Raw genomic sequence first — 57671 nt, 5'->3', positions numbered from 1 at the left:
ACGACGCGCCCCCGCAACGAGAGGGTCCCGGTGTCGATCACATCCGGGACTCCGCGTACCTCTCCTGTTGCTGCCGAAGTCGGGACCGCAGCCGGAACGGGTGTGGCCCGGGTCGGCTCCGCCCGCTCGGCCGAGGGACGCGGCTTGCCCTTGGCCAGCTTCTCGGCCGCCCGCTGGACGAAGTCGTGGAAGATGCCCGCGGGCATCTCGCCGCCGAACATCCGGTTCATCGGGCTGTCGTCGTCGTTCCCGATCCAAACTCCGACCACGAGGTCCGGCGTCATGCCGACGAACCACGCATCGCGAAAGTCCTGGCTCGTGCCGGTCTTGCCGCCGATGATCTGTCCCGGAACCCGCGCAGCCTTTCCGGTCCCGGATTCGACCACCGCCTGGAGCGAGTCGAGCATCATGGTGCGCGGCTCCTGGGCGAGGCCGGACGTGGGGGTGGGGTCGGTCTGGACGTAGAGCGGCTGCGGCGCCGAACCGCGGATCGCCTGGATGCCGTAGGCCTGGAGCGGGGTGCGGCCTGACAGGACCGAGCCGTAGGCCCGGGTCATCTCCAGCAGGCTCACGGCGCCGGAGCCGAGCACGAGGCTCGGCACGTTGGGCAGGTCGGACTGGATGCCGAGCTTGCGCGCCGTGGCAATGACCGCCGGGATGCCGACCTCCTGGCCGAGCTGGGCCGCAACCGTGTTGATCGACAGCGCGAAGGCGGTCCGCAGCGGCACCGACCCGCGGTAGCGGCCGTCGTCGTTCTCGGGCTCCCAGTCGCCGATCTTCACCGGCCGGTCGACCACGACGGAATCCGGGGTGTAGCCCTGCTCGTAGGCGGTCAGATAGACCAGCAGCTTGAACAGGGAGCCCGGCTGGCGCTTGGCCTGGACGGCGCGGTTGAACTGGCTGTCCTCGTAGTCTCGCCCGCCCACCATGGCGAGGATCGCGCCTTCCTTCGACAACACCACCATGGCGGCCTGCCCGACCTTGCGGCGACGCCCGTCCTTGTCGAGGCGCCGGGCCACGACGCCCTCGGCGAGGCTCTGGAGGTCGAGGTTCAGGGTCGAGCGGACGGTGAGGTCGCCATCCTTTCCGGCCAGCCGCTTCACGTCCCCCGCGATCATGTCGAGGAAGTAGTTGGTGCCCGGTGGGGCCTCCGGGGGCGTCTTCAGTTTCACGCTCTGCCGGCGGGCCGCGTCGGCCGCGGCTTGCGTGATCGCGCCGGTCTCAACCATGGCCTGGAGCACCACGTCGGCCCGCTCCTTGGCACCGCCGAGGTTCCGCGTCGGCGCGAGCTGCGAGGGCGCGCGCACCAGCCCGGCCAGCATGGCGGATTCGGGCAGGTTCAGGGCCTTGGCGGGCTTGCCGAAATAGCGCCGCGCCGCCGCGTCCGCCCCGTAGGCCCCGGCGCCGAAATAGGCCGTGTCGAGGTAGCCGAGCAGGATCTCGTCCTTGCTCATGGTCGATTCGACCCGCAGCGCCAGGATCGCCTCTTGGACCTTGCGCCAGAGCGACTTCTCCTGGTTCAGTGAGGTCAGGCGCGCATATTGCTGCGTGATCGTCGATCCGCCCTCGCGCACGCCGCCGCCCAGGGCATTGCGGTACGCGGCCCGGGCGAGCCCGCGCAGATCGATGCCCCAGTGGCTGTAGAATCGCCGATCCTCGATCGCGATGATTGCCTGGGCGAGGTGTGGCGGCAGGTCGGCGGCGGTGAGCTTCTGCCCGCGGAAGCTGCCCCGGGTGGCGAAGACCCGCCCGTCATCGGCCTCGACCGTGATCGCCCTTTGGCCGCTCTCGACCACGGCTCCGCCCAGCGGCGGGAGGGTGAGGAATGCGGCGAGCAGGTAAAGAAAGAGCGCCACAGCCGGCAGCAGGATTGCGGCCCCGGCGGCGAGTACGATCGGCCGCCGGCGCAGGCGCGCGGCGAGCGGCGATGCGGCGCGGGTATTCGGTGCGGCCGCAATCGGCTCCCGCGATACAGGCTCGGGTCCGGTGCGCTTCCGTCGTTCCAGCAGCTTGCGCAACCGAGCCGCTGCGGCCCGACCCGCGCCAGCGGCACCCAGCCCGCCTGCCACGATCAGGGACCACAGGCTGCGAGTCAGGTCGCCGGCGGCACGGCGGGCTTCCCGGGCTGCCGAGCGGGGATCCGGCGGTCCGGATCCCTGGTCGTGCCCGGCGTTCTGCATTGACGGCCTGTCGACCGGGGCGCTCTCCGGCGCGTCAGGTGTCATCGCGTGCGGATTCCAGGGCCGATCATGCCGGACGAGGATCTATACTAAGCCTCATCGGGCGCCTTGTCCTTTCGTCGCCGCGACGCAGACCATTGGTCGGCTAGATTAACGCCCGGATGGCGGCAGGGGCTGACCCGCAGTGCCGTGCCGACTGCGCAGCTTGAACGCGAGGATCAGGAGCAGCACGCCGAAGGCGAAGCTGTAGCTGCCGATCCACCACGTCAGCACCAGGGCCGAGATGCCCGGCTCGATCAACAGCGCAATTCCGAACAGGATCGAAACGACGCCTCCGAGGATCAGCCACCAGCGCCCGTAATGGAGATGCAGGCGGAACGCCGCCGCGATCATCAGGCCACCGGTCACAAGCGCCCAGCCCGCGAGCAGGAGGACGAAGGCCCAGACAGCCGCCGCGGGTATCAGTACGGCAGCGACGGCCACGACGATGTCGACGATCCCCTCCAGGAGCAGGAAGCCCCAGCGCTCGTGATGCTGCGCGGCCCGGATCGCGCCCAGGATGGCGAAGATGCCGTCGGTCAGCATGTAGGCCGCAAAGAACAAGACGAGGGACAGCACGAACGCGCCCGGTGCAATGAAGGCGAGGGCGCCGAACAGCATCGCGACGACGCCGCGAAGGGCGACGAGCCACCAGTTGCGGGCGAGCGCCGCGCTCATCGCGTCGAGGCGCGCCACGCCGACCAGCGGGATGCCGCTGGGGGAGTTTCCTGTCGGTCCGCGCTGCGGTGCAGTACTGTTGGTCATCGCAAAACTCCGAAACTCCGATGCCGTGAACGGCACAGGTTCCCGGCGCAGAACGCCGCACTGCGGCAAGCGTTCCTGGGTCTCGGCGAACCGTCACGGAACCTTGAGCCGGCCCCGGGCTTGTGCAGGTCGAGGCGGGCGATGTGCAGTGCCCGGTCGCCGCGAGGCGATCGGCCCATCGGGCGACGACTTCCCATGCTTGACGATCAGCGGCAGGCCTCCGACGCCGAGGTGCGCCCGCGGCCGGCCGACGGCCGGACTGGAACCGGCGCCCGCGACGCCGCGGATCGCGATGTCCTGGATCTCGGTGGATCCGAAACGGCGCGCAAGCCCGGCTCCGAAGACGAGGATCCGTCTGTCCAGGCCGATGGCAAGGACGACGGTGGCGCTACGCACGACGACGGGGAAGACGAGGCCGAGGGCGGCCAACGCCCCAACATCCTGCGGCGCCACCCCTTGGCCTTCCTGCTCGGCGGTCTCGCGGTCATTGCCCTGGGCGTGGGAATCTTCTTCTATTGGCTGCTGTACATGCACCCGTACGAGAACACCGACGACGCCTTCGTCGACGCCCGCAGCATCTCGCTCCAGCCCAAGGTCGGCGGCTACCTCGTGGATGTGCCGGTCACCGACAACCAGCACGTCGAGGCTGGCCAGATCCTGTTCCAGATCGACCAGCGCGACTACGAGATCGCCCTCGATCAGGCCAAGGCGCAAATCGAGGCCGATCAGGCCGCGATCAAGAACATCGATGCCCAGATCCAGGCCCAGAACGCCAATATCGACGTCTCGAAGGCGCAGGTCGCCACCGCCGAAGCGGCCCTGAAATTCGCCCAGGAGGATGCAGCCCGCTACAAGGACCTGGCCGAGCGCGGCTCGGGCTCGATCCAGCAATCGCAATCGGCAACCTCGACGCTTCAGCAGCGTCAGGCCTCGGTCCAAAGCGCCAATGCCAGCGTGGTCGCCGCGCAGAAGCAGATTGGCTCGCTGGAGGCTCAGAAGGCCTCGACCCAGGCGCAGCTTGCCCGCGACAAGGCGCAGGTCGAGCAGGCCGAACTCAACCTTGGTTACACCACGGTCCGGTCCGTCCAGTCCGGCCGCGTCGTGCGGCTCACCGGCGGCATCGGGCAGCTCGCCCAGGCCGGCCAGACTCTCGCGACCTTCGTACCCGATGACATCTGGGTCACCGCGAATTTCAAGGAGACTCAGATCAATGACATGCGCCCGGGGCAGCCGGTCGCTCTCGCGATCGATGCGTATCCGGGCCGCACGATCCACGGCACCGTGGCCTCGGTCCAGCCGGGATCCGGCACCGCCTTCAGTTTGCTGCCGGCCCAGAACGCCACCGGCAATTACGTGAAGGTGACGCAGCGCATCCCGGTGAAGATCGTGGTCACAGACTGGCCGAAGGACATCGCGATCGGCCCGGGCATGTCGGTCGTCCCGACCGTCACGGTGCGGTGAGCCCCGTGGCTGGCAAGTCCGCCTCGGGCAAGTCCGCCTCGGGCAAATCGTCCTCCGGCAAGGCGCCGGGCGGCCACAATCCTTGGCTGATCGCGGGCGTCGTGGCGCTCGCGACCTTCATGGAGGTGCTGGACACCACCATCGCCAACGTCGCGCTCCGGTACATCTCGGGCGGCCTTGCGGTCGGGCCCGACGAGGCAGCCTGGGTGGTGACGAGCTACCTCGTAGCCAACGCGATCACGTTGACGGCGTCGAGCTTCCTGGCCAAGCGCTACGGCCGCAAGGCCTTCTTCATGTGGTCGGTGGGGCTGTTCACGATCTCGTCGATCCTGTGCGGCTTCGCCTGGAGCCTGGAATCGCTCCTGTTCTTTCGCGTGCTGCAGGGGCTCGGCGGCGGCGGTATGGCGCCGCTCGCACAGTCGATCCTGGCGGATTCCTTCCCGCCTGAGAAGCGCGGCCAAGCCTTCGCGCTCTACGGCGTCGCCATCGTGGTCGCTCCGGTGATCGGCCCGACGCTCGGAGGCTGGCTGTCCGACAACGCCTCCTGGCATTGGTGCTTCCTGATCAACGGACCCGTCGGCGTGCTCGCCCTCGGGCTGATGTACTGGCTGATCGAGGATAGCGACGCGGCCAAGAAGGAACGCCGCGCCCTGGTGCGCAAGGGCATCCGCTTCGACATCGTGGGCTTCGTGCTGGTTGCCCTGTTCCTCGCGTCCCTGGAGGTGATCCTTGATGAGGGACAGCGGAAGGACTGGTTCGGCACCTCGATGCTGATGAACGTCTCTGGCGTGCTGATGGTGGTCTCGTTCGTCGCCATGATCCCGTGGCTGCTCAACGCGAAGAATCCAGCGGTCGATCTGCGCCTCATCGGCAACCGGCAGTTCGGATCCTGCTTTGTGGTGATGATGTTCACCGGCGCGATCTTGATTTCGACCACCCAGTTCATTCCGCAGATCACGCAGGAATATTACGGTTACACCGCGACTCTCTCTGGCCTCGTCCTCGGCCCCGGCGGCATCGTCACGGTGGTGATGATGTTCCTGACGGGACGCGCCTCGGCTTACGTACAGCCGAAATGGCTCATCGCCGCCGGAATGACCATCGTGGCGCTCGGGATGTACGACCTGACGCGGCTCAACGGCACCACGACCTTCGCCTTCTTCGCGTGGTCACGGGTCTATATCGGTCTCGGCCTGCCGATGGTGTTCCTGTCGATCACCTCGGCTTCCTACGAGGGAATCCGCAAGGATCAGACCGATCAGGCCTCTGCGCTGATCAACGTCGCCCGTAACGTCGGCGGCTCGATGGGCGTCTCGCTCGCCCAAAACATCCTGGCCTATCGGAGCCAGTTCCATCAGAGCCGGCTGGTCGAGAGCGTCAACCCGGCCGCGCCCGCCTATCAGGACACGATGCGGCAGGCGACGCAGTATTTCTCCGAGCACGGCTATGTTGGCGTCGAGGCGCAGAACCAGGCGACTGCCTGGATTGGCAGCGTGCTGAGCACGGAGGTCGCCTACTGGGCGTATATCGACGTGTTCTGGGTGCTCGGGCTGGTAGCCGCCTGCGCGGTGCCGATCGCGCTGAGCTTGAAGAGCGTCAAGCTCGGAGGCGGGGCGCCAGCCGGAGGACATTGAGGCGAGATGACCGTCACACCCCGTCCCGCGGCAGCGCCTCCGTCACCTCGACGCGCCGGGTGGTGTCTGCTTCGCCAGAGGCTTCGGTGGTGGCAACGTCGGTCTGCGCCTCCGCCTTGTCGAGGGCCTCCGCCACCGCCGCGACCCCCTGGTAGCGGTTGAGCCGCCGGTCGATCATGCCGTCGAGCCGGTCGTGCAACTCGGAGACGGTCAGGCTGCGACGCTTGCCGCCGTCCGCCTCGGTGAACAGGCTGCGATTGGCCCGGGCGGCGCTGCGGAAGGCGCGGCCGGCCACCTCGTCGGGCTTCTCGGAGGAGAGCGAGAGGAAGCGCCCGGCGCTGGCCGTGCCGAGGAAATGCGCGAGGTAGAGTTCGGTCGTGGTCAGGGCCCGGCCGACCCGGGCCTCGATCCGCTCGCGATCGCGCTTGATCAGCTCGGCCGCCATCAGGGCCGCGACGCGCGGATCGTTGCGCAGGCCGAGCACCCGCGCCCGCATGGCGCCGGCGACCGTGATCGCGGAGCCCCGGCCCTTCACGGCGGCGGCCTCCTCGGCGAGCCCGTATCGGGCGCCGTAATCGCGGATCATCTCCAGCCACGTCCGGGCGACGAACTGGAACAGACCCTGCGCCGAGGAGGTCGCGGCCTTGGCGTCCGTGTCGAAGCTCGATTCCTTGTCGGCCAGCGCCATCATGTAGACGGGATCGACGCCCGCTTGGTCGGAGGCCTTCACGATCGTGTCGACCACCTTGCGCGGTACGGTGCGCTCGCCGAACCGCACGGTGTCGGAGCCTTGATCCTGCGTCACCCGCGGAAGAGCCGCGAGGTCGTCCTGGATCAGCGCGGTCGTCGCAGGCTCCTGTTCCGGAACCGGCAGACCATTCCACCGGAGCGCGGCATCGGGCGAGGCGTCCTGCTGTTGCGCGTCCAGCGGCAGATCCTGATCGAGCGTCGAGCGCAGGGCCATATCCTGAGCCGAGAGTTCCGGCGCCACGACTTCCGGCGCCGGTACTTGGGCCGCAAGGGCCTGGGCCGCGCGCGGGCTTGTGTCGACCCGGTCGTGGGCCTGGGCGGCAGGCGCGAAATAAGAGGGCGCGAAGGCGGCCTGTGGCAATCCGAACCCGGCCATGAGACCCAGGGCCAGCGTCCCCGAGACCTGACGAAGCCGGTCCCGGCCGGAGCGGCGGCCCGACCGGCACCGTATCCCACGGCCGGCCTGCGGCAGCCACGCCACGGCTTCGGTCTCGAAGCAGCTCGCGTTCGGCACGAGTCGGCTCACGTCGTCGGCGCGCTGCGCCGGCTCCGGGAAAACCCCCATCATTGGTCCTTCTCAGATCGGCCCTTGCGTCGGCCCGGATTCTCGCGGCCGGGCTTCTTTGATCGGCGGCCGTATCGGCGCCGGCCGTGACCAGAATGGGACGACGTCGTGATCCAAGCGTGGCACGGTCAACGAAGGGTTAACCGTGCGCTTTAGGGGCGCCTTAAGGACGCGGACCGCCGCAACCCGCGTTGAAACCGCTCCCGATCCGTCGCGGTTATCGCCAGCGCCAAGGTCTTGTTTTGGCGTGTTGTCTCGCGATGAGAGCGCCGACCGCTCTCGCGAAATGCGTGTCATGAAGGGGCAATGTTGTCGCATTTGGCTTGGAACGCCGCAGCGATGAGCCAGTTAGGTACGACCCCGGGGGGGTGAACTTTCCGTCCCGTGACGGACCCTTCAAGACGCCACCCGCGTCCCCACAAGGACAACTTTTTCCAATGAGCATGCAGTCCGGTCGCCGTGTCGGTGTCGCGTTCGTTGGCATGGGTGGCGCCGTCGCCACCACCGCCATCGCCGGTATCGAAATGATCAAATCCGGTTCGAACCGGCTTGACGGGCTCCCGCTCGCCGGCCTCTCCGTAGCGGGCTTGGCCGATTACAAGGATCTCGTCTTCGGCGGATGGGACCTGAACGGCGACGATCTCGCCACCGCCGCGAGCGGCCACGGCGTCCTCTCGAAGGACGACATCGAGGACGGCGCCGGTGCTCTGAAGGGCATCACGCCTTGGCCGGCGGTCGGCAGTGCCAAGTTCTGCAAGAACATTGACGGCCAGAATCGCATCGTCGCCAAGGACCACCGCGAGGCGGTCTCTGTCATCGCCAACGACCTGCGGCGCTTCCAGAAGGAAAGCAACCTCGACGACGTCGTCGTTGTGAACCTCGCCTCGACAGAGCGCTGGCCCGACCTGAACGACCCGACCCTGAACTCGACTGACGCCTTCGAGAAGGGCCTGGATTCGAGTGACGAGGCGATCTCGCCCGCAATGCTCTACGCCTACGCGGCGATCAAGAGCGGTATCCCGTACGCCAACTTCACCCCGAGCGTGGCCGCCGATGTTCCGGCGCTCCTCGAACTCGCCAAGGAGCTGAACGTGCCGGTCGCCGGCAAGGACGGCAAGACCGGCCAGACCATGATGAAGACCGTGCTGGCCCCCGCTTTCAAGGCCCGCGCGCTGCACGTCGACGGCTGGTTCTCGACCAACATCCTCGGCAATCGCGACGGCCTCGCGCTGAACGATCCGAACTCGCTCCAGTCGAAGCTGAACACCAAAGGCACCGTGCTCGACTCGATCCTCGGCTACCCGGTCGAGGACCACCTCGTGCATATCCACTACTACCGCCCGCGCGGCGACGACAAGGAAGCCTGGGACAACATCGACGTCACCGGCTTCATGGGTCAGCGGATGCAGGTGAAGGTCAACTTCCTCTGCAAGGACTCGATTCTGGCGGCGCCTTTGGTGATCGAGATCGCTCGCGTGCTCGACCTTGCCCACACGCGCGGCGATGGTGGTGTGCAGGAACAGCTCTCCACCTTCTTTAAGGCCCCGATGGTCAAGAACGGCCGTGGGCCGGAGCACGCCTTCGGCAAGCAGGAGAAGATGCTGCACGATTGGCTCGGCGTTCACTGAACGAGGCTGCCGCACCGCCCTGTACGCTCCTCCTCCATGTGGGGGAGGAGCTGAAGGTGGGGGTGGTTCAGGACTGAATGCGGCGGTTCCGTCTGCACCACTCTTGACCCTTTTCCAGACGGGGAGGGGACCTGTGCCTCGGCCTTGAAAGGTTGGCGAACAGGGAAGGGCTTCATGGAGTCCGATGAAGGCTTCGCCCGAACTGCTGCCCGCTGTCTGAAAGAGCTTATGACCAGCGAGAACCCAGGATCCCAATCCGGCACCGCCGCACCGGAGGCACTCCGCGACCTTCTGGTCGAGATGAACGACCTCAAGCGCGTGCGTTCCGCGGGCCGTACCGGTTCGATCGCGGAGCGGCTCTTCGCGCAGGGGTGGGGGCGTCTCACCGGTGGAGCCTCGCCCGACGACGTCGCCCTCGACATCACCGCTACGACGCTTGCGGCCACGCGTCTCTGCGATCTCGACGCGGCCTTCCTGACCGCGGCCGGCCTGTCGGAAGAGGCGGCGTCCGCGGTGCTGATCGCAGGCTTCGACGCCGTGACCGGCGAACTCGATCCGGATCTGAGGGCACGCCTGCGGGCGCGGCTCGCTCCGCGTCCGGCAGCCGCGTTCGGTTCCCTCCCAGGCTTCGTCGCCGCCCTGGCGCAGCAGCCACGGGCCGGCGTCACCTGCCCGGGTCGTGCCCGCATCCTGCTGGAGCCGCCGGAGAACCACGCCGAGCATTGTCTGATCGTGGCGGCCTACGGCGTGTGCCTCAGCCCGTTCTACCGGGCCGATCCCGGCACCGTGTTCCTGGCCGCCATGGCCCACCATTTTCACAACGCCGCCATGCCGGATGCGGGCTTCACCGGCGAGATGCTGCTCGGCGACCATCTCGGGCCGATCATGGCCACCACCACGGTCTGGGCGCTCGCCGAACTCGACGAGCCCCTTCGGACCCAGGTCGAGCGCGCCCGCGCGGTGCTGCCGGACGATGCCACCGGGGAGGGGCGTGCCTTCCATGCAGCGGACTGCATCGACCGGGTGCTCCAGATCGCCCAGCACCTGCGCGGTGCCTCGACCACCATGGGGATGGTGCTCGACGAGTGGGAGCTGGTCCATGCCGGACCCGTGAAGGGCTTCCACGATCGCGTCCTCGCCGACATGCGCATTCCTTGATCGCACCTGCCTTGATCGCACCTGTTGCCTTGATCGCCGGACCCGGTGGCCCATCTGCCCGGTCGGTCCCGAGAGCCATGATCCCGTTCGAACTTACCTCGCCGCAGACCGGCAACCCACTGAAGGCCGACGGCCCGCACGCCCTGCGGGACGCCGGGACGGGTGCGCGTTGGCCCGTGATCGACGGGATCCCGTATCTGCGGGTGAACCGCGAGGCGCTGGTCGAGCGGGTCTTGGTCCATGTCGACGCGGGCGAGGCCGACGAAGCGCTGGCCGCCCTGCTGGTCGATCAGGACGATTGGTGGAACGGCCCGCCTGCCGACCCCGCGGGGATCATCCAGCTCATCAAGGATCGGCGCACGGCCACCCTGCGCGATGCCGTTCACCGTCTCGGCTGGGGCCGCGTCGGCGATTATTTCCTGCACCGCTGGAGCGATCCGACCTTCCTGGCCGGTCTGTCGCTGCTGGAGGCGCACTGGAACGAACCCGTCTGCGTCTTCGAATTCGCCTGCGGAATCGGCCACTACCTGCGCGAGCTGCAGCGGCGCGGTTGCAAGGTCTCGGGGGCCGACGTGGTCTTCGCCAAGCTGTGGGTCGCGCGCCACTGGGTCGTGGGCGAGAAGGCGCAGCTCGTCTGCTTCGACGCGGGCTCGGCCCATTGGCCGATCCCGGGTGCGCCGGTCGATCTCGTGGCCTGCAACGATGCCTTCTACTTCCTCGACGACAAGGCGGCCCTGCTCGAATGTCTGCGCCAGAACGCCGGAGACGACGGCTGGTTGGCGCTGAGCCACATCCACAACCGCGACTGCCCCGGCTTCTCGGCCGGACGGGCGGTGACGGCCGAGGAGATCGCGGAGCTCTTCCCCGACGCCCTCGTGTATGACGATGCGGAGCTGACCCGGGCGCTCGTCGAGGTCCGGGCACCGGCGCCGCGAGAGCCCACCGCCCTGCGAACCTGTGAGGCCTTCTCGGTGGTGTGCGGACCCGGGATGCGTCCGGCGCCCCGCGCTTTGGTCGACGGCCTCACCCTGCCGAAGCCCGGCACCGTGCTGCGTCTGAATCCGCTCTACGCGCTCGAGGGTGATGACTACGTCATCCGCTGGCCGTCGGAGCGCTACGAGGCGGAATACGCCCCCCGCGCCACCTATCCGCTGCACTCGGCCGGCCCAGAGCACCTGACGTTCGAGGGCTCCCTCGATACGCCGGAAACGCAGCGCGTCCGCGTCCGCGAGTTCGTCGACTTGCCGGAGCGCTGGTGATGGACGGGGTGGGTTGGGGCATCGTCGGCTACGGCTGGGTCGCCCGCGACTATATGGAGCCCGGCATCCGGGCCGCCGGCCATCGTCTCGTCGCGGTCTGTGATCCGGATCCGACCAGTCGCGCGGCGGCTGAACAGGCGGGCGCCCGAGGGCATGCCGACCTCGCCAGCCTGATCGCCGAGCCCGAGGTCGAGGCGGTCTACGTGGCGACGCCGAACCATCTGCACCGCGGCGCCGTCGAGGCGCTGGCCGCCGCCGGCAAAGCGGTGTTGTGCGAGAAGCCCATGGCCGCCACCCTCGCTGACGCGGAGGCCATCGCGCAGGCGGTCGAATCCCAAAAAATCTTCTACGGAACCGCCTTCGACCAGCGGCACCACCCGGCACACCGGATGATCCGTGCCCAGGTCGAGGCCGGGCGGCTCGGCACGGTGACGGCCGTGCGGATCGTCTACGCCTGCTGGCTCGGACGCGATTGGTCGGAGGCCGGTCAGCCGAACTGGCGGATCGACGCCGCCCAGGCCGGGGGCGGCGCGCTGATGGACCTCGCGCCGCACGGGATCGATCTCGTGGATTTCCTTACGGGTGAGCCGATCACCACCATCACGGCCCTGACCCAGATCAAGGCCCAGGATTACGCGGTCGATGACGGTGCCCTGCTGATCGGGCAGACCGCGGGCGGTGCGCTGGCGAGCCTGCACGTCGCCTACAATTGCCCCAACGCGCTGCCCCGCCGCCGCCTGGAGGTGGTCGGCACGAAGGGGATGCTCGTGGCCGAGAACACGATGGGCCAGACCGCCGGCGGCTCGCTGACCTTTATCGACGGCACCAGCGGCCGCGCGGAGCCAATGGTGTTCGACACCGACAGCTCGCCCTTCACCGAGCAGGTGCGCGCGTTCGGCTCGGCCCTGCGCCGGCCCGAGGAACGGGCCGCGTACGCGGCGTCCCGCGACCTTCACACGATGCGGCTCGTCGCCCGCGCCTACGGGCAGGGGTAGCGACGGACGAGACACTCACGGAACCAACACCGGCATCTCCCACCCACACCCTCATCCTGAGGTGCCGGAGCACAGCGGAGGCCTCGAAGGAGGGCTCCAGCCGGCCACGCGATCCCTGGAGCCCTCCTTCGAGGCCCGCCTCGCGGGCACCTCAGGATGAGGATGTGTGTTTGGATTAGGCATCGGCATCGGCGGGTCGAGGAAGACGGAAACACGACGTGAGCAACCCAGACGCCTTCCACGATCAGGACGACCGCGCCCGCCACGAGCGGATCAGGGCACCGCGCCCTTACCGCTTCGGCGCCAAGCGCCAGATCGAGGGCCTGCCCGCGTCGCTGCCCGATCCGGTCAAGGCTTATCTCGACGTCCTGCCGGAGGGCCGCATCGTCGGCTTCCCGCTGGCGCCGCTCGATCGCACCGGCATCCCGGTCTGGTTCGTAGCTCTGTTCCTCGACGACCCGTACTTCGTCGGCGCCATGCCGTCCGGGATCGGCTACGGCGCCACTGACGACGAGGCTCTGATCGGCGCCGTCGCCGAGATCGCCGAGAACCTGATGCCGTCGCTGGCCGTGCTGCCGCGGGCCAAGGAGCGGTCGAGCTACACCGACCTCGCCCGTGTCTACGGCGAAAAATCCGTCGCCGACCCGCTGACGCTCTGCCTGCCCGCCGGCTCGCCGGTGGACCGCGACACGGTGCTCGAATGGACGCCCAGCGTCCGGCACGCCACGGGCGAGATCGTGCTGATGCCGCTCGACATCGCGGCCACCGATTATTTCGAGCTGTCGGAGGGCTACAAGCCCTTCACCAACCTGATCACCAACGGCCTCGGTGCCGGGCCGGACGTGCCCTTCGCCCTCGGCCACGGCGTGCTGGAGTTGCTCCAGCGGGACGGCAACGGCCTACTGTTCCGGGCGCTGGACCAGGGCGTGATGCTCGATCTGGACGGCATCGGGCCGGAGAACGCCGCGATGCTGGCGCGGCTGAAGGACCTCGGCATCCGGGCGCTGCCGAAATTCGCCACCGATCAGTTCGGCCTGACCAACCTCTACGTCGTCGGCTACGACGAGGACCCCGCGCGCACGCCGGCGCCGATCGCCCTCTCGGCCTGCGGCGAGGCCTGCGATCCGGACCGGGACAGGGCTTTGCGCAAGGCGCTGCTGGAATTCCAGGCCGCGCGGGTGCGCAAGACCTTCGGGCACGGCCCCCTCGACATGGCCGCCACCGTGACCCCGCCGGGCTACATCGATGCGTTCATCCAGAAGGCGCTGCCGAGCCTGGACCTTGAGGAGAGCCGTGCCCTCCAGGCGATGCTCGAATGGATCGAGCTGCCGGCTGCCGACCTGCGCACCGTGCTCGCCGACACCGTCTATTCCGAGCGGAGCACCAAGCGCTTCTCGGAGCTGCCCTCCACCCCGGCGGCCGACGGCCATGCGCGCGGCAAGATCGCCTGCGACCGGCTGCTGGAGGCCGGGTTCGACGTGCTCTACGTCGAGTGCTCGCCCCCCGGCGGCGGGGTCGGTGTGGTCAAGGCGATCGTGCCGGGGCTCGAGGTCGAAACCATGAGCTACTACCGGATCGGCGCGCGCAATACCCAGAAGCTGATCGACCGCGACCATCCGCTGATCCGGTTCGGAACCGAGAGCGAGACCCTTCGGCCGGTGCGCCTCTCCCCGGAAGCCCTGGAACGCTTCGGCGGCCAGCCGCTGTTCGACACCGCCCTGGCCGAGCGGATCGTCGGGCGGCATTATCCGCTCTATCGCGAGCCGGAATCGCACCACGCGCCGTTCCGTCTCACTCAGCGGAAGGGGAGGGCGGCGTGACGCTCCGGTTCGCCTACAACACCAACGGCGCGGCCAACCACCGCCTCGACGACGCGCTCCACCTGATCAAGGCCGCGGGCTACGACGGCGTGGCACTGACCCTCGATATCCACCACCTCGACCCGTTCTCCGATACCTGGGCAGCGGAGGCGGGCCGCGTGGCCAGCCTGCTGGAGAAGCTGGAGCTGACCTGCGTCATCGAGACCGGCGCCCGCTTCCTCCTCGACCCGAACGCCAAGCATGAGCCGACTTTGGTCACCGCCGACGCCGCGGGCCGCGCCCGCCGGGTTGGGTTCCTCAAGCGGGCGATCGAGATCGGCGCGATGCTGTCCGCCGAGGCGGTGTCGTTCTGGGCCGGCGTGCCGAAGCCCGGGGTCGATCACGACGAGGCGCTGCGCTGGCTGGTCGAGGGGCTGCACGACGTTGCGGGCTTCGCCGCCGAGGCCGGGGTCGTGCCCTGCCTGGAGCCCGAGCCCGGCATGCTGATCGAGACGCTCGACGACTACGCCGCCCTCGACGTGCCGGGGCTGAAGCTCGCCCTCGATACCGGGCACTGCCTCGTGACGGGCGAGCGGGAGCCGGCAGCGGCCGTGCGGGAATTTGCCGACCGGATCGGTACGGTGGCGATCGAAGATATGAAGCGCGGCAGCCACATCCACCTGCCCTTCGGCGAGGGCGACATGGACGTACCCGGGGTGCTGGAGGCGCTGGAAGAAATCGGCTTCGGCAAGCTGATCTGCGTCGAGCTGTCCCGCGAGAGCCACCGGGCCGACGTGATGATCCCGCAGGCGCTGGACTATCTCCGCGGCTGCCGCCGCCCGGGGCCGGTCCTCGCCAGCGGGCAGGAGACGCGGCGGCAATGGCAGTGAGGGTTGCGGTTCCCGTCGGTGGCACGCAAGCCATGGTCCTAGCATGGCGCGGGTCCCGGCTCCCGGCGAGCATGGCAATTCCAACATCCGCTCTGACCGCGCGCGTTCAAGATCGGGCGCAGGTCCCCTTTCCCGTGTGGGGGAAGGACAGGGTGAGGGACGAGAAGTGGCCGGAAGAGGCTCGTCCCGACCGCACGTCGATGGCGTGTTCAGTTCTGAAGCTTCTCAGCCCTCTCCCCAACCCCCTCCCGCACGGGAGAAGGGGCAGGTTGCGCTCCGTCTCCAACGGAAAGCGCCACACGGTGCAAGCATGAGAATCCTCTTCCTCAGCCGCCGCTACTTCCCGGCCATTTCCGGCATGAGCGTCTACGCGCAGAACCTCCTGCGCGAGCTGGTCGACGCCGGGCATGACGTCACGATGATCTCGCAGTACCGCGGCGACGCCTTCGGCACCCGGGTCTACGGCGGCGGGCCGCCGCCGCCCGTGCCGGGCGTGCGGGTGATCGGCCTGGAGCAGCTGGGGGAGCAGACCTCCGGCGATTTCGAGCGCGACATCGCCACGATGGTGGACGCGATCGCCGAAGAGCACGCGCGGAAACCCTTCGACATCCTGCACGCGCAGTACGGCTACCCGACCGGCTGGGCGGTGCTGCTCGCCGCCCGCAAGCTCGGCGTGCCGAGCGTCGTCTCGATCCAGGGCGGCGACGGCCATTGGGTCGGCTCCTGCTGCGAGACCCATCGCGTCGCCATGTGCGAGGTGCTGGCCCACGCCAATGCGCTGCTGATCGGCGGCGCTTCCTTCGTGGACGAGGTCTGCGGGCGCCTCGGGTCGGACCCGGACCGGTTCACAATCGTGCCCGGGGCGGTCGATACCGACCGGTTCGCGCAGGGCACGCCCGACGGGCTGCCGGCGCCCCATGCCGGGCCGGTGCGGCTGTTCTATCACGGCCGGGTCGACCGCCGAAAAGGCGTGCTCGACTTCATCAACGCCCTGGCGATCCTGCGGGAGCAGGGCACGCCGTTCGCCGCGACCATCTCGGGGATCGGGCCGGACGTGGAACCGGCCAAGGCGCTCGCCGCGGAGCACGCCTTCTCGGAGCGCGAGATCGCCTTCACGGGCTACGCGGAATACGGCTCCGTGCCCGATCTCTACCGCCGGGCCGACGTGTTCGTCTCGCCGACTTACGCGGAGGGGTTCTCCAACACGATCCTGGAAGCGCTGGCGGCCGGGCTTGCCACGGTCTCCTGCCACGCGGTCGGCGTGTCGGACTGCCTGCGCGACGGGGAGAACGGGCTGCTCACCAATCCGGGCGACGTGCCCGCGCAGGCCGCCGCCCTGACTCGGGTCATCACGGATGCGGATCTGCGCCGCCGCCTCGCGACCGCAGGGCTGGAGGAGTGCCGGCGGGTCTATTCCTGGCATGCGGTCGGGCGGCAGATCATGGATGTCTACGCGCAGGTGCGGGGTGAAAGCCCGGCCACAGATTTCGCGACGGACCTGCCCGGCGATCCGACCTGCCGCTTCCGGGCCGAGCCGCACCTGCTCTGAGAACCGACCCATTCGCGGATATTTCACCCGCCCCTCGTCCTGAGGTGCCCGCGCCAGCGGGCCTCGAAGGAGGCCTCCAGCGAATGCGGCGATCCCTGAAGACCGTCTTCAAGGCCGCCGCTGCGCTCCGACACCTCAGGATGAGGTCAGGGGTTGGATTTCCCCTCAGCCGACAGGCCGTGAACCATGCCCACTGCGCTCGCGCTCTCGCCCCATCTCGACGACGCAGCCTTCTCGTGTGGCGGCCTGCTGGCGCGTCTCGCGCAGGGCGGCTGGCGGGTGGTGATGGCGACGCTGTTCACCGGGAGCGTCGCCGACCCGAAGGGGTTCGCGCTCGCCTGCCAACTCGACAAAGGGCTGTCATCGGAAATCGACTACATGGCTCTGCGCCGGGACGAGGATGTTCTGGCCGCCGCCGTACTCGGCATTACCCCGCCGGTGCACCTGCCGTTCCGCGAGGCGCCGCACCGCGGCTACGGCTCCGCGCCGGAGTTGTTTTCCGAGACCCGCGCGGATGACGGCATCGCGGCCGACCTCGCCGCCGCCTTCGCGGAGCTGATCGCCGCGGAGAAACCCGATCTCCTCCTCGCCCCGCAGGCGATCGGCGGCCATGTCGATCACGTCCAGACGGTCCGGGCGTTGCGCAGCCTCGATCCGCGTCTGCCCATCCTGTGGTGGCGCGACTTTCCCTACACGGTGCGCGAGGCTGCGCCCCGGGAGCCGCTCGCGGCCCTGTTCGCGGAGCACCCCGAAGCCGCAGTGACACTCGATTCGGATGCCCAGGCCCGGAAGCGCGCCGCCTGCGCCGCTTATGCCAGTCAGATCGGCTTCCAGTTCGGCGGCACGGCGGGCCTCGATGCGCGGCTCGCCCGGGAGGAGGGCGTCGAGCGCTTTCGCTTGTCGGGCCGCCTCGGCCCCAGCGTTCCAGGGTTCGATGCCGCCTGAGCCGCAGGCACCCAAATCGCTGGCCGATCCGGGCGCCCTCGCGGCCCGCCGCGCGCTGCTCGCGGCGCCGCACATCGCGCCGATCCGCGCGCTCGCCGCGCGGATCTCCGCCGAGCGCGGCGCCCCGGTCCCCGTGCCCGACCCCCTGGACGGCGGCGTTGGGGCTCGGATGCTGCTCCTGCTGGAGACACCCGGCCCGGCCGTGCTGCGCACCGGCTTCGTCACCCGCGACAGCGCGAACGGCACCGCCGCCAACCTGTTCCGCTTCCTCGCCGAGGCCGGGCTCAGCCGGGCCGACACGCTGATCTGGAACGCGGTCCCCTGGCTGATCCACGCCGAGGGCGCTCTCAATCGGGCGCCCCGCCGGGCCGAGGTCGTGGCGGCGGCGCCCTATCTTGCGCCGCTGCTCGATCTGCTGCCGCATCTTGCCGTGGCGGTCCTGGCCGGTCGCTATGCCGGGGACGCGGCGCCCGCGATCACCGCGCTGCGCCCCCGCCTGCCGATCATCCGGATCCCGCATCCGAGCCCGACCTATGTCTGCACCGCGCCGGAGGTGCCCACCCGGATCCGGCGCGGCTTGTCGGACGCCGCCGCGCTCCTCGATCGGTCAGCCGGCTGAGGATAGAACGCGCGTTCCGGTGGTCCCTTCCCTGGCCTTGCGCGTGCGTTCGGCCTACATGCGGGGCAACGGGCCGCGGTCCGGGACCATCCGGTACGGGCCCACGGCCTTGCGCCGGGCCGCGCAGCCGGAAGGGCGGACGCCGAACGGCATGAATTTTCAAGGTCAGCACCGGAAGCAGGCTGATCCGGCCGAGCCGGTTCAGCAGGAGGCCGCGGCTGCAAAGCGCAAGAGCCTGGCCAGCCGCTATGCCTGGATCGGCACGGCTGCCAGCATTGTGCTGTTCGCGGTCTCTCTCGGCGTGCTGTGGAAGCTCGTCCAGAGCGTGAGCTGGGCCGAAGTGCGCGCCGCGATTGCGGCGGCGACCGGCCGGCAGCTCGGCTTCGCCTTCCTGTTCGTCGGTATCAGCTACCTGTTCCTCACCGGCTACGACGCGCTGGCCTTGCGCCAGCTCAAGATCAAGGTTCCGTACCGGATCACCGCGCTCGCCTCGTTCACCAGCTACGCGGTGAGCTTCACCCTCGGCTTCCCGCTGCTGACAGCCGGCACCATCCGCTACTGGATCTATGCCCGACAGGGCCTGAGCACCGCCAAGATCGCGGCGCTCACGGTGATCGCCGGCTTCACCTTCTGGCTCGGCATGGGCGTGGTTCTGGGGCTCAGCCTGATCATCGAGGCGGGGCAGCTCGCCGGTCTCGCCTTCACGTCGATCCGGATCAACCAGACGGTGGGTCTGGCGGCACTCGCCCTGGTGCTGGGCTACCTCGCCTGGGTCTCGGCCAAGAAGCGCAGCATCACCGTCAAGCAATGGCGCCTGGAACTGCCGGGCGCCTCGGTCTCGATCGGTCAGATGCTCGTCGGCATCGGCGATGTCTGCGCGGCGGCGGCGGTGCTCTACGTCCTGCTGCCGCAGGAGACGACGATCGGCTTCACCACTTTCCTGGCGGTCTACGTCCTGGCCGCCATGCTGGGCATCGCCTCGAACGCGCCGGGCGGCATCGGCGTGTTCGAGGCGACGGTGCTGCTGGCCCTATCGAGCCTGCCGCGCAACGAGGTGCTGACCTCGCTGCTGCTGTTCCGAGGCTGCTACTACGTGGTCCCGTTCGTGACCGCGCTCGCGATGCTCGGCCTCTACGAGATCGTGAAGCGCGCAGCCGGCGCGCGCGATCCGGGCCCTCCGGAAGGTACCGCGGGCCCCTCCGGCCAGGCGTGGCGCGACGAGCCCGGACCGCGCTGACGGAACCGGACGGCCCGCCATGTCCGACCGCCTGCGCAGTTCCCCGGCCTGGACCGGTGCCGCGATCGCCGCGGGTCTGCTCGGTGTCGCGGTCGCGCTTGCCGGACGCCTCGATCTCCCGCTGATCCTCGCTGGGCTCGGCGCGATCTGCCTCGGCGGCTGGCTCGGCGGGCGCGGTCCGGTTCAGGCGCCGCCGCGGCCGGCCGCAACCACGCAGCGCCACGCTGTGGCCGAGGCGCTGCTCGCCCATGTGCCCGATCCGGTCATCCTGGTGGATCGGCGCACCCTTGTGGTGGAGGCCAACCCGGCCGCCCGTGCGTTGCTGCCGGCCCTGCACCAAGCCCGGCCCCTGTCCTTCGCGCTCCGCGACCCCGAGGTGCTCGACGGCGTCGAGGCGGTTCTGAGTTCGGGCCTGCCCCGCCGCGTGGCCCTCTCGACGCGTGTGCCGCTGGAACGGACCTTCGAGGTGCAGATCGGCGCCCTGCCGATGCCCGACGGATCCGGCGTGAGCGCGCTGCTGTTCCTGCGCGACCTCACCTCGGCCCGGCGCCTGGAGGCGATGCGGGTCGATTTCGTGGCCAATGCGAGCCACGAGCTGCGCACGCCGCTCGCCACTTTGATCGGCTTCATCGAGACCCTGCAGGGGCCAGCCCGCGAGGACGTTCCGGCCCGCGAGCGCTTCCTTGAGATCATGCGGGTCCAGGCGCTGCGCATGACGCGGCTGATCGACGACCTGCTCTCGCTCTCGCGGATCGAGCTGCGAGAGCACGTGGCCCCAACCGGCGTGGTCGATCTCGGCGCTCTGGCCCGCCAGATGGTCGATGCCCAGGGCCCCCCCGCCGAGGCGCGGGGTGCCACCATCGGGTTCACGGACGGCCACGGCCCCTATCGCGTTGCCGGCGATGCCGACGAACTCGTCCGGGTGATCGAGAACCTCATCGAGAACGCCGTGAAGTACGGTGGCGGCCGGATCAGTGTCGGGTTGAGCCGCGAGGAGGATCCCCGGCTCGGCCGCCGGATCGTCCTGTCGGTGGCCGATGACGGGCCCGGTATCGCGCCGGAGCACATTCCGCGGCTGACCGAGCGCTTCTATCGGATCGACGTGGCGTCGAGCCGGGCGCGCGGCGGCACGGGCCTGGGGCTCGCCATCGTCAAGCACAGCCTCAACCGCCACCGGGGGCGGCTCACCATCGAGAGTACGCTCGGCCAGGGGACCGTTGCGCGGGTCAGCCTGCCGGAATACGGCGCTGCCCACGCGGGACCGGCCGCCGCCGGTCAGGCCGGTCCCCCATAGGCTCCGATCCCGAGCGCGGCCTCGACACGCCTGATCCAGCTCCGGATCGCCTGGATAATCCGCGAGGTCGAAGCCGCCCTCGTGGGCCATGCGGGTGTAGGCCACGAGCGCCACGTCGGCGAGGGTCAGGGCGTCGCCCACGAGGAAGGCGGAGCGTTCGAGCGTCTCCTCCATCGACCGCAGGGCGTCGGCGCCCCGTTCAGCGAGCTTCGGATCGAGTTCGTCCAACGCGCGCTTGAGGTAGTGAAGCTGGTAGCGGCGGACCGCGATGTAGGGCTCGTGGCTGTACTGCTCCCAGAACATCCATTGCAGCATCCGCGCCCGGGCGAATGGGGCCTGCGGGATCAGGGGCGAGCCCTCCGCGAGATGGATGATGATGGCATTCGATTCCGACAGGACGGCGCCGTCGGGAAACACCACGATCGGCACCCGGCCGGCGGGGTTGAGCGCCAGGAACTCGGGCCGGCGCGTCCCGCCCCCCGGCACGTCCACGTCGCGCCACGTCGCCGGGAGGCCAAGATAGGCGGCGACCCATTTGACCTTCAAGCAGTTTCCGGAGCCCGGATCGCCGTAGATCGTCAGTGGCTCGGTCATGCTTATCCCCCCTCCGCTTGTGGCCTGAGCTTGGCCGACGGCTTCCGATGTTACAACACGGCTGGAGGAACGCAGCCGCTTTGCGACGAATCTCATGCCCTTTCCCGGACGGGCTGCGATATTCACGGATCGCGTTTCGATGCGTTCGACGGCTGCAGAACGATCCGGTTCGATGGCCAACGCGCTCTCCCTCCGGCTTGCAGCTTTGGGCTATACAGGTGTGGGTCTTGGGGCTGATGAGAGCGCGCGACCGGCCCCCTCTCCCGCTCGGGAGAGAGGACCCGCGCGCCTTCAAGCTCGCGACTGAGCCTTCTGAGACTTCAAACCTGTGTAGCCCGTAGCTCGCACAGGGGGAGGGAGGTGCCCGGCCGCCCGTATGGCCTATCCAACACCGATATGTGGATCCGCGAGCCCGCACGGGCGTAGCGACGCGGAACCGGATCGGGGATCCGGCGCATCGACATGCCGCCCATGCGGCTCAACTTCTGGCGAGCCCCTGGTCGACTCACCCGGGGGATCCCCATCTTGGACCTCATGAACACCGCGATCCGACCCGGTGGCCTGTCGGCCCCCATCGCTTTGAACATTCCGGTCGAGGGGATGTCCTGCGCGTCCTGCGTTGGGCGGGTCGAGCGAGCGCTCGCTGCGCTTCCGGGGGCCCGGGACGTGGCGGTCAACCTCGCGACCAATCGGGCCAGTTTCGTCCTCGGCGGAGACGCCGGCCCGGCCGAGGCCGCGGCGGCGCTGGCGGATGCGGGTTATCCGGTGCCCGAGGTGCAGAGTCTGCTGGTCATCGACGGGATGTCGTGTGCGAGCTGCGTCGGCCGGGTCGAGCGGGCCCTTGCCGCGGTGCCGGGCGTGACCGAGGCCAGCGTCAACCTCGCCGCCGGGCGCGCCGCGATCCGGCATCCCGAGGGGCTGGTGGCGATTCCCGACCTCGTGGCCGCGGTGGCGGAGGCGGGCTACGACGCTCACCCCCTCGACGCCGGGACATTCGCCGATCCGGCAGCCCGCCGCGCCGAGGAGGCCCGGGTGCTGCGTCGCGACCTGATCGCGGCGGCGCTCCTCTCCGCGCCCGTGGTGGTCCTCGACATGAGCGGTCACGTCCTGCCCGGCCTGCACGGCGGATCCGTGACGGCCCTGATCCAGGCGGTGCTGGCGACCCTGGTCCTCGCCGGGCCGGGCCGCCGCTTCTTCCTGCGCGGAGTGCCGGGCCTGCTGCGCGGGCATCCCGACATGAACGCCCTGGTCGCCCTGGGGGCGGGAGCCGCCTACCTCTACTCCGTGGTCTCGACCCTGGCGCCGGGCCTCCTGCCCGCGGGGGCGGCGCATCTCTATTTCGAGGCGAGCGTGCTGATCGTCACGCTCATCCTGCTCGGCCGCAACCTGGAGGCGCGGGCCAAGGGCCGGACCGGGCAGGCCATCGCCCGGTTGATCGACCTTGCGCCGAAGACTGCCCGGGTGATCCGGGACGATGCCGAGATCGAGGTGCCGCTCGCCGCGCTCCGCCTCGGCGACGTGGTGCGGGTGCGCCCCGGCGAGCGCGTCGCCGCCGACGGCGTCGTGGTCGCCGGCACGAGCGATGTCGACGAGAGCATGGTGACCGGGGAGCCGGCCCCGGTGCGCAAGGCGCCGGGCGACCGGACGGTCGGCGGCACCCTCAACGGCCGCGGCAGCCTCGACCTGACGGTCGACGCGGTGGGCGGCGCCACGGTGCTCGCTCAGATCACCGCCCTGGTGGAACGGGCCCAGGGCGGCAAACTGCCGATCCAGGCGCTGGTCGATCGTGTGACCGGGCGCTTCGTGCCGGTGGTGATCGCGATCGCGGTGGCGACCTTCCTCGGCTGGCTGCTGCTGGGGCCCGCACCCGCTTTGGGAACGGCGCTGGTCAACGCCGTGGCGGTTCTGATCATCGCCTGCCCCTGCGCGATGGGCCTCGCCACCCCGACCGCCATCATGGTCGGCACTGGGCGGGCTGCCGCCCGGGGCGTGCTGTTCCGCGACGGAGCGGCCCTCCAGCGCCTGCGCGACGTGCGCATCGTGGCCCTCGACAAGACCGGCACGCTGACCGAGGGCCGCCCGCGGCTGACCGATCTCGTCGCCCGGCCCGGCCTTTCGGAGACCGAAGCCCTCGCGCTTGCTGCCGGCCTGGAGACGCGCTCCGAGCATCCGCTGGCCGGCGCCGTCGTGGCGGCGGCGCGGGCGCGTGATCTCGAAGTCACCGCGCCCGACGATTTCGAAGCGGTCGACGGATTCGGCGTGTTCGGTCGGGTCGGGGGCCGGAACGTCGCGCTCGGTGCGCCGCGCTTCCTCGACCGCCTCGGCATTGTCCCGGACCCGGACCTCACGGCCCGCGCCAGGCAACTCGCGGTGGAAGGCCGGAGCCCGATCCATCTCGCCCTCGACGGCCGCCACGCCGCCGTTCTGGCAGTGGCCGACCCTGTCAAGGCCGGGGCCCGGGAGGCGGTGGCGCATCTGAAGGCGCGGGGCCTCGCGGTCGCGATGGTGACGGGCGACGATCCGGGTGCCGCGGCCGGCGTCGCGCGGAGCCTGGGCATCGATATCGTGGTGGCCGGGGTTCTGCCGGGCGGGAAGGTCGAGGCGGTCCAGCGGTTCCGGGCGGAACACGGGCCCGTCGCCTACGTGGGCGACGGGATCAACGATGCGCCGGCCCTGGCCGAGGCCGATGTCGGGCTCGCCATCGGAACCGGAACCGACATCGCGGTCGACAGCGCAGACGTGGTGCTGATGTCGGGATCCCTCGACGCCTTGGTGGAGGCACTGGCGCTGTCCCGGGCGGTCATGGCCAACATCCGCCAGAACCTGTTCTGGGCTTTTGCCTACAACGCCGCGCTGATCCCGATCGCGGCGGGTGTGCTGGTGCCCTTCGGCGGGCCGGCCCTCTCGCCGGTCCTGGCCGCGGGCGCGATGGCGTTCTCCAGCGTGTTCGTCCTCGGCAACGCCCTGCGCCTGCGCCGGGCCGGCGGTTCTACGACCCGTTCGAGCGTGGCCTGAGCGTGTCGGATCCGTCGCGCCGGATGCGCCAGATCCGGAGCGCCGAGCCGTCCGGCAGGGCGGCGAGGGGCGTGAGCCAGTCCGGGGACGGTACGGTGCCGAGGGCGAGATCCGTAACGAAGGGTTCGGGCCTGCCGGCGTCGGCCCGGTCGAGGGCGGCCGTGCAGAGCAGCAGATAATCGGCACCGCGTGCCAGGGTGACCCGCCGCAGCGTCGCCTCGGACCCCTCCGCGGCCTCGATCGCGGCCCGCATCCCCACGAGGTTGCGGTGGTACGGGGCGGCGACGACCGCATGGTGCGTCATCAGCAGGAGGGGCGGCCCGAGATCGATGCTGCCCAGCACGATCCCCGGCGGCAGCCGATCGAGGGCCGCGTAGGCGGCGGGCGCCGTGCAGGCCCGCCAGTTGGAAACGGGCACGCTCTGCGACCCGATGGTGGCCGGAGCCAGCAGGCGCGCCGGCGGAGCGGTGACGAGAACCCAGGCCTTGCTCAGCATCGCCATGGCCAGCACGACCAGCGCCAGCCGGTGCAGTCCCGATCCGGGCATCCGCAGCGCCGTGACGGCGCGGTCGAGCGCGATCGCGCCGAGCAGCGGCACGAAGGCCCCGGCGACGTACATGCCCCGCGCCTGCCCCAGCGCGATCAGCGCGCCCGGGACGATGAGGGCCGCCACAACGATGAAGAAGCGGCGGCGGTCCGGCGCCCGCTCGCGCAGGGCCATCGCGACGGCGTAGAGGGCCGCCACCAGGATCGGCATGATGTTGGACAGCGCGACATCCGGCTCGCTGCGCAGGAAGTGCGGAAAGCTGCGCATCTCGTCCACTTGGTCGAGCCAGGACGTGCGCACGAGGTCGTCCATGCCGGTGAACGGGCCGGACAGGCAGGACGGCGCGATCCGAAGGAAGCCGGCCGCCATCCCGGCGCCGACGAGGCCCGTGACGAGGCAGCGCCCGGTCCGTCCGACCGCCCGCTGCCCGGCCACAAGGGCCGCTCCGCCGACCGTGGCGGCGCCGGCGGCCAGCAGGAGCCAGGGCGGGGACAGAGCGTCGCAGACCGGCACGCCCCAGAGATCCGGTGCCGTCTGCAGGCCGAACAGCGGCAGGCTCGCCCCGAACAGGCCGAACCCATAGCCTGCGAGCAGGCCGGCGGCGCGTTCGCCGTCGCGCACCCAATCGGCGAGGACGAGGAGTCCAGCCGCCGCGATCACCGGCAGGGTCTCCAACCCGATCGCCAGCGACAGGCCGGCGACGGCCCCGGCCAGCAGCCCGCGCTGCAGCCGCCGGGCCGGATCCGCCAGCGCCAGGGCGATCGCCAGCACGGCGCAGAGTTGCGCGTTGTGATGGTCGATCCGCCCGAACTGGAACACGTTCATGAACACGGCGGTCTGCGGCGCGACGAACAGGACCAGCAGGGCCGTGCGCCAACCGAACAGGCGGCGCATACCGAACCCCGCCAACACGCTGTAGAGGACGAACAGCAGGACCGGCCACAGGGCTGCGGTGGCACCCTCCGCGGCGGCGCGCCCGAGGATCGGCGTAAAGGCCAGAATCAAAGTCGCGATCGGCAGATCGATCAAGCGGGACCAGTGCGAGGGGATGCCCGCTGGCGGCAGCATCCGGTGCTGTACGGCGTCGAACCAGCCCTGGCCGGCCAGCAGGTCACGTACGCCGACGAGGCGCATCATGTCGTCGGTATCGGGCAGGCGCAGGTGATCGAAGATCGGCGCGAGGTTGCGCGGATCGTAGAGGCCGAACAGGGCGACCAGGACCAGCACGACCAGCAGCGCCGGGCTTTCGAAGGGCGAGCGGTCGACTTGCGCGCGGCGCGGCGGCGTTCCGGCAAGACTCGTCATTCAGGGATCCCGCGCTCGGCGGCATGGTCGCACTCCGCGCTTACCGGGGTATGAACCGGGGGTCGGCTTCCATTGTCGAGATCAGGCCGGGCGACCCCGCGTTTCTCCCTCCTCCACAAAGGCTACGATGTTCACGCATCTCCAGTCGGCACAGATGCTGGCCGCAGAGCGCGACCTGCCCCCTGTCCCGCACGGAAGAGGGGACCCGCGTTCGACCCTAACCTTCGGGTCAAAACTCAATCCGCTTGAACATGTGAGGGCAGCTTTCGACCCTTGCGGGTCGCCGTCGATGCATTGGAGCATTCTCGGAAGCGGACCTAGCACTACTTTGGCAGTCCCATTCAGGGTGTCGGCGTCGCGCTACCTGACGGTAGGCAATGACGCCAGAATGCCGCTCATTTCTATGACCTTAGGTCGCTGTTGAAGCGGATAATTGTCCGCCTGCTACGCTTTCTTAGGTCTGTACGCCAATCTGCCAAAGTAGTGCTAGTGCTCTGACGCATTCACTTCGTTCATGCGAGTGAGCGCTAGTTCTTTGGTTTTGCATCAATTTTTCCGGACTCGGCTGACGCCTCCGTCTGGATAGATGCACTAGGTCGCGTATTTATGGTGTCTCCGCAGCATGCGAGTGGGAGCCCTCATCGGAAGCGTAGGCATTGATGATCCCTGCCAGCAGACCGGGAAAGCGTGCCTCCACCTCCATCCAGCGGGAATGGTTGCGCACCTCGACGCCGTGACGTTCGCTGCGGATCAAACCAGCCTCGCGCAGAACCTTGAAGTGGTTGGACAACGAGGATTTTGGGATGACCCGGTCTCCAACTGCCGAGACTGCCGAGCAGGCCTCGACACAGCCCGCCTGCATGATTTTGGCGAAGATGGCCGCCCGGCTCGGATCTGCCAGCGCGTGCAGGATCGCCTCTGGACGCACGTCCTCGATGGCGGGGTGAAACAGGGGTCTCATATTTCGTCCATATGGGGCCTTGAACGACGCTCCGTTAGTTCCGAAGTTCCGAACTATGGGTCAAAGGCTGCCATCCGGGAGCCTCCATGTCGGAGATAGCACACATGTCCAAGCTTGAGGGCAAAGTCGCCGTCGTGACCGGAGCATCCAAAGGCATCGGTGCGGGGATCGCCAAGGCGTTGGCACAGGAAGGCGCCGCCGTGGTGGTGAACTACGCGTCCAGCCGGGCCGGGGCCGACGCCGTCGTAGCGGCGATTACCTCGGTCGGCGGCAGGGCCATCGCTGTCCAGGGCGACGTGTCTCAAGCTTCCGAGGCGCAGAGTGTGATCGAGGCGGCGGTGCGCGAGTTCGGAAGGCTCGACGTGCTGGTCAACAACTCCGGCATCTACGAGTTTGCGGCGATTGCAGAGGTCACCGAGGAACACTATCGGCGCCAGTTCGACGTCAATGTGCTCGGCGTCCTCCTGGCGACCCAGGCGGCAGCGAAGCATCTCGGCGAAGGTGGGAGCATCGTGAACATCTCCTCGGCGATCACGCACGTGCATACGCCTGCGGCGGCGGTCTACGCGGGCACGAAGGGCGCGGTGAACGCGATCTCGGGCGTCCTCGCCAATGAGTTGGCCCCGCGCAAGATACGCGTGAACGTGGTCAGCCCCGGCTACGTGGTGACCGAAGGCACGCACACGGCCGGCATCTCCGGCTCGGAGATGGAGGCCGGGATGGTCGCGCAGACACCGCTCGGCCGCGCTGGCCACCCGGATGACATCGCGGGCGTCGTGACGTTCCTCGCGTCCGATGACGCGCGCTGGCTTACTGGCGAGAACATCACCGCCAGCGGCGGTATCCGCTGATACATCACGACCATACCTGCGCGCGGCCCGGACAGACTGCGCGCAGGACGAGTGTTATCGAACTACGTCAACTATTAAATAGATTCTGCTTTGCTGTCTTTCGCACCGGAAGCAGACCCTCGGCTTTCCACCCTCAGCGGTCCTCTCACACGATCACGCTGATTGGGTTTTCACCCGAATCGGTGTTGCCGGACCCGATATGTGAATCCGCAAGTCCACTAAGGGGAGGGTGACGCACCGAGATGTCTCGATTCAAGCGCGCGGATTCGCTCCGCCGCCGGGCAGCGGCTCCATGAGGCCCCCGCTCTCCCAGCGCTCGACGCCCTTGTGACCCGAGCAGGTCCCGCTGCGGGAGTGGCTGAAGCTCCACGTGCCGTCGCGGCATCTGGCCGAAGCGCCGTCAGGCTTGCCGCCGTCGAGCGACTTCGCCGGGCCATGGACCTCGCAATCGTCCCGCCGGCTGCGATAGTGCTGGTGGCTTTCCAGTTTCCCCTCGTCCGGCTGGAAGCAGGCGCGGGCCAGCGCGGCATTGGGCGCGAAGGGTGAGATCCACGCCGGCGCCGTCAGAGCCGCGAGGGGGAGGGCGATCCCGAGACTGACGCGCATCGCGGCGCCTCAATCCCGGAAGAAGCGGCCGGCGCCGTGATGCCGACCGCGCCGGTTGGTCCGCCATTCCCAACGCGGATGGCAGTGCCGCGGGCGGCTATGGCAGCCTCGGGCCTTGCGTATCCCGGGCGTCGCCGAAGCCGGCGCGGCCGACAGCAGCGGTGGCGCCACCGGAACGACCAGGAACAGCAGCACGGGCCAGCGCATGGATGCATCCTCAAGTTGAGGATCGCGACCCTATCGCACCATGATCATAAGGCGAAGCTTGGCAAGTGCGTAACGCAGTGATTGAAACCCGGGCGTGGCTGCAGACCTGGGTCCTCAAGCGGAGCCGTTGACGCCGGCTCTGGCCCCGGCTTTGCTGGTCGTCCTGCGACCCGCAGGCTCCGAGAGTTCCGAACCGATGCCCGTCCTCGAACGGATCCGCGATTTCGCCGACGAAATGCAGGCGTGGCGGCACGACCTGCACGCCCATCCCGAGCTGCTCTACGACGTGGAGCGCACGGCCGGGTTCGTGGCCGACCAACTGCGATCGTTCGGCTGCGACGAGGTCGTAGCAGGCATCGGCCGGACCGGAATCGTGGGAGTGATCCGCGGCAAAGGCCGCTCTTCCAACCGCGCCATCGGCCTGCGCGCCGACATGGACGCGCTGCCGATCCAGGAGGTGCGCGATCTGCCCTACCGCTCAACCGTGGCGGGCACGATGCACGCCTGCGGCCATGACGGGCACACCGCCATGCTGCTCGGGGCCGCCAAATACCTCGCCGAGACCCGCGATTTCGACGGCGCCGCCGTGCTGATCTTCCAGCCCGCCGAGGAGGGCGGCGGCGGCGGCGAGGCGATGGTCGAGGACGGGATGATGGAGCGGTTCGGCGTCGAATCGGTCTACGGGATGCACAACATCCCCGGCATGGAGGTCGGCACCTTCGCGATCCGGCCGGGGCCGATCATGGCCTCCACGGACCGGTTCACCCTCACCATCGAGGGGCGGGGCGGCCACGCGGCCCTGCCGCACAACGCCGTCGACAGCGTGCTGGTGGCAAGCCACGTCATCATCGCTCTGCAGAGCATCGTGGCGCGCAGCCTCGATCCCCTGCAATCGGCCGTGGTGTCGGTCTGCGCGCTCGATGCCGGCGAGGCGTTCAACGTGCTGCCGCAGACCGTGACCATGCGGGGCACGATCCGCACGCTCTCCCAGGCGGTTCGGTCCCAGATCAAGGCGCGGATCGAGACCCTGGTGGCGGAGATCGCGGCCGGATTCGGCGCCACGGGGGTGACCGAGTTCGGATCGAGCTACCCCGTCACCGAGAACCACCCCGCCGAGACCGAGTTCATGGCCGACGTCGCGGAGGCGCTCGTGGGCGGGGAGAACGTCGACCGGGCGGTGGCGCCGATGATGACCGCGGAGGATTTCTCCTACATGCTCGGCCGCCGCCCCGGCGCCTACATGTTCATCGGCAACGGCGACAGTGCCTCGCTCCACCACCCGCATTACGACTTCAACGACGCGGCCGCGCCCTACGGAGCGTCCCTTTGGGCGCGCCTGATCGAGACGGGGCTGCCGCTGACGGCCTGAACGCGCCGTCGCTGGCCGAGACGGTCCCGGTCTGGGCCCAGGTGGCGGCGTTGTCCTTCGGCGGTCCGGCCGGTCAGATCGCCGTGATGCACCGGATCCTCGTGGAAGAGCGGCGCTGGGTCTCGGAGCGGCGCTTCCTGCACGGGCTCGGCTTCTGCACGCTCCTGCCCGGCCCGGAGGCCCAGCAGCTCGCGACCTATATCGGCTGGCTGATGCACGGCCCGGCGGGCGGGCTCGTCGCCGGCGGCCTCTTCGTGCTGCCGGGGCTCCTCGCCCTGATGGGGCTGAGCTGGCTCTACGTGCTGTACGGCCATGTCGACGTGGTCGCCGGCCTGTTCTTCGGACTGAAGGCGGCGGTGCTGGCGATCGTGCTGCACGCCCTGTGGCGCCTCGGCGGCCGCGCCTTGCGCAATCGGACCGATCGGCTCGTCGCGCTCGCCGCCTTCGCGGCTTTGTTCGTGCTGGCCGTGCCGTTCCCGCTGGTGGTGATCGCGGCGGGACTGCTGGGGCTCGCGCGCCGCGGGCCCGACGCGACCGCCGAGGAGGCGGGGGCGGACGAGGCCGGCTTCCTCATCGGCGCCGCGATGCTGCCGCGGGAGCGGGATGGCGCTGCGGTCTCCCTGCGCATGGGTGCGCTCTGGCTCGCGCTCTGGCTCGTGCCGGTGGCGGCGCTCTGGCTCGTGCCCGGCGTGCCGCCGGTCTTCGGGCAGGTGGCGCTGTTCTTCTCCAAGATGGCGCTGGTGACCTTCGGGGGCGCCTACGCGGCGCTCGCCTACGTGGCGCAGCAGGCGGTGGAACATTACGGCTGGCTGAGGCCCGGCGAGATGCTCGACGGGCTCTGCCTCGCCGAGACGACGCCGGGCCCTCTGATCATGGTGCTGCAGTTCGTGGGCTTCCTGGCGGGGTTCCGGGCGCCGGGGGCGCTGCCGCCGCTGCTCGCCGGGACGCTCGCCGGGCTGCTGACCACCTGGGTGACCTTCGTGCCCTGCTTCCTGTGGATCTTCGCCGGCGCGCCGCTGATCGGGCGCCTGCGCGGTAGCCGGCGCCTCGCGGGGGCGTTCTCGGCGATCACCGCCGCGGTGGCGGGGGTGATCCTGAACCTCGCGGTCTGGTTCGGGCTGCGGACGCTGTTCCGGCAGGTCGAAACGGTGCCGCTCGGGCCGCTGCGCCTGGACGTGCCGGTGCCGGCGAGCCTCGATCCGGCGGCGCTGCTGCTGACGCTGGCGGCGATCATCGCCGTGTTCCGCTTGCACGCCGGGACGCTGCCCACCCTCGCGCTCTGTGCCGGGGCGGGGGTGGTGCTGCGGCTGGTTGGCTTGGCCTGACCGCCCGTTCAGCGCCCGTAGCGCGCCTTCAGCAACGCGTAGGTGAGCCGCGCGGTCTGGACCTCGCCACCCTCCGGCCGGCCGGGCTTGGCGGAGGGGTTCCAGCCGTAGAGGTCGAAATGGCCGTGCGCCTTCGTCTTGGGGGCGAAGCGGCGCAGGAACAGCGCGGCGGTGATCGCCCCCGCGAACGGGCCGCCCGAGACGTTGTTGAGGTCGGCCACCTTGGAATCGAGCAGGCTCGCATAGGGCGCGTGCAGCGGCATCCGCCAGATCGGGTCGGCGGCGCTCCGGCCAGCCTCCGCGACCGACGCCGCCAGGGCCTCGTCCTCGGTGAAGAAGGCCGGCAGGTCCGGTCCGAGCGCCACCCGCGCCGCGCCGGTCAGCGTCGAGTAATCGAGGAGCAGATCGGGTGATTCCGCCTCGGCCAGCGCCAGCGCGTCGGCGAGAATCAGCCGACCCTCGGCGTCGGTGTTGCCGATCTCCACGCTGAGCCCGGCCCGGCTCGGCAGCACGTCGCCGGGGCGGAAGGCGTTGCCCGCGACGGCGTTCTCCACCGCGGGGATCAGCACCCGCAGGCGGACCTTGAGCCCTGAGCCCATCACCATGTCGGCGGCAGCCAACGCCGCGGCGGCGCCGCCCATATCCTTCTTCATCAGCAGCATCGCGGACGACGGCTTGATGTCGAGCCCGCCCGTATCGAAGGCGACACCCTTGCCCACGAGGGTCACGCGCGGCGCGTCCTCCGGCCCCCAGGTCAGGTCGATGAGACGCGGCGCCCGCGGCGAGGCGGCGCCGACCGCGTGGATCAGGGGATAGTCTCGGGCAAGCGCGTCGCCGTCCGTGACCGCGATCGAGGCACCGTGGCACCCGGCGAGCGACCGGGCGGCGGCCTCGATCTCGGCGGGCCCCATGTCGTTGGCGGGCGTGTTGATCAGGTCGCGGCCGAACGCCACCGCGGCGGCGATCCGCTCCACCTCGGCGGCGTCGATGCCCGCCGGCGCCACGAGCCGCGCCTTCGGGCCGTTCCCAGCGCGGTAGCGGCCGAAGCGGTAGCTGCCCATCAGCCACGCCAGGGCAGCCTCGGCAGGGTCCGGGGCGTTCTCCAGGCGGAAGCTGCCCTCCGGCAACAGTCCCGGCAGCTTGCCGACGATCAGCCGGTCATAGGCCGCCGCCTCCGGATCGCCGAGGCCGAACAGGACCCTGGCGATCCCGCCATCCGGGCTGGGCAGCAGGGCGAGGCTCCCCGCCTTCGGCTGGAAGCCGAGGGCCTCCGCGAAGCGACGCTGGGTCGGGTCCAGGTCTGCCTGCGCTGCGCTCCACGATCCGGTGGTGACGAGCGTCACCGGCACGGAGGGCGCATCGCCGCGCAGGAGGGTGGGGATCGTCGATGGGGACGCGGCCTGGGTCATGGGCCTCTTGCAGGTTGGAGGGCTTAACCGGTGATTAGGGTTAACGCTCTACCACCGGCCGGCCGGAGGGGTGAAGCACAGGCCCGCGCCCTCGGTCTGCCCGGAGGCGCCGCGTACCATGATGACCGCCCTGATCCGGATCGCCCGCCCCGTCATTCCGGCCGGACGCCGCGCCACCCTGGCGGTGGCCGCGCTGACACTGGGGCTGGCCGGCTGCAACACCTCGGGACCTGAGACCACCGGCTCGATCGGCGACCGCCCGGCGGCGTCCCGTCAGAACGTCGAGGCCCTGGCCGAGCGCTTCAACGCCAATCCCGACGATGGCCGCGCGGCGGTCGCGTACGCGCGGGCTCTGCGCGCCAACGACCAGATCAGCCAAGCCTCGGCGGTCCTGCAGCAGGCGGCCCTGCGCAACCCGCGCGACACGTTCCTGCTCGGTGCCTACGGCAAGTCGCTGGTTGAGCTCGGCCGCTACCGCGAGGCGATCGATGTGCTCGCCAATGCCCATTCCCCGGCCGCGCCCGATTGGCGCATCCTGTCGGCCCAGGGCTCGGCTTCGGCCCAGCTCGGCGATCAGGTGCGCGCGCAGGGCTTCTACGAGGCCGCGCTCAAAATCCGGCCGAACGAGCCCTCGCTGCTGTCGAACCTGGGCCTGTCCTACGCGCTCTCGCGGAACCTCGACCAGGCCGAGCAGACCCTGCGGCTCGCCGCCGACCAGCCCGGCGCCGATGCCCGGGTGCGGGCGAATCTCGCCCTGGTGCTGGGGCTGAAGGGCCGCACCGCCGATGCCGAGGCGATCCTGCGCCGGGACATGAGCCCCGCGGAAGCCGCCGCCAACGTCGCCTCCCTGCGCAAGGCCGCCGCCGAGCCGAATCGGCTGAAGGCGCTGTCGAAGGGCGGCATGCCGGGGGAGGGGTGACGGCGCCGGCCGCACCGCGCTTACATTTCCGAGACAGAACTCTCTGAAAAAGAGCGCCTTTCCCCTCCCCCTTGCGGGGAGGGGCCAGGGGTGGGGGTGGTACAGGATCGAGCGTGATGGTGCCTCCTGCGCCACCCCCACCTCCAACTCCTCCCCGCAAGGGGGAGGAGAACGCGTCGGCGCTCCTTGAGTGAACGTCGATAGCCTCCACGGTGGAGCGAGAGTTCGCGCCCTTGCAACGGCGCGCGCCCGACAGGAAAACGCACCTGTCATCGCAACCCGGTAGCGGCCAGATTCGAAAAGTTCTATATCCCTGCTTGGCTGCGCCGCGCGGCATCACGGGCGTCCAAATCGCCCCCGCGCATCGTCTCCTACCCGGGCACTCCCGGGGCGGCGCGCGCCCGTTGGGCGCTCACAGGCCGAACACAACTTCGTAGCGCAGGTCTTGCCTGTGCGTGTTCGACAACCGCAGCGAGGATAGAACCAGCCGTGCCATCACTCGACAGCTTCAAGGCCCGCCAGACGCTCGAAGCCGGCGGCAAGACCTACACGTATTATTCGATCCCCGAGGCCGAGAAGAACGGCCTCGCATCCGCCGCCGCGCTGCCCTTCTCCATGAAGGTGATCCTGGAGAACCTGCTGCGCTACGAGGACGACCGCTCGGTCAAGAAAGCCGATATCGCGGCCGCCGTCGGCTGGCTCGAGCAGAAGGGCAAGGCCGAGGTCGAGATCGCGTTCCGCCCCGCCCGCGTGCTGATGCAGGACTTCACCGGCGTCCCCGCGGTGGTCGATCTGGCCGCCATGCGCGACGCCATGGTGGCGCTCGGCGGCGACCCGCAGAAGATCAACCCGCTGGTGCCGGTCGACCTCGTGATCGACCACTCGGTGATCGTGGACGAGTTCGGCACCCCGAAAGCGTTGGCCGACAACGTCGCGCTGGAATACCAGCGCAACGGCGAGCGCTACACCTTCCTGAAGTGGGGCCAATCGGCCTTCGACAACTTCTCCGTCGTGCCCCCGGGCACCGGCATCTGCCACCAGGTGAATCTGGAATACCTGTCGCAGACCGTCTGGACCAAGTCCGAGGACGGATCCGACGTGGCCTACCCGGATTCGCTGGTCGGCACCGATTCGCACACCACCATGGTCAACGGCATGGCGGTGCTGGGCTGGGGTGTCGGCGGCATCGAGGCCGAGGCGGCGATGCTCGGCCAGCCGCTGTCGATGCTGATCCCCGAGGTCGTGGGCTTCAAGCTGTCGGGCAAGCTGCCCGAGGGCACCACCGCCACCGATCTCGTGCTCACCGTCACCCAGATGCTGCGCAAGAAGGGCGTGGTCGGCAAGTTCGTGGAGTTCTACGGCCCCGGCCTCGACGACATGGCGGTCGCCGACCGGGCCACGATCTCCAACATGGCGCCTGAGTACGGCGCGACCTGCGGCTTCTTCCCGGTCGATCAGAAGACCATCGACTTCCTGAAGGTCACCGGCCGTTCTGACGACCGGATCGCCCTGGTCGAGGCCTACGCGAAGGCGCAGGGCATGTGGCGCGACGCCCAGACCCCGGATCCGGTCTTCACCGACACGCTGGAGCTCGACATGGGCGAGGTCCGGCCCTCGCTCGCCGGGCCGAAGCGTCCGCAGGACCGGGTGCTGCTGGACGGCGCCAAGCCGGGCTTCGCGGCCTCGATGGAGACCGAGTTCAAGAAGGCCGCCGATCTCGCGCGCCGTTATGCCGTCGAGGGCACCAACTTCGACATCGGGCACGGTGACGTGGTGATCGCCGCGATCACGAGCTGCACCAACACGTCGAACCCCTCGGTGATGATCGGCGCAGGCCTGCTGGCCCGCAATGCCGTCGCCAAGGGCCTGCGCTCGAAGCCGTGGGTGAAGACCTCGCTGGCGCCCGGCTCACAGGTGGTCGGCGAATATCTCGAAAAGTCCGGCCTGCAGGAGCCCCTGGACGCGCTGGGCTTCAACCTTGTCGGCTTCGGCTGCACCACCTGCATCGGCAATTCCGGCCCGCTGCCGGAGGCGATCTCCAAGGCGATCAACGACAACGACGTCGTCGCCGCGGCGGTGCTCTCGGGCAACCGCAACTTCGAGGGCCGCGTGAACCCCGACGTGCGGGCGAACTACCTCGCCTCGCCGCCGCTGGTGGTGGCCTACGCGCTGGCCGGCTCGATGCAGATCGACATCACCACCGAGCCGCTGGGCCACGATGCCGATGGCAAGCCGGTCTACCTGAAGGACATCTGGCCGTCCTCGGCCGAGGTGCAGCAGTTCATCGAGGAGAACATCACCTCGGCGCTGTTCAAGTCGCGCTACGCCGACGTGTTCAGCGGCGATCAGAACTGGAAGGATGTCGAAGTCACGGAGGCCGAGACCTTCGCGTGGAACCCGGGCTCGACCTACGTGCAGAACCCACCCTACTTCGTCGGCATGGAGAAGACCCCGAAGCCGGTGGAGGACATCGCGGACGCCCGGATTCTCGGCCTGTTCCTCGACTCGATCACCACCGACCACATCTCGCCCGCGGGCAACATCCGCGCGGCCTCGCCGGCCGGTGCGTATCTGCAGTCGCATCAGGTGCGCGTGCAGGACTTCAACCAGTACGGCACGCGGCGCGGCAACCACGAGGTGATGATGCGGGGCACCTTCGCCAATATCCGCATCAAGAACCAGATGGTGCGGGACGAGACGGGCAACGTGGTCGAGGGCGGGTGGACGCTCTTCCAGCCCTCGGGCGAGAAGATGTTCATCTACGATGCGGCGCAGAAATACGCCGAGCAAGGCACGCCGCTCGTCATCTTCGCCGGCAAGGAATACGGCACCGGCTCGTCGCGCGATTGGGCGGCGAAGGGCACGAAGCTTCTCGGCGTCCGCGCCGTGGTGGCCGAAAGCTTCGAGCGCATCCACCGCTCGAACCTCGTCGGCATGGGCGTGGTGCCGCTGGTGTTCCAGGGCGAGACCTCCTGGGACTCGCTCGGCCTCAAGGGTGACGAGACTGTCAGCATCAAGGGCCTGTCCGGTGAGCTGAAGCCGCGCCAGACGCTGATCGCGGAGGTCAAGTCCGCCGACGGCTCGGTCAAGGAGGTGCCGCTCACCTGCCGGATCGATACGCTCGACGAGCTGGAATACTTCCGCAACGGCGGCATCCTGCCCTACGTGCTTCGTACCCTGGCGGCCTGATCCGTCGGCGGCCCCAGGGCCGCCCCGTCACGCGATACGAGGCGGCGCCGGCTTGGCGCCGCCTTTTTTGTTACTCAAGCCGAAGCATTTCACTTGCGCGCAACCTTGTTTGGCGCGCGCAACGCACCATAACCCGGGTCCTGAATCCGGAATGGGACTTCGATGAAGCACCTCAGCAAGACCCTCGTTACCGCCGGCCTGACAGCCCTGCTGTCGAGCGCTGCCTTCGCCGCGCAGGTCGAGCGCGTCCGCGGCACCATCGACAAGACCGATGGCAACACGGTCACGATCAAGACCGACGACGGCAAGTCCGAGACTGTCGATGTCTCCGGCGCCAAGTTCGCCTGGGTGGTCCCGTCGAGCCTCGACCAGATCAAGGACGGTGTCTTCATCGGCACCGCCACCAAGGGCGAGAACCCGATGACCGCCCTGGAGGTGGTGCTGTTCCCCGAGGCGATGCGTGGGACCGGCGAGGGCCATTACGGCTGGGATTCGATCACCGACCAGACCGCGGGTGCCGGCGCCAAGGTGAAGAGCGCGATGACCAACGGCACCGTCAAGGCCGAGTCGTCGAACGCCCCGAAGGTCAAGAGTGCGATGACCAACGGCACCGTGAAGGCCGACAAGGCGGCCACCGGCGGCGAGCGCACCCTGACGGTGAGCTACGGCAAGGACGGCTCCAAGGAGATCGTCGTGCCGGCCTCGGCGCCGATCGTTGCCTTCCAGCCGGCCGACAAGGCGATCCTGACGCCGGGCTCCAAGGTCTTCGCCGTCGTGGCGAAGGATGGCAGCAAGGCCGAGGGCAAGCTGGTGGCGGTCGGCAAGGATGGCCTGACCCCGCCCATGTAAGACGAAACGGCCCGCGCGACGGGACGCGTCGGGCGGGCCGCTGACATGCCGAAGACTGCTCGGCGGCAACGCGCGCCGAGCATTGGCGGATCAGCCTTTCAGGGCCACCGAAAAATCCGCTTCGGTCTTGCTGCGGATCTCGTCCTCGGTGACGCCGTCGGCGAGCTCGACGAGTGTCATCCCGCCGTCGCCCTTCTTGTCGATCTCGAACACGCCGAGATCGGTGATCACGAGATCGACCACCTGGGTCCCGGTCAGCGGCAGGTCGCAGGCCTTGAGCAGCTTGGCGCTCTCCGTGCCGTCCTTGTTCTTGGCGACGTGCTCCATCACCACGACGACCCGCTTGACGCCCGCCACGAGGTCCATGGCGCCGCCCATCCCCTTCACCATCTTGCCGGGGATCATCCAGTTGGCGAGGTCGCCATTGCCGGCCACCTGCATGGCGCCGAGGATCGACAGGTTGATGTGCCCGCCGCGGATCATCCCGAAGGACTCGGCCGAGGAGAAGTAGCTGGTCGTCGGCAGGGCGGTGATGGTCTGCTTGCCGGCATTGATCAGGTCCGGGTCTTCCTCGCCCTCGTAGGGGAAGGGACCCATGCCGAGCATCCCGTTTTCGGATTGCAGCTGCACCGACATCCCGTCGGGGATGTAGTTCGACACCAGCGTCGGAATGCCGATGCCGAGGTTCACGTAGAAGCCGTCCTGCAGTTCCTTGGCGGCGCGCGCCGCCATCTGCTCACGGGTCCAGGCCATGATGGTCTCCTGATAGCATGGTGCGCTCACGCGCGGCCGGATCTGGCTTTCCCCTCCCCGCAAGCTTGAGCGATCCCGGGCAAGCCCGGGATCGCCGGGGGAGGAGAGAAGCGTGTGACTAGTGGGTGCCGCCGCCGGCCGCCGCGGCCGAGGTGCTGTCGCCGCGCTTGCGCGTCGTGCGCTGCTCGATGCGCTTGTCGCGCACGCCCACGTCGATGATGCGCTTCACGAAGATGCCCGGCGTGTGGATCGTATCCGGCTCGATTTCGCCCGGCTTCACGAGGTGCTCCACCTGCGCCACCGTCATCTTGGCGGCGGTGGCCATCATCGGGTTGAAGTTGCGGGCGGTCATCCGGTAGCGGAGGTTGCCCTCGGTGTCGCCCGTATGGGCGTGGACCAGGGCGAGGTCGGCGAACAGGCCGCGCTCCATCACGTAGGGCTCGCCGTCGAACTCCCGCACCTCCTTGCCCTCGGCGACCTTGGTGCCGACGCCGGTCTTGGTGAAGAAGGCCGGAATGCCGGCGCCGCCCGCACGGATGCGTTCGGCCAGCGTGCCCTGCGGGTTGAACTCGATCTCCAGCTCCCCGCCGAGGTACTGACGGGCGAACTCCTTGTTCTCGCCGACATAGGACGAGATCATCTTGGCGACCTGCCGCGTGTCGAGGAGCTTGCCGAGGCCGACCCCGTCGATGCCGGCATTGTTCGAGACGACCGTGAGACCCTTGACGCCCGAGAGGCGGACCGCCTCGATCAGCTCGTCCGGGATGCCGCACAGGCCGAAGCCGCCGCACATCACCATCATGTCGTCACGCAGGAGGCCCGCCAAGGCAGCGGCGGCATCCGTGTAGACCTTCTTCATCGAAACGTCCTTTCCACGCCGGCCGCGACCGGCCGCGCCTGGGCTACATCCGCGAAGCGCGCGTTTCCTCAGCGCCTGCTGTTCCCGATTCCGGGAGCGAAATCCAGTGCTGCACCGCGTGAGCCCGTACGCTCCCGGGCGATCCGTAACGCCGGTTGCGTGCGAGCGGGGGCGGGTGCCTTCGCGGGGACCCCACACAAGGCCAGCAGACAAATCCCGTCGCGGACGCTAAACAATCGTCTCGACATGCAGTCCCTGCTGGGCCGTGGCGGCTCGGCGAGCTGGCGTGGCACCCGGCTTCGGCCGCATCCGCGGTCCCGTTCAGAGTCAGATGTCGCTGCGTCGCCCGATCGTCCTCCTCGTTCCCGTGATTCTCGTCGCCGTCGGGCTCGGCCTGCACGACTGGCCGATCGATAGCGATCGCGCGCAGGCCTTCGTGGGGCGCGCGTTCGAGAATTACGGTCTGACCCTGAGCGTTGCGGGTCCGGCCCATCTGACGCCGCTGCCCCTGCCCAAGCTCAGCTTCGAACGTGTGCGCATCACCAGTGACGGGGGCGGTCCGCCCCTGGTCGACGAGGGGCGCCTGGGCATCGATCTCGATCCCATCGGCCTCCTGACCGGTCGCGCGGCGGCCGGCGGCCTGCATCTCGCGGGGGGAATCCTGTCCGGGCGAGCCGCGGCGTGGAGCGGTGTCCTCGTGCGCCTCGCCGAGCGGGCCCGATCCGGCGCGACGCCCCATCCCACCCGGCTCACCGTGACCGGCGGACGCACCGGGGATGACACGGCCCGGGACATCGACCTCGACCTGTCGTGGCCGTCCTGGAGCGCGTCCGCCGAAGGTAGCGCGCGTCTGACGTGGCGGGACGTGCCGACACAGTTCACAGTCGCGCATGTCCGCCCGAACGACGTCGTTCTCGGCCGACGCAGCCCGATCACCGGCGCGGTCACGTGGCCGAACGGTAGCCTCGCGATCGACGGTACGGTGGGGCTGTCCGTGTCGGGGTCCGGATGGCCCAGTCTGGCCGGGCAAATGCGCGGCGAGACCCGATCCCTGCCGGAAAGCCTGGCCTGGGTCGGCCTGAAGGTCCCCCTGTCGCCGCTCGCCGGAGTGTTCTCGCTCGCCGGCCTGTTCGAGTCGACGGACCGATCCGTATCCTGGACCCGCCTGCAGCTCGGGCTCGGTCGGAGCATGCTGGAGGGCGCGGGCGCCGTCGCGCTGGGGCCCGGCCCCGCTCCGCGCCTCTCGGTGCAGGCGACGCTCGCCGCCGAGACGCTCGACCTGGGCCCCCTGGCGGATGACGCCGCGCAGCTTCTTGGATCCGGCCCCGTGCCACTGGCCTTGGCTCCGATGACCGGGGGCGATCTCGATCTGCGCCTTTCGGCCGCCGCAGGCCAAGCCGGATCTGTCGCGGTTCAGGATCTCGCGGCCAGCGTTCTGGTGCGGGATGGCGCGCTCGAAATCGCAGTGAACCGGGCGCGGATCCAGGATGGCTTGGTCAAGGGCCGCGTGACGCTCGCGCGTGGCGCCGACCCGGCCGAGACCGAAATGCGGCTGCAGGGTAGCCTCGACCGGATCGATCTCGGCGGTCTGCTGGGCGGGATCGGCGGCGCGCGTTGGCTGATTGGCCCAGCTCAGGGTCAATTCAACCTCGAGGCCAGCGGCTGCGACACGGTGGCGTTGCTCGCGCATCTCGGAGGCCGGGCCGCCGTCACTGTCGCGAGCGGGGCGATCACCGGCCTCGATCTCGCTGATGTCGTCCACCGCAACGGCACTGTGGCCCCCGGGGCGCTCGCGCGGCGCAACGGCCGGACGGCCATCGAGCGCGCCGCCGTCACGGTCCGGTTCACGGACGGGGTCGGCGAGATCGTCGAGGCCGGGCTGCTCGGGCCGAACATCGGCGCGAACGTGCGCGGGCACGTTTCGCTGCCGGGGCGGCGGCTCGATCTCCAGGGCGATCTCGCCCTGCGCAGTCCAGCCGACCCGTCCCGCGGCCTGCTGTTCGCGGTGTCGGGGCAGTGGACTGCCCCGGCCGTCCGGACCACCGCCCATGTCGAGGGCCCGGATGCGGCCGCCCAGGCGGGGGAGGGAGCGTCGCCGGCAGCCTTCGGACCGCCTGACCTGCAGGGCCTGGCCGCCGGTGCGCAGGACCTGCCGGTGAATGCCCGCGCGTACGCACCGTGAGTTTGCTTCCGGAGCACGCTACGGCATAGCGTGACAGAGGCATCGGGTGGCCCCATGCAGCAAGCTCCATCTGAGAGGGCAGGTCCGACGGCCGTTCCGGGGTTTCCTGGTTCTCCGCCGTGTTCCGCGATCACGTCGGTGAAGGGCGCTTTCGATCGCGTCGCGATGGCGTCGCGCACGGCCAAGCTCTAGGATCGGGCCGCGAACCCCAACCATGAGTGCCATGCGTCGTCTGCTCATCGAGGAACCCGTCACCCGCGCCGGGCCGCTGGCCCAGCGCCTTGCCGTGTTCTCCATCGTGGCCACCGGGATCGCCCTGATCCTGATTCGGGACCCGCGCGCCGACACGGACGCTGCGCTCGTCGCTTTGTTGGCCGGGCTCGCGGTCGCGCTGGCCGCGATCGTCGCGGCGGTGTTCGCGTTCGTGCGGGTCTGGCGCGAGGGTGCGCGCGGCTTCGGCGCCGCCCTGGCAGGGCTGATTTTGGCGCTCGTGGTGCTGGGCTATCCCGCCTATCGCGGGCTTCGTGGCCTGCGGCTGCCGGCCCTGTCGGACGTCACCACCGATATCGACAATCCGCCCGCCTTCTCGCGCTCGCGCGCGGCATTCGCGGCTCGCAGCGGCCGGTATCCGCCAGATCCGAGCCCATCCCTGCGCGAGCGGCAGCGGGACGCCTATCCGCAGATCGCCCCGCTGACCCTCGATATCGGCGCCGACGCTGCATTCGAACTGGCCCGTCAGGCCGCGCTGAAGCGCCATTGGCAGATCGTCGAGGCGATCCGGCCGGGCGGTCGCACCGGCAACGGTCGGATCGAGGCCGTGGCGCGCGGCCTCGTGCTCAACCTGCCCGACGATGTGACCGTCCGCATCCGCCCCCGCGCTGATGGAGCGCGGATCGACGTACGCTCGGCGTCCCGGCTCGGCGGGCGCGACTTCGGCGGCAATGCCGACCGGATCCGCACCTATCTCGACGACGTCGCCAACCTCGTCCTCGCGATGAAATGATCCAGTCCGGTCCGGCGCGGCTCAAGCCGGCGTAAAGGTGCCGTCGAGCTGCGGCGCCCCGTCGGTCGCCACCAGCCCGCGCCCGACCAGATCCTCGAGATGGGCAAAGACCGACAGAGCCGCCGCTCCGCGCAGACGCGGATCGAGGTTCCGGTAAATCGCCGCGACGATCTGCGCGATGCCGGTGTCGCCGTCCGAGAGTCGCGCCCGGATCGCGGCCTCGCGCTGGCGACGATGACAGGCCAGCCCGCGGAGGAAGCGGGCCGGCTCGCGGACCGGGCCGCCATGGCCGGGCCAGTAGACTGTCTCGTCGCGTCCGCGCAGCTTCTCCAGCGACGCCATATAGGCCCGCATTGCGCCGTCCGGCGGTGCCACGATGGTCGTGGACCAGGCCATGACGTGATCGCCCGAGAACAAGGCCTGCGCCTCCGGCAACGCGAAGGCGAGGTGGTTCATGGTGTGGCCTGGGGTCTCGACAGCCGCCAGGGTCCAGCCCGGGCCCGAGACGAGGTCCCCCTCCACCATGACCCGGTCCGGGGCGTGGGCGCGGTCGGCGCTGGCGTCGAGCCGCGGGACCTCGCTTTCCGACACGGCCCGGGCCGCGCGATGCCGGCCGCATCCGACGATCGGCGCGCTGGTGCGCGCTGCGAGAAGCCGCGCGCCCGGCGAGTGATCCCGATGGGTGTGGGTGACGACGATCGCGGTGATCCGTTCGCCGGTCAGGTCCGCGAGCAGCGCGTCGATATGCGCCGGATCGTCGGGGCCGGGATCGAGGACCGCGACCTCACCCACCCCGATCACGTAGGTGCAGGTGCCGCTCGCCGTGAATGGACCGCCATTCGGAGCGATCCGTCGCCGGATCAGCTGCATGACGGTCTCCAGCCGCCCGGGGACGGGCATCGCAGGGTCGAGGGTCAGTCTGCTCTCGTCCGCAACCGCCATCGCTGCCCCGCACGTTGGTTCGGGGTTTTTTGAACGTCACCCAAGGGCGTTGCAACACCGCCGAGCCACGATCCTCAGCGATGTCTCAGTAGAGTCGCTCGGGTCACGTCCCCCGGTCGGCCGTTTAGTCCGGCGAAGTCAAGATCGTCCGGTCAGCCGAACTGGCCGGATCGACGGTTGCGCACCCGCACCGGCACGAGGACGGGTGCAGGGGCCGGAACGAGCCCGATCACCGCGGCGCGGACGGCATCGCCTGCAGCCGCTACACCGGCTCGCATCGCGGCCACCTTCACTCGAACGGCGTTCTTCGCAGCTTGCAGCATCACGGATCCCGAATCGAACCGGTGGACCTACTCTTCGAACGCTACCCAGCCTGCACCGTTCCGTTGCTGATTGTCGCGCCCGGGCAAAACGCCCGTGCCGTCCACATCGGACTTTGTCGGAACGGCGGAACCAGAGCAAAACCTTGGCGTTTTTGTGTTCAGAACGACGCGGCCCGCCCGCGTTGATACTTTCGAGGGATACGAACGATGCTCGGTTGGGCCGTAACTTTTCTCGTGGTTGCCCTCGTCGCCGCGCTGCTCGGCTTCGGCGGCATCGCCGGCACGGCAATGGAAGCCGCCAAGCTGGTGTTCTTCGTGGCGATTGTCCTGTTCGCGATCTCGGCTGTGATCGGCCTGATGCGCGGGCGCTCGCCGACACTCTGACGACGTGTCGATAACCGCCAGCCCTGACCTGGGGCTGGCGCTAAAAAGCAACAAGGCCGTCGCCCCAAGTGACGGCTTTTTTAATGGACCTGCTTCTCAGCGCATGCGCGGACGGCTAGCCTCCAACCTTGGTACTATGGCTTGCCGTGCTCGCCGCTGTCGAGCTTCGCAATGAGTTCGGCAAACCGGTCGGGCACCGGCTGTTGGGTCATCGTATCGTACATCGCGCGCAACTGCGTCGCGAGGCGATTGCGGGTCTGTTCGCTGAGGCCGCCGCGGGGTTGAGCCTGGGACGCGCCTGCAGTCTGTCCCGTCGAGCGGTCCTGGCCGGGCGCATCGTGCGTCGAAGCAGTGCTTCCATGCACTTCAGGCACACGAAGACCTGCCTCCTTCCCCTCATCGGCCATCCACACGCCCCTTGTTGCCGAACTTGGCCCGGCCACATTGTGCTGCGGCTCGACATACGCCATGGCTGCGCCGGCAACGCCTGCCCGAAGGGATCGGTTCCGCGGGGGGTGGAACGGAGTGCGGGCGTCCGCGTTGGGCGGAAAGCTGCGCAGGACAGAATGCCGGCCCCGGCACGCCATCGGTCACCGACCGGGCAATCGCGGCCGGGCAACACGGCGAGGCACAGGGGATCGAATGTCGACATCGCAACTCGTGGTACAGCACCTGCCGTACCTGCGCCGCTATGCGCGCGCGCTCACGGGGAGCCAAGTGGCCGGTGACGCGTATGTCGCCGCTACCCTGGAGACCCTCGTCAACGAACCGGACACGCTGGGCCGGAGCACCAACATCAAAGCCGACCTGTTCCGGGTCTTCACCCGGATCTGGAATTCGCTCTCGGTGAACGGTCGCGGCGAGCAGGTTCAGCACGATCTTCCCGCCGAGGTCCGCCTCGGCCAGATCACGCCACTGCCGCGCCAGGCGTTCCTGCTGTCGTGCCTGGAGGGCTTCTCCGAGGAGGACGCGGCGATCATCCTGGGCGTCGACGTCTCGGAGGTTCGCGATCTCGTTGATGAGGCTGGTCGCGAGCTTGCCGCCGACATGGCGACCGAGATCCTGATCATAGAGGACGAGCCGCTCATCGCGATGGATCTTGAGGCGCTGGTCGAGGGCCTGGGTCACAATGTCATCGGCGTCGCCCGGACGCGGACGGAGGCGGTCAAGATCGCCGGCGAGGGTGGCAAGCGCCCCGGTCTGATCCTGGCCGATATCCAGCTCGCGGACGGGTCGTCCGGACTCGATGCGGTCAACGACCTGCTGAAGACCTTCGAAGTGCCGGTGATCTTCATAACCGCTTATCCGGAGCGATTCCTCACCGGCGAGCGGCCGGAACCGGCCTTCCTGATCGCCAAGCCATTCCAGCCCGCCAATGTCTCCGCGGTGATCAGCCAGGCGCTGTTCTTCCAGCAGACGGCCCGTCGGCGGGAAGCCAAGACCGCTTAGGTCGAGGCTGCCTGGGCCCCGCGAGGGGCGCAGATCGAAGCATCAGCAGTTACATCGACCCCGGCGAGAGCCGGGGTTTTTTGTTGTCTGAATGGGGTGCCGGCTGCGCATAAAAAAACGGGCCGGAGAAAGCTCCAGCCCGTCGAAGAGGTTCCGGCCGATGCACAAGGGGAATGCGGGGGAGGACCAGGTGGCCGGGTGAAGGGAGAACGGCCATCGCGCCGCTGGGTTCCAAAAAACGCACTTTTCTGGCGATCGTGGCATCAATGGCACAGGGGATGGTTGTGGACAGCGTGGGTGCGCCGCCGCACCAACAACCGTTGTGGGTTCGAATACTCAGCATTCCAAGACACGCGATAGTTTAGGAACCTGCGATTGCGGAACGCGTTGTTGAAACATCCTGTCAAGCTCTCGCAATGAGGTCGGGGCAATGTTGCGGTCTGGTTTCATCCTGGGCGTGAGTGCTCCCGCCGCTCTCCTGACTGTGCTGCTACAGCCTGTCGTGCGCGAGACGGCCGATCGCTGGGTGCCCCTGGTGCCGGTGGCTCAACTTGCGCCGGCGCCGCTACCCGGCATGCGCCCGGTCTCGCTGGCGATCAGCCCGACGCGGGTTGCCGGTGTCCAGAAGATGGATGGGCACGGCGGCCCGACCGCCAGTGAAGCACAGGATCTCGGCATCAAGCCGATTCTGAAGCAGCCGGGCCGCCATTTCGTCCGCGAGGGTTGCGAAACCGCGCTGAGTTCCCTGGTGGGTCCCGAGGCCCGGCGCATGACCCCCGGTCGCTGCATCTCCTGACTCCGACTCTGTTACGCTGATCGAAAAGGGTTCTGCCGACGCGGCGGGGCCCTTTCGGCGTTGGCGTGCAGTGCTGGGAATTCGGAAAGACGATTACATAGAAACGGCGCCGGTCCCGAGGACGCGGCGCCGCTACGCGGAACGGTTACGGAATGGCCTCACTCGGCCCGGCCGGTACCCGTCGACTGTCCACCCTTGCGACCCGCCGTCGAGGCAAGTTCGCGATCCTGCGAGAAGGAGCGCTTCTCGGCCGGCACGCTGCGTCCGCCCTTGCTGGCGATCTCGCGCTGCCGCTCCAAGTCCATCGAGGCAAAGCCCCGCTTCGAGGTCGAATTCCCGGATGCCATCAGTTCCTCCTCAGGCTTCGCTTCACCTCGCAACAACCTTCAGCAATAACCAAGGTTCCTCTGCCCAGACCTGGTCAAGCTTCCTGCAGTCAAGCTTTACGGCAACCAGGGTGTTGTCCGCGGCGTTGGTCGCAGATCGACCTGCATCGATGCGGGAGCGGCGGTCGGCGGATGCCTTGAAGGCCGCCCGGTAGCTCAGCGCAACCTGTCCCGCCCCACGGCCACGATAAGGACCAGCGTACACATGACGAATCGCAACATGGTGAAAGAGGCCGGCAGCGATGTTCCGGCGCCGCATCCCAACACGCCGCCCCTCCCGCCGATGCCCGCGCCGGAGGATTCTGCGACGCCGACGACCCGAGAAGAGCCGGTCGATTCGCCTCATCTCAATGCCAGTCCCAAGCGCGAGGCACCGAAGCCCGGCGAGCTGGGGCTGTCGACGAAACGCTGACCGAGATCGCGTCAGGTGGCTCGCCTCCGCGTATGGCGAGTCAGCCCGACGATGAGGAGGCCGATCGCCAGGATCGTCATGACTCCCGCAACGGTCAGGATCCGCTGGATCAGCGGCGTGTAGACTCCGCGTGCGGCATCGTAGCCGTAGCACAGCAGGGTGAGGCGGTCCGCCAAGCCTCCGATGCGGCCGTTCCCGGCCTCGGTGAGGGCCAAGCGGAGGTCCCGTCCGGTGAGCGCCAGCGGCGAGAGAACCCGGGCCACCCGGCCGTCGCCGGCAAGCAGCAACGCGGCGGCAGGATGAGCGAAGCTGTCGGTCCCGGCATCGTAGATCGCCGTGTAGCCGAGGGCGGCCGTGATGCGGCTCAGCGCCGTATCCGAGACGATCAGCGCCCGCGGGCGCACGGTGGCGGCGCGATCGCCCAGTGTCTCGGCCAGCATGCGGCGTGCAGCCGCGGCATCATCTCGTGGATCGATGCCGATCAGCACCAGGGCGTAATCGTCCGGCGCGAGTCCTGTTGAAGCCAGGGCATCCACCGACATCGACACCATGGGGTCGCAGACGTTGCCGCAGGTGTAATCGACGGGCAGCAGCAGGACCGGTCGGCCCGCGATGACGCTCCCCAGCGTCACCATCTGCCCGGTGCCTGCGTCCGTGGCGGCGAGGTCGAGCGGGGCGCGGGCACCGGGGGGCGGTGCCACCGCGACCCGGGCCAAGTCGGCCTGAACCAATCGGGCGCGGGCCGGTGCGTTCGCCAACCCCAGAGCGACGACCATCACGGTGGCGTGGCCGAAAAGCCGGGCAGGGCTGGACAAGCGTAGGATGAATCGCATGGATGGGCGAGCCCGTCCGGTCCCACCGTCCTGGGCTTCAGAGCCGCCGCGGAGCCCCGGTATGACCCTCGACACAGAGGTTTCCTCCCTGAAGCAGGTGCCGCTGTTCCGCGAGGTGGAGCCGGCGCGCCTGAAGCTCCTGGCCTTCACCAGCGAGCGCGTGCATTTTGAGCCCGGGCAACGCTTCTTCGCCCGGGGCGATGTGGCGGATGCGGCCTACGTGATCCTCAAGGGGAATGCGGAGGTCAGCATCGATGGTCCGGCCGGTCCGGTCCGGTTGGCGCTGCTCGGCCAGGACGCCCTGGTGGGCGAGATGGGCATCCTCGCCGAGCAACCCCGATCGGCCACGGTCACGGCGGAAACAGCAGTGACCGCCCTGCGCATCGACCGCGGCGTGTTCCTCGAATTACTGGCACAGTTTCCACAGATCAGTATCGCCCTGATGCGCGTGCTCGCCTTGCGGCTGGAACAGACCAACCAGGCCCTCGCCGAGAGCCGCGGCTGAGCGACTCTCCGCATCATCACGGCGCCGGATAGGTGATGAACTCCAGGAGAGACCCGTCCGGATCCCGGAAATAGACACTGACGCCGGCCCCGGCCGCTCCGAACGTGTCCACGGGGCCGAGTTCCACCGGCACGCCCAGCGTTTCCAGATGCGCGATCGCGTCCGTGATCGCCCCGGACCATCGGAAGCAGAGATCGCTGTTGCCCGGCCTAACCGGTTGTGCCGCCACCATCTTCGGGTTGACGCCGGGTCCGTGGCAATTGAGCTGCACGCCGCCGAACCGATACGCGTAGCCGCCGCTCCGCTCGATGATCTCGGCGCCCACGACGTCGCGGTAGAAGGCGTTCGACCGGGCCCAGTCGCTTACGTGGATCACGCAATGGTCGAGGTGGATCGCGGGGCTGAGCGATCCGGCGGCTGCGACGGCCGCCTCAACGGGAAGTGTCTCGGTTTCAGGCATCGTTCGCTCCGCGCGGGCCTCAGCAGCGCTGGGCTGCCAATCTGAATTAGGGCGCAATCGTGGCTGCGTGAGGCGCCCGGCCCGGGCTTGCTGCGGCGGAAAAGCTACATCGTCACGGGCGGGATGACGATACGCATGTCCGGATGATCGGACACCGCATGACGCACCTGATGAACGCCGATCAACGCCCGATACCGAGGTTCGGGGCGACCCTCTCGCGGGTTATGCTCGCCCTCGTTGCGATCGCGCCGCTGGCCGCCTGCCAGACCAGGTCCATGCAGGTCGCGCAGGATGACGAGGCGGCTTGGTACGTCGGGGCCAAGCCCGACAAACCCTTCGACATTCCCCTGGTCGACACGGACCGCCTGGATCCGAAGTACCGCCGCCAACAGGTCAGCTACAACGGACCGGAGCAACCGGGGACGATCGTCGTCGACATCGACAAGCGGCAGCTCATGCTGGTGCAGGCGGATGGCACCGCGATGCAGTACGGGGTCGGCGTCGGGAAGGCCGGCTTCTCCTGGAAGGGCGAAGCCCGGGTCGGCCGCAAGGGCGTCTGGCCCAATTGGAGCCCGACCACCACCATGGTTGCGCTCAATCCCGATCTGCCGCGGACCCGCAAAGGCGGCCTCGACAATCCGCTCGGTGCCCGTGCCCTGTACCTCTACCAGGGCAACCGCGACATCCTGTTCCGGATCCACGGGACCAACGAGCCGTGGAGCATCGGGGAGCAACTCTCGTCGGGATGCGTCCGGATGCTGAACGAGGACATCGCCGACCTCTACGAACGCGTACCCGTCGGAACCCGCGTGCTCGTGAAGCGCAACGGCAAATATCGCCTCTGAGGGTGGGCGTCTCAGCCCACGGGCTGTGGACCCTCGACAGGTGCCGTCGCGGCCCGATCCGGCGTCACGGTCTGAAGCGCGGAAGGCGTCTTCGGACCGCCCAGCTCATGCCACCTCCGTTCCCGCAGCAGCGCCTCATCGCCCAGCCGCGTGGGAAGCGCCCACGCCGGCCGGGCAGGTTCTGTTCCGAACGTCGTGTCACGATGGCGCGCGAGCTACCGGGTCCGGAACTGGATCAGTTTCGGATACCCCTGCAAAGGGACCTTCACCGACCTGGCGTTATCGAGCGTCTGAACAGGCTCGGCACCTGCGGTCGGATCGAAGATCTTCGTCGCGGGCAGATCCGCTTCGCTGTCCACCGTCACGGTGACGGGCGTCACTGTCAGAGGCGTGTTCTTCTCGCTGTCCCAGATCGGCCTCTCATCCCACAGGATGAGGGTCGCCAGACCACCATCACCCTCGACGAGGAGGTGTTTGATCTCGAGTTCACCCGAAGACACCGTCAGCTTCGGCAACTCCGTGTCGCCTGCGGCGCCCCCGCGACCCTTCGCAGATACCGTTTGGATGAGATTGCGGATCGCAGTAGCCGCCGGCTTGGGGCGATAGCCGATATCGAACAGGCCGAAATGCTTCTCCATCTCGCTCGACGCCGGATCAGGGTAAGCGTCCAGGAGCTGATACAGATAGACCTTCGCGACGCCCGTATCGACGGCATCGAGAATCAGGTTGAGCAACAGCTTCGCCTGGGTCGGCTCATCGACCCCACCCCATGTGCCCTTGCCCGGGAGCGTGTAGTACCCGACCTCGGTGATGGCAGCCGCGCGCTTCGGATCCAGGCGATTGGCCTGATCCACAACGTTCTTGACATGCACGCCCGGCTGCTCGCCTTTCGGCGGGTAGATGTGCGCATTGTAGACGTCGGACTGGCCGAACAATTCCGGCCAGGATGTCAAATTGTAAACCGGCACGTTGTCGAGCGACGGGCTGGCTTTGACGCCCTTGTAGAGATCGTTCTGATATTCGATTGCCGCATTAGGCCCCGTTTGTCCGTTATAGGTGACGGGCCAGTTGTTGACCTCATTGGGGCCTTCGACGGACGTGATCGCGCGTGGGTGGATCCTGGCGAAATCGTCGAGGAGGGACAGGGTCTTCGTCAGCGGCAGGTTGGACGCGACGACGAAATCGAATTTGAAACCGGCGGTCGCAAAGGGTCCGAAATGCGATCCTCCGCCTCCGGCCAGCGATGGATCCGGGACTGCATCGCGCAGGTTGCCGACGCCGAGATATCGGAGCGCTTCAAGCACCTTGTCGATGTCCGCATAGCTGCTATCGGTATAGGGGATGTGGGTATTTACACCTACCGTGTTGATAAAGTCCTGACCGCGGACCGCCTTCGTCCCGATTCCCGACACGTTGGCCACCGGGGTTGCCCCCGACATATTCTGGGCGAGCTTGATCATGGAGGATCGCGGCTCGCGCTGGGCCAGCGCCACACTGCCTGCCGTGAGAACCGACACGCTTGCCAAGATCGAATAGAAGCGAAAACGCATGCGTATGCCTAGCAGATCCAATCACTATCTCGCGATACATAGTGCTCTAGTCGAAGGTCGTCAAACTGCTCTTTGCCTCAGTAATAATATGCGACGACGAGCCATGATCACTGCTTCCATTTCGCAATTCCATGAAGAGCGATACGGAACGTTTTGCCGCTGACGGAGACCCGCCGGGATCCCGCTCGCGGCCGCTGCCCTGGGCAACCAAACACGGCAACGTTCGATTGATGCGTTCGGACGGGTGCGGGCCGTAGATCGAACTCGCTACCGTCATGCCTGCGGGGCGCGCATACGCGATGCCGAAGCCATCGTGCGGAAAGGACGCGCTTCCGTTCGGCCGCGGCACGCCTCGCGCCGGTCCTTGGATGTGACACGGGTTGGATCATGACGTCGCCTCGAAACACGCTGCGATCCGGTGCATGGGGTAAGCTGAACAGTGATCGCCGCGTCGGCGAAGCCTCGTGCGGGCTTGGACAGAGGACTTGACCGTCCTGCCGCCATGACATGAGGCTGATACACGACGAACTCGCGCGTCACGGAATGGCAGGATATACTTGAGACAGTGACTCAACTGCAGCTATAGGGCTTTTGCAGGTGTTTCATCCAGTTACGGTATGTCTATACGTGCTCTGGAAATACGATTGTGATTTTCGCTAGCTCAGATAACGCGACCAGTCGGAATCCCGCGCTAAATTTCTTGACAAGATTTCACGATTGGGTGTTTAAAGCTATTAAACAGGCGAATCATGTATTTATTCGGACGATTCGCTTATATATTCCGCGAGTTACGACCAGTCCTGGGCATAAGCTTTGCATGGCTGCCGGGCAGCGAGAGGGCCTGCCAGAATGTACATCGCCAAACGTGTCCGTCGAAAGCTGGAAAGTATTGCGCGAAATGCGGTGCACGAATTCATGTCAACCGATCTGGCGCGAAGAAATGTGGAGAGTTACTACAATAATCTGCGTGCTGAGCGATTGGCAGCACCGGCCGCACTGAGTGAAGCCGATCAGAAAATCGTGACGTCTCTGTGCGAGGTGGGCGTATACCAGACACGATTGGAGGATTTAAACCTCTTCGGGGCTGAGCAGATGCTGTCGCAGGCGCACGAAGTCCGCGACGATATCGAGACACGTTTGGCGGCGGGTCCCACGCACGTAGATGACCCATTTTTAATCCAGGCCGACAAGTCCGAACTCGTGGATCGGGCGGAGATTTATCTGTTCGGTTTGAATGAGCGACTGCTCAGAATCGTCGAAAATTACTTAGGGTTGCCCGTCGCCTTCGGGGGATTCAATTTCTTTTACACGCTCGCCGATGGATGCGAGCGTGGCGCACGCGTCTGGCACCTGGATGGCGAGGACGAGAGTATCGTGAAAGTCGCGGTCTATCTGAACGATGTCGATGTCGATGGCGGCCCGTTCGAAATGATCCGTCATCGGCTCTACAAGGGGGCTCAGCCCTATACACGCCCAGCGCGCCACGAAAAGTTGGAACGCGTCATCGGACGCACGATCGATGCGGATGAAATCGTCACTTGCACGGGACCGAGCGGCAGCGTTATTTTCTGCGATACCGCGCGCTATTACCATCGTGGGAAACCGGCCACGGGGCAGAACCGGACGGCGATCTTCTTCAATTACTATCCCCGTCCTCCCCGGCGCCCCTACTTCTGTGGAAAGCCCGTGGTCGCGCTCGAAGATTTGGAATTCGCGCCGGATCGCTTGAGCGACTACCAGCGCCAGAGCGCGCAATGGCGCGAGAGTCTGCCGCCTATCGCGAAGTATGTCTTGCCGAAGTAGCGATGGGAATCGACACGGAGGCATACCGCCGAACTATAGCGTTTTGACAGAGCTTGACGGTCAATGTCTGCATCGGACAGCGCCCGTGGTCGTGGGCGAGGTCCCCGAGCCAACATTGAGCGTCACCGAAATGGCATGCCCACCCTTCGTCCAGACGCCGATATTTTGCGTCGTGGAAAAGGTTTGGTGCCAACCCTTCGTTCTCAATTTGCCGGCAATCGCGTCGTAGTCGGAGCCAGCTTTTATCCTCAGACCGCTGATCAGATCCGCGCATTCCGTCTGGGCATCGTCGGCCGCAGCGCATGGGCCCGACGGAAGCACAAAGGCGAGAAGCAATACAGCCGGTGGAATGATCGCTCTCAAGCCTACCTCCCGCATCGGGGTCAGTGCTGCACCAGGGACCGAAACTTCCTCGTCACCCGGCGTGACTGGAAATCGGGAAGTTTGGCCGCCCAGGGTGAGCGCCGCTTGATCGATGCGTAGGGCCGGCCCTTTCCCGGGTGAAGCAGACGATAGCCAAAATGCCATGGCTTGAAGCCACCGACGTAGTGGAGGATGCCGGCGCTCTGCCGCAGGCGCCCTTCCTCATCACGGCGCGGATGGTTGATCATCATGTTCCATTGTTCCGGCAGTTCCGTCAGGCCGGATGAGAGCACCGCATTCAATGTATCCTGATCGGCATGCTTGATGTCTCGCCGCTTCAGGACAAAATCCCGGAGGCGGTCCTCGGTATTGTCCGCTCGCCAAGCTTTTACATTGATGAGCAGCACACCGGAATTGAAATAGACATCGCGCGGTGCCAAGCCCAGCGAGGATTTGAGTTCAGCATCGGGATCGAGCCAGGGGTCTCTCACCGCGGCAATGGTCTTCAAACCGTCGCCGAAGTTCCACAGCTCGGTCAGATCCTGCTGGCAGACGATGTCGCAATCGAGATAAATGATGCGATGAATGTTGGTCGGAAGCAGGTCTGAGAAGAGCAGCCGGGAATAGGCTGCCCTGCTAAGATGATTTGCCATCCGCAATTCTTTGGGCAAATTATCCAGCTTTGATGAGACTTCATAGTTCGTGAATTCGTGTCCGGCCTTCCGGGCGGCCAGGCTGCATTTTTCGATGTCGTCCGGTGCCACGTCATCGGACAGCAGATGAAAATGGATGCGGCCCTTTCGGGTCACCGCCATGGCGGATTGCATCACCAGACCCGCATAGGCGCCATAGTTGCGATCGGCCGCGCACATGAGATGGAGCAATGGAGGCGCTGTGGCGGACATCTGATCGGGTCTCGCGTTTTAACGGAGGCGTGGGGTGTGTGGGGCAAATTCCGACGGCCAGCGTCGATCATACCGCGGCCTTCCGGCGGAGGCACGGCGGTCAGCGCCCCCGTTACGACGCCGCTAAAGTCGCGCCGTGACGGTCACGCCTTCGGCTCGTCCAGGACGACGCCGAGCAACAAGGTGCCGCTGGCCCTGATGAAATCGGCGGCTTCGGACAAGCTCTCCTGTGACGACTTGCCGAGATGCGCGACCAAGATGATGGCATCCATATTCGACAAGAGGGTCAGCGAGGTCGGCATCGACTCGAGGTCGGGTAGGTTGGTGATGATGCTGTCGAAGGCCGAGACCGCGGACGAGAAGACGAGATTGTCCGAAATGGCCCCGAACGACGATGCCGTATCGATCGATGCTTCCAACTTGATGATCGACAGATTCGACGAGACTGGAACGATGCGGCCGAGGTCGTCCTGCCCCTCCGCTTCGCGCGTCGGCATTGGCGTACCGAAGCCGGACGCGTAGGCGAGCGTCGTCAGGGGATTGGTCGCCGACATGCTGGCATCGACGATCAACGTCTTCTTACCCGACAGGGCCAGCGTGTTCGCGAGTTGCTTGGTCAGGATCGCGGACGCGTTTCCGTCGGAGACGGCGACGATCCCGATCGTGTGACGCGCGTTCTGTAAGTTGGCGGCTTCGACCGCGACCATCACCCGGTTGAGAAAGAACTTCGTTCGCGTATCGACCTTCAGTCGGGCCTTGCTGCGCAGGGGCCGTCGCCCGCCCTTCGACAGGTTCACTTTTCCGAAGCACGGGCAGTTCAAGTCATCCTCGACCTGCGCGGTGGACCGAACCGAGGTGTCCAGCGAGTCGAGGAGGGCTGCTATGCTGACACCGAACAGCGCACCGCCGAGCAGAGCGACGGCAATCACGAGCTTGGGGTTCGGGAAGACGCGGGCCAAATCCGGGCTTGCCGAAGACACGATATTCGCATCGGCCACGAGGAACGAGGTCGATTGGACGTTCTCGGTCAACTTCTCGAGCGCGGATTCGTACATCTTTCGATAGGTGGTCGTTGCGCTATCGAGCTGGGAGAGCGTGACCTCGGCATCGAGCTGCCCGGTGCTTTGCTCTTGGCCGCTGACGCCGGTCCGGAAATCCTGTGCTGCATGGGCAGCTTTGTGCAACTGCGCCTGCAACTGCTGCACGCGATGTTCCAGCCACTCCCGCGAGCGGGTCGCGTCTTCGACTTTTCGCGCGAGCTGATTCTTGATGTAGGCCTCGCACAAGGCATTCACGATTTTCGACGCTTTACTGGCGCTCTCAGATTTGAATGAGACTTGAATGATATAGGATTGCGAGACGCGTTTCACGTCGAGCCGGCTGGCGAACCGGCCAACGACCCCATACAGTTGCTTGTTGCTTTGCGATGCGGCGTCCGATCTGTTCGGCAGCGCCAGTTCGTTGTCGGTGTCGAGCTTGAGCTCCTGAACGACCGGAAGGATCGTGCTGTAGGACCGGATGATCTCGATCTGGCTTTCGACCTGCGAGTTGTTGAGCGTCAGATCGATCAGGCCGGCATCCTGTTTGAGCAATTGTTGCGGCTGCGGTGGATTGATTAGAATCTGCGCGGACGCGACGAAGTCGGGCGGGGACACTTGGACGTAGACGAAGGCCAGAATCGCGAACACGATGGCGCTGCCGGCGATGATCCGAGCCCATTTGCGGAGGAAGTCGAAGAGATCCTCCAGGCCGGTATGCCGCCGGTCGCGGCGGATACTGTCCTGCTGCTGGTTGGCTGTAAAGATCTGTGTCTTATCCAGCATGCGTATCGATCCAATTGGCGTTCGGGGCGACGGCTCGGATGAGCTAACTTGGATACGCGATCATGGAGGGCTGCGATCCGCCATCCGTCATCTGCGAGAAGTCCCGACAGTCACTTCAGGAAAGCTATGGGTGGAACAGGAGAAACTTATCCATCCAATGCTCAGATTTATATTATGAAGATTTTCAATTTTTTATATCCAATCTTATGGTGCAAAGCAACAGCAACGCTTGCGCTCGAGTCGTGCGGAGCGTTGGTCCAACGACGGCCTCGTCCACCATCCTCATCGCATGCGCGACGGAATTGTTTGAGTGGTGATATCTGCGCAGAAGCAATGCGGATGGTTCCTGTTTGAGCCTCATGCGAGGGCCGGACCCGGTCTGGCCGCTGCATGGTGCGCCAATCATGCCGCGCCATAGCATTTTGCCTTGATCGCCGGTGCGCGACAGGCGCCGCGAAGGACCACGCGACAGGTCGGTTCCTTTCCTCGATTGCGGTCCAAGCTCCCTGGTGTCGGATCAGAGCCCGGCTTGGCGGATCCGGCAAGGCGCGCCGTCAGGCGACTCAGACGCGGGCCGACCGGATAGTCCCCAATGTCGACCCCGGCGCCTTCGCAGTGCAGCATGCCGTGTCGCATCTGCGCGCCGCATCAAGACCCTGCGATCCGTTCGAACGTTTCCAGACCATCAACGCCTTCGGGCGAGGATGCGCTCCCATGGTCAATGAGGCGGCTTTATCGCCGCGGGCAGTTTGCTTAACGGCTGGCCACGAAATCCTGCCGGGCTTTGTGGGGCGTCTATTTATTACACCAGGCGTCGCGGGTGCCAACTTGTTTTCGTCTTTATTCAATAAATAACTCTGGTCTACGTAGTCCGCGGCAGTCGAAGTACTTACCATGGTTGCGAAAGGTTCACCCACAACTGCAGCGCGGAGATAGGATATACTGGCAATCTAATCGACCAATTTTTAGCAAAAGACTATAACGCCTACTTGTCAAAGCAATCTTCAGCCGCTACAACCGGGCTAATAACCAATCATTAACGTTCGCCATTGGGCTCGCCAAAGGAGCTGAGACCATGCTGACTCATGCTGATCCCGCCGCCTCCGCGGACTTCGTTGCGGCGCACCGTCGGGCGGAGCAGCCGGAGGTTGCCGAGCCGGTTGCAGCCCACCTCGTCGGTCA

General features: G+C 67.7%; 47 protein-coding genes and 1 pseudogene (1 of these 48 running past the window's edge). 29 read left to right on the top strand and 19 right to left on the bottom strand.

Going from position 1 to position 57671, the window contains the following annotated elements:
• Window positions 1–2180, bottom strand: partial view of a PBP1A family penicillin-binding protein gene (locus tag MKK63_RS28345; protein ID WP_409564570.1) — the 5' portion only. The gene continues 250 nt to the left of window position 1, outside the view; 2180 of the gene's 2430 nt are visible here — the first part of the coding sequence; the start codon lies at window positions 2178–2180; the stop codon falls past the left edge of the window.
• 150 nt (window positions 2181–2330) lie between these two features.
• A complete protein-coding gene (locus tag MKK63_RS28340; RefSeq protein ID WP_244007412.1) occupies window positions 2331–2984 on the bottom strand; it encodes an HdeD family acid-resistance protein in 654 nt (217 codons plus the stop codon).
• Between the two features lie 195 nt (window positions 2985–3179).
• Here MKK63_RS28340 and MKK63_RS28335 point away from each other — a divergent pair, with 195 nt between their 5' ends.
• Both MKK63_RS28335 and MKK63_RS28330 read left to right on the top strand, forming a co-directional pair.
• Window positions 3180–4445: an HlyD family secretion protein gene (locus MKK63_RS28335; RefSeq protein WP_244007410.1), complete on the top strand. Its 1266-nt coding sequence runs from the start codon at window positions 3180–3182 to the stop codon at window positions 4443–4445.
• Between the two features lie 5 nt (window positions 4446–4450).
• Entirely contained in the window at window positions 4451–6079 is a 1629-nt protein-coding gene (locus MKK63_RS28330; RefSeq protein ID WP_244007408.1) for a DHA2 family efflux MFS transporter permease subunit, read from the top strand.
• Between the two features lie 13 nt (window positions 6080–6092).
• Here MKK63_RS28330 and MKK63_RS28325 read toward each other — a convergent pair whose 3' ends face one another.
• Window positions 6093–7394 (bottom strand): transglycosylase SLT domain-containing protein, encoded by a 1302-nt coding sequence (locus MKK63_RS28325; RefSeq protein WP_244007517.1) that lies wholly within the window; start codon window positions 7392–7394, stop codon window positions 6093–6095.
• A 437-nt stretch (window positions 7395–7831) separates the two neighbouring features.
• Between MKK63_RS28325 and MKK63_RS28320 the strand changes: the two genes are divergently transcribed.
• The 11 genes from MKK63_RS28320 (at window position 7832) to MKK63_RS28270 (ending at window position 20767) form a co-directional block, all read left to right on the top strand.
• Window positions 7832–9022: an inositol-3-phosphate synthase gene (locus MKK63_RS28320; RefSeq protein WP_244007406.1), complete on the top strand. Its 1191-nt coding sequence runs from the start codon at window positions 7832–7834 to the stop codon at window positions 9020–9022.
• A gap of 228 nt (window positions 9023–9250) precedes the next feature.
• The gene (locus MKK63_RS28315) at window positions 9251–10180 is read left to right on the top strand and encodes a hypothetical protein (protein WP_244007404.1); all 930 of its coding nucleotides are present in this window, start codon (window positions 9251–9253) and stop codon (window positions 10178–10180) included.
• 77 nt (window positions 10181–10257) lie between these two features.
• Window positions 10258–11439, top strand: coding sequence for a class I SAM-dependent methyltransferase (locus tag MKK63_RS28310; RefSeq protein WP_244007402.1), 1182 nt, complete (start codon window positions 10258–10260; stop codon window positions 11437–11439).
• On the top strand, window positions 11439–12434 hold the full coding sequence (locus MKK63_RS28305; RefSeq protein WP_244007400.1) for a Gfo/Idh/MocA family protein: 996 nt from the start codon (window positions 11439–11441) through the stop codon (window positions 12432–12434). Before MKK63_RS28310 ends, MKK63_RS28305 begins: the two co-directional genes overlap by 1 nt.
• A gap of 218 nt (window positions 12435–12652) precedes the next feature.
• Window positions 12653–14254: a YcaO-like family protein gene (locus MKK63_RS28300; RefSeq protein ID WP_244007398.1), complete on the top strand. Its 1602-nt coding sequence runs from the start codon at window positions 12653–12655 to the stop codon at window positions 14252–14254.
• Window positions 14251–15123, top strand: coding sequence for a sugar phosphate isomerase/epimerase family protein (locus tag MKK63_RS28295; RefSeq protein WP_244007396.1), 873 nt, complete (start codon window positions 14251–14253; stop codon window positions 15121–15123). The genes MKK63_RS28300 and MKK63_RS28295 overlap by 4 nt, the downstream gene beginning before the upstream one ends.
• A gap of 310 nt (window positions 15124–15433) precedes the next feature.
• The gene (locus MKK63_RS28290) at window positions 15434–16672 is read left to right on the top strand and encodes a glycosyltransferase family 4 protein (RefSeq protein WP_244007394.1); all 1239 of its coding nucleotides are present in this window, start codon (window positions 15434–15436) and stop codon (window positions 16670–16672) included.
• A 186-nt stretch (window positions 16673–16858) separates the two neighbouring features.
• The gene (locus tag MKK63_RS28285) at window positions 16859–17617 is read left to right on the top strand and encodes a PIG-L deacetylase family protein (RefSeq protein WP_244007392.1); all 759 of its coding nucleotides are present in this window, start codon (window positions 16859–16861) and stop codon (window positions 17615–17617) included.
• Window positions 17607–18236: a uracil-DNA glycosylase gene (locus MKK63_RS28280; RefSeq protein WP_244007390.1), complete on the top strand. Its 630-nt coding sequence runs from the start codon at window positions 17607–17609 to the stop codon at window positions 18234–18236. Before MKK63_RS28285 ends, MKK63_RS28280 begins: the two co-directional genes overlap by 11 nt.
• 151 nt (window positions 18237–18387) lie before the next feature.
• Window positions 18388–19473: a lysylphosphatidylglycerol synthase domain-containing protein gene (locus tag MKK63_RS28275; protein WP_244007515.1), complete on the top strand. Its 1086-nt coding sequence runs from the start codon at window positions 18388–18390 to the stop codon at window positions 19471–19473.
• Between the two features lie 19 nt (window positions 19474–19492).
• On the top strand, window positions 19493–20767 hold the full coding sequence (locus MKK63_RS28270) for an ATP-binding protein (protein WP_244007388.1): 1275 nt from the start codon (window positions 19493–19495) through the stop codon (window positions 20765–20767).
• Here MKK63_RS28270 and MKK63_RS28265 read toward each other — a convergent pair.
• A pseudogene (locus MKK63_RS28265) lies at window positions 20749–21361 on the bottom strand (glutathione S-transferase family protein). The gene MKK63_RS28270 and the pseudogene MKK63_RS28265 sit on opposite strands and share 19 nt — an antisense overlap.
• Window positions 21362–21895: 534 nt before the next feature.
• Between MKK63_RS28265 and MKK63_RS28260 the strand changes: the two are divergent.
• A complete protein-coding gene (locus tag MKK63_RS28260; RefSeq protein WP_244007513.1) occupies window positions 21896–24376 on the top strand; it encodes a heavy metal translocating P-type ATPase in 2481 nt (826 codons plus the stop codon).
• Here the strand turns inward: MKK63_RS28260 and MKK63_RS28255 are convergent.
• Window positions 24351–26228 carry a hypothetical protein gene (locus MKK63_RS28255; RefSeq protein WP_244007386.1) on the bottom strand — a complete coding sequence of 626 codons (1878 nt, stop codon included), beginning with the start codon at window positions 26226–26228 and terminating at the stop codon, window positions 24351–24353. The two genes, MKK63_RS28260 and MKK63_RS28255, sit on opposite strands and share 26 nt — an antisense overlap.
• 604 nt (window positions 26229–26832) lie before the next feature.
• The gene (locus MKK63_RS28250; protein ID WP_244007384.1) at window positions 26833–27189 is read right to left on the bottom strand and encodes an ArsR/SmtB family transcription factor; all 357 of its coding nucleotides are present in this window, start codon (window positions 27187–27189) and stop codon (window positions 26833–26835) included.
• A 104-nt stretch (window positions 27190–27293) separates the two neighbouring features.
• Here MKK63_RS28250 and MKK63_RS28245 point away from each other — a divergent pair, with 104 nt between their 5' ends.
• The gene (locus MKK63_RS28245; protein ID WP_244007382.1) at window positions 27294–28040 is read left to right on the top strand and encodes a glucose 1-dehydrogenase; all 747 of its coding nucleotides are present in this window, start codon (window positions 27294–27296) and stop codon (window positions 28038–28040) included.
• Window positions 28041–28292: 252 nt separating this feature from the next.
• Here MKK63_RS28245 and MKK63_RS28240 read toward each other — a convergent pair whose 3' ends face one another.
• A complete protein-coding gene (locus MKK63_RS28240) occupies window positions 28293–28646 on the bottom strand; it encodes a DUF3761 domain-containing protein (protein WP_244007379.1) in 354 nt (117 codons plus the stop codon).
• Window positions 28647–29049: 403 nt separating this feature from the next.
• Between MKK63_RS28240 and MKK63_RS28235 the strand changes: the two genes are divergently transcribed.
• The gene (locus tag MKK63_RS28235) at window positions 29050–30222 is read left to right on the top strand and encodes a M20 aminoacylase family protein (protein WP_244007377.1); all 1173 of its coding nucleotides are present in this window, start codon (window positions 29050–29052) and stop codon (window positions 30220–30222) included.
• The gene (gene chrA, locus MKK63_RS28230; protein ID WP_244007375.1) at window positions 30180–31547 is read left to right on the top strand and encodes a chromate efflux transporter; all 1368 of its coding nucleotides are present in this window, start codon (window positions 30180–30182) and stop codon (window positions 31545–31547) included. Before MKK63_RS28235 ends, chrA begins: the two co-directional genes overlap by 43 nt.
• Window positions 31548–31555: 8 nt before the next feature.
• On the opposite strand, the gene MKK63_RS28225 is transcribed toward chrA, so the two are convergent.
• Entirely contained in the window at window positions 31556–32956 is a 1401-nt protein-coding gene (locus MKK63_RS28225; RefSeq protein ID WP_244007373.1) for a leucyl aminopeptidase family protein, read from the bottom strand.
• 118 nt (window positions 32957–33074) lie between these two features.
• Here MKK63_RS28225 and MKK63_RS28220 point away from each other — a divergent pair, with 118 nt between their 5' ends.
• From MKK63_RS28220 to MKK63_RS28210, 3 genes are all read left to right on the top strand, one after another.
• Window positions 33075–33875, top strand: a complete 801-nt coding sequence (locus MKK63_RS28220; protein ID WP_409564569.1) for a CDC27 family protein — start codon at window positions 33075–33077, stop codon at window positions 33873–33875.
• Between the two features lie 489 nt (window positions 33876–34364).
• The gene (gene acnA / locus MKK63_RS28215) at window positions 34365–37064 is read left to right on the top strand and encodes an aconitate hydratase AcnA (RefSeq protein ID WP_244007371.1); all 2700 of its coding nucleotides are present in this window, start codon (window positions 34365–34367) and stop codon (window positions 37062–37064) included.
• Window positions 37065–37226: 162 nt separating this feature from the next.
• Window positions 37227–37913, top strand: coding sequence for a metal ABC transporter permease (locus MKK63_RS28210; RefSeq protein WP_244007369.1), 687 nt, complete (start codon window positions 37227–37229; stop codon window positions 37911–37913).
• A 90-nt stretch (window positions 37914–38003) separates the two neighbouring features.
• On the opposite strand, the gene MKK63_RS28205 is transcribed toward MKK63_RS28210, so the two are convergent.
• On the bottom strand, window positions 38004–38666 hold the full coding sequence (locus MKK63_RS28205) for a 3-oxoacid CoA-transferase subunit B (RefSeq protein ID WP_244007366.1): 663 nt from the start codon (window positions 38664–38666) through the stop codon (window positions 38004–38006).
• Window positions 38667–38784: 118 nt separating this feature from the next.
• Window positions 38785–39525 carry a CoA transferase subunit A gene (locus tag MKK63_RS28200; protein WP_244007364.1) on the bottom strand — a complete coding sequence of 247 codons (741 nt, stop codon included), beginning with the start codon at window positions 39523–39525 and terminating at the stop codon, window positions 38785–38787.
• A gap of 331 nt (window positions 39526–39856) precedes the next feature.
• Here MKK63_RS28200 and MKK63_RS28195 point away from each other — a divergent pair, with 331 nt between their 5' ends.
• Together MKK63_RS28195 and MKK63_RS28190 are read left to right on the top strand one after the other, a co-directional pair.
• On the top strand, window positions 39857–41707 hold the full coding sequence (locus MKK63_RS28195; RefSeq protein ID WP_244007362.1) for an AsmA family protein: 1851 nt from the start codon (window positions 39857–39859) through the stop codon (window positions 41705–41707).
• Window positions 41708–41930: 223 nt separating this feature from the next.
• Window positions 41931–42710 (top strand): DUF1499 domain-containing protein, encoded by a 780-nt coding sequence (locus MKK63_RS28190; RefSeq protein WP_244007360.1) that lies wholly within the window; start codon window positions 41931–41933, stop codon window positions 42708–42710.
• Window positions 42711–42731: 21 nt separating this feature from the next.
• On the opposite strand, the gene MKK63_RS28185 is transcribed toward MKK63_RS28190, so the two are convergent.
• Together MKK63_RS28185 and MKK63_RS28180 are read right to left on the bottom strand one after the other, a co-directional pair.
• Window positions 42732–43652, bottom strand: a complete 921-nt coding sequence (locus tag MKK63_RS28185) for an MBL fold metallo-hydrolase (RefSeq protein ID WP_244007358.1) — start codon at window positions 43650–43652, stop codon at window positions 42732–42734.
• 152 nt (window positions 43653–43804) lie between these two features.
• A complete protein-coding gene (locus MKK63_RS28180) occupies window positions 43805–43975 on the bottom strand; it encodes a hypothetical protein (RefSeq protein WP_244007356.1) in 171 nt (56 codons plus the stop codon).
• Window positions 43976–44182: 207 nt separating this feature from the next.
• Here MKK63_RS28180 and MKK63_RS28175 point away from each other — a divergent pair, with 207 nt between their 5' ends.
• Complete coding sequence (locus tag MKK63_RS28175) at window positions 44183–44359, top strand: DUF1328 domain-containing protein (protein ID WP_003599466.1); 177 nt, start codon at window positions 44183–44185, stop codon at window positions 44357–44359.
• 134 nt (window positions 44360–44493) lie between these two features.
• Here MKK63_RS28175 and MKK63_RS28170 read toward each other — a convergent pair whose 3' ends face one another.
• Complete coding sequence (locus tag MKK63_RS28170) at window positions 44494–44829, bottom strand: NepR family anti-sigma factor (protein ID WP_244007353.1); 336 nt, start codon at window positions 44827–44829, stop codon at window positions 44494–44496.
• 172 nt (window positions 44830–45001) lie between these two features.
• Between MKK63_RS28170 and MKK63_RS28165 the strand changes: the two genes are divergently transcribed.
• Both MKK63_RS28165 and MKK63_RS28160 read left to right on the top strand, forming a co-directional pair.
• Complete coding sequence (locus tag MKK63_RS28165) at window positions 45002–45808, top strand: response regulator (RefSeq protein WP_243919026.1); 807 nt, start codon at window positions 45002–45004, stop codon at window positions 45806–45808.
• A gap of 430 nt (window positions 45809–46238) precedes the next feature.
• Entirely contained in the window at window positions 46239–46604 is a 366-nt protein-coding gene (locus tag MKK63_RS28160; protein ID WP_244007351.1) for a hypothetical protein, read from the top strand.
• A 158-nt stretch (window positions 46605–46762) separates the two neighbouring features.
• Here MKK63_RS28160 and MKK63_RS28155 read toward each other — a convergent pair whose 3' ends face one another.
• Window positions 46763–46951: a general stress protein gene (locus tag MKK63_RS28155; protein WP_243906886.1), complete on the bottom strand. Its 189-nt coding sequence runs from the start codon at window positions 46949–46951 to the stop codon at window positions 46763–46765.
• 244 nt (window positions 46952–47195) lie between these two features.
• On the opposite strand from MKK63_RS28155, the gene MKK63_RS28150 reads away from it, so the two are divergent.
• Window positions 47196–47402, top strand: a complete 207-nt coding sequence (locus MKK63_RS28150) for a hypothetical protein (protein ID WP_244007349.1) — start codon at window positions 47196–47198, stop codon at window positions 47400–47402.
• 11 nt (window positions 47403–47413) lie between these two features.
• Here MKK63_RS28150 and MKK63_RS28145 read toward each other — a convergent pair whose 3' ends face one another.
• Window positions 47414–48217 (bottom strand): electron transporter, encoded by an 804-nt coding sequence (locus MKK63_RS28145; RefSeq protein WP_244007347.1) that lies wholly within the window; start codon window positions 48215–48217, stop codon window positions 47414–47416.
• A gap of 79 nt (window positions 48218–48296) precedes the next feature.
• On the opposite strand from MKK63_RS28145, the gene MKK63_RS28140 reads away from it, so the two are divergent.
• Window positions 48297–48740, top strand: a complete 444-nt coding sequence (locus tag MKK63_RS28140) for a cyclic nucleotide-binding domain-containing protein (RefSeq protein WP_243919033.1) — start codon at window positions 48297–48299, stop codon at window positions 48738–48740.
• A 16-nt stretch (window positions 48741–48756) separates the two neighbouring features.
• On the opposite strand, the gene MKK63_RS28135 is transcribed toward MKK63_RS28140, so the two are convergent.
• The gene (locus MKK63_RS28135; protein ID WP_244007345.1) at window positions 48757–49200 is read right to left on the bottom strand and encodes a VOC family protein; all 444 of its coding nucleotides are present in this window, start codon (window positions 49198–49200) and stop codon (window positions 48757–48759) included.
• 158 nt (window positions 49201–49358) lie between these two features.
• Between MKK63_RS28135 and MKK63_RS28130 the strand changes: the two genes are divergently transcribed.
• On the top strand, window positions 49359–50045 hold the full coding sequence (locus MKK63_RS28130; RefSeq protein ID WP_244007343.1) for a L,D-transpeptidase: 687 nt from the start codon (window positions 49359–49361) through the stop codon (window positions 50043–50045).
• A 215-nt stretch (window positions 50046–50260) separates the two neighbouring features.
• Here the strand turns inward: MKK63_RS28130 and MKK63_RS28125 are convergent, their stop codons facing one another.
• The gene (locus tag MKK63_RS28125; RefSeq protein ID WP_244007341.1) at window positions 50261–51595 is read right to left on the bottom strand and encodes a hypothetical protein; all 1335 of its coding nucleotides are present in this window, start codon (window positions 51593–51595) and stop codon (window positions 50261–50263) included.
• Window positions 51596–52444: 849 nt separating this feature from the next.
• On the opposite strand from MKK63_RS28125, the gene MKK63_RS28120 reads away from it, so the two are divergent.
• Entirely contained in the window at window positions 52445–53398 is a 954-nt protein-coding gene (locus MKK63_RS28120) for a hypothetical protein (protein ID WP_244007339.1), read from the top strand.
• Window positions 53399–53781: 383 nt separating this feature from the next.
• Here the strand turns inward: MKK63_RS28120 and MKK63_RS28115 are convergent, their stop codons facing one another.
• Window positions 53782–54666 carry a glycosyltransferase family 8 protein gene (locus MKK63_RS28115; protein ID WP_244007337.1) on the bottom strand — a complete coding sequence of 295 codons (885 nt, stop codon included), beginning with the start codon at window positions 54664–54666 and terminating at the stop codon, window positions 53782–53784.
• 143 nt (window positions 54667–54809) lie between these two features.
• Window positions 54810–56489 (bottom strand): GumC family protein, encoded by a 1680-nt coding sequence (locus MKK63_RS28110; protein ID WP_244007335.1) that lies wholly within the window; start codon window positions 56487–56489, stop codon window positions 54810–54812.
• Window positions 56490–57671 lie beyond the last annotated feature (1182 nt).

This window comes from Methylobacterium sp. J-088, assembly GCF_022829295.1.
GTDB lineage: Bacteria > Pseudomonadota > Alphaproteobacteria > Rhizobiales > Beijerinckiaceae > Methylobacterium.
This window is presented reverse-complemented; position numbering and strand designations above follow the sequence as displayed.

Coding starts and splice junctions, on each gene's coding strand:
- MKK63_RS28340 (WP_244007412.1), bottom strand. CDS start 2,984: ATGACCAACAGTACTGCACCGCAGCGCGGACCGACAGGAAACTCCCCC.
- MKK63_RS28335 (WP_244007410.1), top strand. CDS start 3,180: ATGCTTGACGATCAGCGGCAGGCCTCCGACGCCGAGGTGCGCCCGCGG.
- MKK63_RS28325 (WP_244007517.1), bottom strand. CDS start 7,394: ATGGGGGTTTTCCCGGAGCCGGCGCAGCGCGCCGACGACGTGAGCCGA.
- MKK63_RS28320 (WP_244007406.1), top strand. CDS start 7,832: ATGAGCATGCAGTCCGGTCGCCGTGTCGGTGTCGCGTTCGTTGGCATG.
- MKK63_RS28315 (WP_244007404.1), top strand. CDS start 9,251: ATGACCAGCGAGAACCCAGGATCCCAATCCGGCACCGCCGCACCGGAG.
- MKK63_RS28310 (WP_244007402.1), top strand. CDS start 10,258: ATGATCCCGTTCGAACTTACCTCGCCGCAGACCGGCAACCCACTGAAG.
- MKK63_RS28305 (WP_244007400.1), top strand. CDS start 11,439: ATGGACGGGGTGGGTTGGGGCATCGTCGGCTACGGCTGGGTCGCCCGC.
- MKK63_RS28290 (WP_244007394.1), top strand. CDS start 15,434: ATGAGAATCCTCTTCCTCAGCCGCCGCTACTTCCCGGCCATTTCCGGC.
- MKK63_RS28285 (WP_244007392.1), top strand. CDS start 16,859: ATGCCCACTGCGCTCGCGCTCTCGCCCCATCTCGACGACGCAGCCTTC.
- MKK63_RS28280 (WP_244007390.1), top strand. CDS start 17,607: ATGCCGCCTGAGCCGCAGGCACCCAAATCGCTGGCCGATCCGGGCGCC.
- MKK63_RS28275 (WP_244007515.1), top strand. CDS start 18,388: ATGAATTTTCAAGGTCAGCACCGGAAGCAGGCTGATCCGGCCGAGCCG.
- MKK63_RS28270 (WP_244007388.1), top strand. CDS start 19,493: ATGTCCGACCGCCTGCGCAGTTCCCCGGCCTGGACCGGTGCCGCGATC.
- MKK63_RS28260 (WP_244007513.1), top strand. CDS start 21,896: ATGAACACCGCGATCCGACCCGGTGGCCTGTCGGCCCCCATCGCTTTG.
- MKK63_RS28255 (WP_244007386.1), bottom strand. CDS start 26,228: ATGACGAGTCTTGCCGGAACGCCGCCGCGCCGCGCGCAAGTCGACCGC.
- MKK63_RS28250 (WP_244007384.1), bottom strand. CDS start 27,189: ATGAGACCCCTGTTTCACCCCGCCATCGAGGACGTGCGTCCAGAGGCG.
- MKK63_RS28245 (WP_244007382.1), top strand. CDS start 27,294: ATGTCCAAGCTTGAGGGCAAAGTCGCCGTCGTGACCGGAGCATCCAAA.
- MKK63_RS28240 (WP_244007379.1), bottom strand. CDS start 28,646: ATGCGCGTCAGTCTCGGGATCGCCCTCCCCCTCGCGGCTCTGACGGCG.
- MKK63_RS28235 (WP_244007377.1), top strand. CDS start 29,050: ATGCCCGTCCTCGAACGGATCCGCGATTTCGCCGACGAAATGCAGGCG.
- MKK63_RS28225 (WP_244007373.1), bottom strand. CDS start 32,956: ATGACCCAGGCCGCGTCCCCATCGACGATCCCCACCCTCCTGCGCGGC.
- MKK63_RS28220 (WP_409564569.1), top strand. CDS start 33,075: ATGATGACCGCCCTGATCCGGATCGCCCGCCCCGTCATTCCGGCCGGA.
- MKK63_RS28210 (WP_244007369.1), top strand. CDS start 37,227: ATGAAGCACCTCAGCAAGACCCTCGTTACCGCCGGCCTGACAGCCCTG.
- MKK63_RS28205 (WP_244007366.1), bottom strand. CDS start 38,666: ATGGCCTGGACCCGTGAGCAGATGGCGGCGCGCGCCGCCAAGGAACTG.
- MKK63_RS28200 (WP_244007364.1), bottom strand. CDS start 39,525: ATGAAGAAGGTCTACACGGATGCCGCCGCTGCCTTGGCGGGCCTCCTG.
- MKK63_RS28195 (WP_244007362.1), top strand. CDS start 39,857: ATGTCGCTGCGTCGCCCGATCGTCCTCCTCGTTCCCGTGATTCTCGTC.
- MKK63_RS28190 (WP_244007360.1), top strand. CDS start 41,931: ATGCGTCGTCTGCTCATCGAGGAACCCGTCACCCGCGCCGGGCCGCTG.
- MKK63_RS28185 (WP_244007358.1), bottom strand. CDS start 43,652: ATGGCGGTTGCGGACGAGAGCAGACTGACCCTCGACCCTGCGATGCCC.
- MKK63_RS28180 (WP_244007356.1), bottom strand. CDS start 43,975: ATGCTGCAAGCTGCGAAGAACGCCGTTCGAGTGAAGGTGGCCGCGATG.
- MKK63_RS28175 (WP_003599466.1), top strand. CDS start 44,183: ATGCTCGGTTGGGCCGTAACTTTTCTCGTGGTTGCCCTCGTCGCCGCG.
- MKK63_RS28170 (WP_244007353.1), bottom strand. CDS start 44,829: ATGGCGTATGTCGAGCCGCAGCACAATGTGGCCGGGCCAAGTTCGGCA.
- MKK63_RS28165 (WP_243919026.1), top strand. CDS start 45,002: ATGTCGACATCGCAACTCGTGGTACAGCACCTGCCGTACCTGCGCCGC.
- MKK63_RS28160 (WP_244007351.1), top strand. CDS start 46,239: ATGTTGCGGTCTGGTTTCATCCTGGGCGTGAGTGCTCCCGCCGCTCTC.
- MKK63_RS28155 (WP_243906886.1), bottom strand. CDS start 46,951: ATGGCATCCGGGAATTCGACCTCGAAGCGGGGCTTTGCCTCGATGGAC.
- MKK63_RS28150 (WP_244007349.1), top strand. CDS start 47,196: ATGACGAATCGCAACATGGTGAAAGAGGCCGGCAGCGATGTTCCGGCG.
- MKK63_RS28140 (WP_243919033.1), top strand. CDS start 48,297: ATGACCCTCGACACAGAGGTTTCCTCCCTGAAGCAGGTGCCGCTGTTC.
- MKK63_RS28135 (WP_244007345.1), bottom strand. CDS start 49,200: ATGCCTGAAACCGAGACACTTCCCGTTGAGGCGGCCGTCGCAGCCGCC.
- MKK63_RS28130 (WP_244007343.1), top strand. CDS start 49,359: ATGACGCACCTGATGAACGCCGATCAACGCCCGATACCGAGGTTCGGG.
- MKK63_RS28125 (WP_244007341.1), bottom strand. CDS start 51,595: ATGCGTTTTCGCTTCTATTCGATCTTGGCAAGCGTGTCGGTTCTCACG.
- MKK63_RS28120 (WP_244007339.1), top strand. CDS start 52,445: ATGTACATCGCCAAACGTGTCCGTCGAAAGCTGGAAAGTATTGCGCGA.
- MKK63_RS28115 (WP_244007337.1), bottom strand. CDS start 54,666: ATGTCCGCCACAGCGCCTCCATTGCTCCATCTCATGTGCGCGGCCGAT.
- MKK63_RS28110 (WP_244007335.1), bottom strand. CDS start 56,489: ATGCTGGATAAGACACAGATCTTTACAGCCAACCAGCAGCAGGACAGT.